A 44165-nucleotide genomic window follows, 5' to 3' on the forward strand; every position below is an offset into this window, starting at 1 on the left:
GGCCGCAAGGCTGGCATGTCCGGCCGCCGGAGAGAGCCTGGGTTGCGGCCCTGGCTCAAGGTGATCGTTGCGTGTCAGGCGACGGGATGACCACCCAGCTTCGTTTGGTTCAAAGACAACCGCCGCTTTCAGCGGCCTAGGTAGCCGCCCATCTTTTGGAAGTACTCGGTGGCTGCCAGCTCTGTGCCGTCTTCCAGTCGTACCTGTTCGATGACCAGGCCGTGGTTCTTGCCGAACCTGGCGTCCGCGCCGGCGACGATCACCACTCCGTCGCCTTCGGGGATGAAGATCCGGCCGGGTGTGCCGCCGTACCGTCCCTTCGAGACGGACGCCTTCGTGATCCGGATGGTCTGTCCCTTGTGGGTGGTGAAGGCGTTCGGGTACGGGTCGGACTGGGCGCGGATCAGGCGATCGATGTCCTCGGCGGGCCAGGTCCAGTCGATGCGACTGTCCTCGATGGACCGCTTGTGGAAGAAGCTCGCCTTTGAACGGTCCTGGGGAACCGGCTCGTAATTCCCCGATTCGAGCTTTGCCAGGGCTTCCGAGACGACCGGTTCGATGAGGTCCACCGTGCGGTGGAACAGGTCCGTCACCGTGTCACGAGGGCCGACCTCGACGGATCGTTGCAGGATGATGTCGCCCGCGTCCAGCTCGTCGTTCATCATGTGCGCGGTCACGCCCACCTCCTTCTCCCCGTTGATCAGCGCCCAGATCAACGGCGAGAAACCGGCGTATGCGGGCAACAGCGAATCGTGCACGTTGAGGGTGCCCCGGGGCGGCAGGTTGAAGATCTCCGGCGGCAGCCAGGTGCGCCAGTTGTTCGCGACGATGATCTCCGGGTCCGCCTCCTTGAGCGCGGCCGTCACGTCGTCGTCGGGGCGGTTGCGTTCGATCACCGGAACACCGTTCTCCCTGGCGAGATCCGCGACCGAGTCGGACCAGATCTTCTCGTAGGCGTGGTCGCTCTTCGGGTGTGTCACGACGAGCACCACCTCGTGACCGGCGTCCAGCAGTGCACGCAGCGTGCGGTGCCCCCACGTCTGGTAGCCGAACATCGCGACCCGCATCGGTCCTCCTCGTTCCGGGATCAACATCACGCCCGAATGTAGTAGTTAAGCCTCCCCTAACTTAGGTTAGGGTTGCCTCGGTTGTACATCTACGGATAGGACGGGCATGCCAGAACCGCAGGAAGTTCCGGTCTACGACCTGGTCGGGGTCGGCTTCGGCCCTTCGAATCTCGCACTGGCGATCGCCGTCACCGAGCACAACGCCGGCGGCGGGGAGGCGGTCACCGCGCACTTCCTCGAGCGTCAGCCGCGGTTCGGCTGGCACCGGGGGATGTTGCTGGACAACGCCACGATGCAGGTGTCGTTCCTCAAGGACCTCGTCACCATGCGCAATCCGGCCAGCGAGTTCAGCTTCCTGTCCTACCTGCACAGTCAGGGGCGCCTCGTCGACTTCATCAACCACAAGAACCTCTTCCCGCTGCGGATCGAGTTCCACGACTACCTGGAGTGGTCGGCGGCGAAGGTCGACGACCTCGTCTCCTACGACCGCGAAGTCGCCGGGATCACGCCGGTTCCGGGCGAGGAATCGTTGTTCGACGTGCGGACCACGGACGGGCAGGTGCTGCGTGCCCGCAACGTCGTGTTCGGCACCGGGCTGCGGCCCAACCTCCCCGAGGGTGTCACGGTCAGTGACCGGATCTGGCACAACCACCAGCTGCTGCACCGCATCGACAAGGTGTCCGACCCCGAGCGGTGCATCGTCGTCGGCGCCGGGCAGAGCGCCGCGGAGGTCGCCGCGTTCCTGCACGACAAGTTCCCGCGCGCCGAGGTGTGCTCGGTGTTCGCCCGCTACGGCTACAGCCCATCGGACGACAGCTCGTTCGCGAACCGGATCTTCGACCCGGAAGCGGTCGACGCGTTCTACACCGCGCCGGAGGACGTCAAGCGCCGCCTGATGGACTACCACGGCAACACCAACTACTCGGCCGTCGACCTCGACCTCATCGACGACCTGTACCGCCGCGTCTACCGCGAGAAGGTGCAGGGCGTGCAGCGGCTGCGGATCTTCAACGCCTGCCGCCCCATCGACGTCACCGAAACCGAGTCCGGCGTCCGGATGGCCATCGAATCCCTGACCACCGGCGAGAAGACCGTGCTGGACGCGGACCTCGTCGTCTACTCCACCGGATACCGTCCGGCCGATCCGACGTCGCTGCTCGGCGAGCTGGCCGCCAAGTGCCGCCGCGACGAGCAGGGCCGCCTGCGGATCGAGCGCGACTACCGGCTCGTCACCCCGGACGTGAAGGCCGGGCTCTACCTGCAGGGCGGGACCGAGCACTCGCACGGCATCACCTCGTCCCTGCTCTCGAACACCGCGGTGCGGGTCGGCGAAATCCTGCGCTCGATCCTCGACCGCAGGGAACCGTCGTTGGACTGGCCTGCCGAGTACGCGGTCAGTGGTGTGAAAGCCGAGGAGTGGGCGTGACCGAGTACGACGTCGAGGAAACCGGCTCGGTGGCTGAGCCACTGAGCCTTGTGACCAGACTGGCGCGCGCCGGGTTCGACGACTACGTCGTCTACGAACGCGACGGCGTGTGGACGTTCGCCGGCGGTGCGCTCGCGACGGTGTCGCTCGACGCCGAGCGAGTGCGCATCTCGTACGGCGACGAGGTGACCGATCGTGCGTGGACCGGGTCGCCGGGCGAGGCGATGCGGTCGGCGCTCGCGGAGCTGCCGGTGACGGGGTGGAACGCCTACGGTCGCGTGCACTTCTCGTTCGCCGGGCTGGTGCCGGGGCTTGGGCTGCGCGGCGCCGTGCCGCCGCCCGGTGAGGTGGTGCGGGTGATCGTGCCGCGCACCGAGGTGCGGCTGGACGGGCAGTCCGTCCGCATCCGCGGGGTGGACGCGGGCGAGCGGGCACGGGTGCGGGAGATCCTCGAAGCGTCCATCGAGGCCGACACGCCGCGTGCCGCCGAGGTGGACATCCGCGCGGGCGGCGAGAGCTACCGCGAGCGGGTCGCCCAGGCGGTCAAGGAGATCCGGCAGGGGCAGTACCAGAAGGTGATCCTGTCGCGGGTCGTGCGGATCCCGTTCCCGGCGGACCTGGTCGCGACCTACGAACTGGGGCGGCGCGGCAACACCCCCGCCCGGTCGTTCCTGCTGCGGTTGAACGGCGCCGAGGCGGCCGGGTTCAGCCCGGAGATCGTCGTGTCGGTCGACGGGAGCGGGCGGGTCACGACGCAGCCGCTGGCCGGGACGCGTGCGTTCGGGCGGGGCAGCGAGGCGGACGCGGCCGCGCGGGCCGAGCTCGAGTCGGACCCCAAGGAGGTGTTCGAGCACGCCGTGTCGGTGCGGACCGCGCAGGAGGAGATGCGGCGGGTGTGCGTGCCGGAATCGGTGCGGGTCGGGGATTTCATGGGCATCAAGGAGCGGGGCAGCGTGCAGCACCTGGCTTCGCTGGTGAACGGGGACCTCGCGGACGGCCGGTCGGCGTGGGACGCGCTGGAGGCGGTGTTCCCGGCGGTGACGGCGTCCGGCATTCCCAAGCGCGAGTCGCTCGACGCGATCTCCCGGATGGACGACCCGCGCGGGTTGTACAGCGGCGCGGTGATAGCGCTTTCCGAGGACGGATCACTGGACGCGGCGCTGGTGCTGCGGGCGGTGTACCAGGAGGGCGCGCAGGCGTGGCTGCGCGCGGGCGCGGGGATCGTCGCGGACTCCACGCCGGAACGCGAGTTCGAGGAGACGTGCGAGAAGCTGGGCTCGGTGGCGCCGTTCGTGGTGCGGGCCTGAGCTGGTTTTCGACGGCCCCGGGCGGCGCCCGGGGCCGTCGCGCGTTCAGCGGCGGCGCCAGAGGAGCCAGCCGAGGTAGGCGCCACCGAGCGCGGCGGTCGCCACGCCCACCGGGAGCGTCGACGCCCCGGCGACCCGCTGGGCGGCGAAGTCCGCGACCAGCACCAGCAACGCGCCCATCCAGGCGGCCGGGAGGATGCCCGCGCCGGCGGCCCGGGTGAGCCGTTTCGCCAGCTGGGGCGCGGTGAGGGACACGAAGGCGATCGGCCCGGCGGCGGCGGTCGCGATGGCGCACGCCGCGGTGCCGACGATCAGCAGGTACACGCGGCTGCGCTCGACCCGCACGCCGAGCGCGGCCGCGGCGTCGTCGCCCATCTCGAGCATGTCGAGGCGGCGGGCGCCCGCGAGCAGCAGCGGGATCAACACGACCAGGGCGATCACCAGCGGCCAGAACTGGGTCCAGCCGAGGTTGTTGAGGCTGCCGGTGAGCCAGACGGTCGCGCGGGCGACGTCGGCGATCTGGGCGTTGACGATCAGGTAGAAGTTGATCGCCTGGAGGATCGCGCTGATGCCGATGCCGACCAGGACCAGCCGGGAGCCGCGGACGCCGCGCTGCCAGGCGAGGACGTACACGGCGATGGCGGTGACCAGCCCGCCGGCGAGCGCGCCGCCGGAGACGGCCAGGGTGCCGCCGCCGGAGAGCAGGATGACCAGCAGGCCGCCGGTGGTGGCGCCGTAGTTGAAGCCGATGATGTCCGGGCTGCCGAGCGGGTTGCGGGACAGGCTCTGGAACACCGCGCCGCTCATGCCGAGCGCGGCGCCGACGGCCAGCGCGATGAGCACCCGGGGCAGGCGGAGGTCGAGCACGGCGAAGTTCGTGATGCGGCTGCCGTTGCCGAGCAGGGTGCGGACGACGTCGAGCGGCGCGACGGAAATCGACCCGGTGCCGAGGGCGAGCACCCCGAAGCCGAGGATCGCGACCGCGAGCCCGACGCAGACGATCACCGAGCGGCGTGCTGCCGTGCGGGTCCTGGTGAGCGTCTTCGTCATGAGCGGGCCGCCTTCGTGCGGCGCACCAGTGCGATGAACAGCGGCGCCCCGAGCAGGGCGGTCACCACCCCGACGTCGATCTCCTCCTTGGCGATCACCCGTCCCAGCACGTCGGCCAGCAACAGCAGCGCCGGGGCCAGCAGGGCGCAGTAGGGCAGCACCCAACGCTGGTCCGGTCCGGTGATCGCGCGGACCATGTGCGGCACCGCCAGCCCGACGAACACCAGCGGCCCCACCGCCGCCGTCGCGGCGCCGGCCAGCAGCGTGACCGCCAGGAGGGTCAGCCCGCGCGTCCGGCCGAGGTGGGCGCCCAGCGACTTGCCCGCCTCGTCGCCGAGGGCGAGCGCGTTCAGCGGCCGAGCCAGGAACAACGCGAGCACCACGCCGACCGCCAGGAACGGCAGCACCCGCACCAGGGTGCCGCCGTCGGCGCGCTCCAGCGAACCGACCGTCCAGAACCGCATCTGGTCCAGCGTCTGGGTGTCGAGCAGCGTCATCGCCTGGGTCAGACCGGTCAGCGCGGCCGACACCGCGGTCCCGGCGAGCGCGAGCCGCACCGGTGACGTGCCGCCCCGGCCGGCGATCACGTACAACACGAAACCCGCGACGGCCGCGCCCAGGAACGCGAACCAGACGAACGCCCGCAGGTCGGTCACGCCGAGCACGCCAACGGACAACGCGGCCGCCGTCGCCGCGCCCGCGTTGATGCCCAGCAGCCCCGGGTCGGCGAGGGGGTTGCGGGTCAGCGCCTGCATCAGCGCCCCCGCCACGCCGAGCGACGCGCCGACCGCGATGCCGATCAACGTCCGCGGCACCCGGATCGACCAGACCACATAGGACGAATCGGAGCCGTCGCGGTGGAACAACGCGTCGACGACCGTCCCGAGTGGAATGGACCGCGCGCCGACCGCGATGCTCAGCAACGCGATCGCCACGAGGACCACCAGCGCGACGACCAGGCCGGCCGCCCGGGACGGCGCCGCCAGGCGCGGGGCAGGCGCTTGACGGGGCGTCGCCCGGGAGGCGGCTCGGGTGGATCCACCGGTGCTCACGGGTGTTCTCCAGGTGCGGGGCGGGCAAAGTGCTTGGGGCGGCCGGCGCTGGCGCGGCGTGGGCCGGCGCCGCAGCTGTTGGTGCTGGCGCGGCGGGGGCCGGTGTTGGCGCGGCTGCTGGTGCTGACGTGGCGTGGACTGGCGTGGGTGTCGCGGCTGTTGGTGCTGGTGCGGTGGGGGCTGGCGTGGGCGGCGCTGGTGATCCGGCGCGGCCGGACCCCGGCGCCGCGATTGCCGGTGCTTGCCGGGTGTGGGTCGGCGTGGGTGCCGCGGCTGCTGGTGCTTACCCGGCGTGGGCCGCCGTCGGTACCGCTGTCGCCGGTGCTCACGCGGCGTGGGTCAACCTCGGCACCGCGTTCGCCAGCGCTCACGCGGCGCGGGTCAACCTCGGCACCGCGAACGCCAGCGCTCACCCGGCGCGAGTCAACCTCGGCGCACCGATCGCCAGCGCTCACCCGGCTATCCGCTTGGCGAGCGCGACCTTCGACACCTTCCCGACCTTCGTCAGCGGGAAACTGTCCAGCACCTCCAGCCGGTCGGGCAGCTTGTACGCCGCCACGCCGCGCTCCCTCAGGAAGGCCGTCACCTCGCGCAGGGTCGGCGCCTCCCCGCGCACCACCAGGAACGCGCACGTCCGCTCGCCCATCACCTCGTCCGGCATCCCGACCACCGCGGCGTCGTGCACGGCCGGGTGCGCCAGCAGGTGGTTCTCCAGCTCCTCGGCCGGGATCTTCTCGCCACCGCGGTTGATCTGGTCCTTGATCCGCCCCTCGACGACCAGGTGCCCGGACGGCAGCGCACGCACCACATCCCCGCTGCGGTAGAACCCGTCGGGCGTGAACGAGCGCGCGTTGTGCTGCTCCGCCCGGTAGTAGCCACGCAGCGTGTACGGCCCGCGGGTCAGCAGCTCGCCGCTTTCGCCGGGTGCCACCGGGTCGCCCTCTTCGTCGACCACGAGCACTTCGTCCGCCGGGCACAGCGGGCGGCCCTGCGTGGTGATCTTCAGCTCGTCCGGATCGTCCAGCCGGGTGAAGTTCAGCAGTCCCTCGGCCATCCCGAAGACCTGCTGCAGATCGCAGCCGAGCGTCGAGCGCACCCGGGAAGCGGGCTCCGCGTTGAACTTCGCGCCACCCACTTGGAGCAATTGCAGGCTGGACAGGTCCTCGTCCATGAACTCGGTCGCGTCCATCCACAACAGTGCGACCGGCGGCACCACCGCGGCCACCGTGACGCGCTCCCGCTCGATCAGCTCGAACGCCGTGTCCGCACTGGGATCCGGCGCCAGCACCACCGTGCCACCGGCGGCCATCGCGCCGAGCAGCCCCGGCGAAGCCAGCGCGAAGTTGTGCGCCGCGGGCAACGCCACCAGGTACCGCGTGTCCGCCGAAAAACCGGAGACCTCCGCGCTCGCCCGCGCGTTGTAGAGGTAGTCCTGGTGCGTCCGCGGGATCAGCTTGGGCGTGCCGGTCGTCCCGCCGGAGAGCAGGAACAACGCCACGTCGGAAGGATCTGGCGAAGGCAACGGGACCGGCGCGGCGGTCGGCAGCGGCTGGAACTCCGCGGGCTCGCCGACGACGAACACCTGCCGCACCGACGGCACCGCCTTCTGCACCGTCCGCGCCAGCTCGCGGTAGTCGTACCCGGCGTCGTCGGTGTCCGCGACGACGTACGCGACCGCTTCGCTCAGCTCGCACAGCGGCACGATCTCGCTCTCCCGGTGCGCGGGCAGCGCCAGCACCGGCAGCACCCCGGCGCGCAGGAAAGCGAAGAACAGAGCCACGAACTCAGGCACGTTCGGCAGCTGCACCACGACGCGCTCGCCCGGCCGCAGCCCCGCCGACACCAGCCCGGCCGCCAGGCGCGAGGCCCACGCGTCGAGTTCGGCGTAGCTCCAGCGCGCCCCATCGGCGGCGACGAGCGCGACCCGGTCGCCGTGCGCCGCCGCGCCCTCGGTCAGCAGGACGTCGAGCGACTGTCCGGTCCAGTAGCCTTCGGCGCGGTACTTCGCCGCCAGTTCCTCGGGCCAGGGCACACAGCCGTGCAACATCGTCAGCTCCCTCGATCGCGCGAACTTAGGTTAGGCTAGCCGACGTTACGAAGGGAAGGTGCTCGTGCGGCTCGGGGAAATGGTCATCGACGTCACGCCGCTACGGAGCGCATCCGCGTACCGGCTCGTCTTCGCCGCGCAGACACTCACCGTGCTGACGACGGCGCTCACCAACGTCGCCATCAACCTGCACGTCTACCAGGTGACCGGGTCGTCGGTCCAGGTCGGACTGGTCAGTCTGGTGTTCGGCATCGCGTTGCTCGGCGGGTTGCTCGCGGGCGGGGTGATGGCCGACCGGGTCGACCGGCGCCGCCTCATCCTCACCACGCGGGCGGTCGTCGCGGTCGTGCTCGGCGGGCTGGCGGTCAACGCCGCGATCCCGCACCCGATGCTGTGGTTCGTCTACGTCGCCGCGATCCTCGCCGGCGCGATCAACGGCCTGGGCGGTTCGGCGCTGATGGCGGCGATCCCGTCGCTGGTCAAGCCGGAACACCTGACCGCGGCCGGCGCCCTGATCACGGTCACCAGCCAGTTCGGCGCGATGGTCGGCCCGACGGTCGCCGGTGTGATCGCGGCCGGTCCCGGCGTCGCCGCGTGCTTCGCGATCGACGCGCTCGGCTACGTCGCCGCGGTCCTGCTCATGTGGCGGCTGCCCGAGCTGCGGGCAGGCAAGCCGGACGAGGACCACCAGCACCCGTTCCACGCGATCGCCGAGGGTTTCCGCTTCCTGCGGCGCAACGCGGTCGTACGCGGGCTGCTCGTGATCGACCTGTGGGCGATGCTCTTCGCGATGCCGTACGCGCTCTTCCCGCAGATGGGCACGGAAGTCTTCGGCGGCGGCCCGTCCGCGGTCGGCCTGCTCTACACCGCACCCGCCGTCGGCGCGTTCATCGGCGCGCTGGTCAGCGGCTGGACCGGCCGGATCCGCCACAGCGGCCGCGCGTTGATCGGGTCGGTCCTGTTGTGGGGCTTGGGGGTCACGGCGTTCGGCCTGTCCGGCGAGCTGTGGCTGGGGTTGTTGTTCCTGGCGATCGCGGGTGTCGGCGACACGACCTCGGAGATCCTGCGCCGCGCGCTGCTGCAGCACCACACGCCCGACCACCTGCAGGGCCGGGTCAGCAGCCTGTGGCTCGCGCAGGCCACGACGGGCCCGGCCGTCGGCAACGCCGAAGCGGGCCTGGCCGCGCGGCTGCTCGGTCCGGCGGGCGGAATCGTGGCCGGCGGGATCGTGTGCGTGCTCGGCGTCTGCCTGGTCGCGGTGACCATGCCCGGACTGCGCCGGGCCAGCCTGCAAGGAGAACCATGCCACTCGCCGACGTCAACGGCATGAAGATCAACTACGACGACCTCGGCTCGGGCGATCCGGTGGTGCTGGTGATGGGCACCGCGGCGAACGGCCGGGTGTGGCACCTGCACCAGGTGCCCGCGCTCGTCGACGCCGGCTACCGCGCGATCACCTTCGACAACCGCGGGATCTCACCCGCCGAGCCGGGTTTCACGATCGACGACCTGGTCGCCGACACCGCGGGCCTGATCGAGCACCTCGGCCTCGGCCCGTGCCGCCTGGTCGGCACGTCGATGGGCGCGCAGGTGGTCACCGAGCTGATGCTCGCGCGCCCCGAACTGGTCAGCCAGGCCGTGCTGATGGCCACCCGCGGCCGTCCGGACGCGATGCGCGCGGCGATGGGCGCGGCGGAGAAGGAGTTGCGGGACAGCGAGATCGCGCTGCCCGCGAAGTACGAGGCCGTCACGCGGGCAGTGCAGAATCTCTCACCCCGCACGCTGAACGACGACGCGGCGGTCGCGGACTGGCTGGACATCTTCGAGATGTCGCCGACCCTGTGGACGCCCGGCCTGCGCGCGCAACTCGACCTCGACATCACCGAGAGCCGCCTGGACGCCTACCGCGCGATCGACGTCCCCTGCCTGGTCATCGGGTTCGCCGACGACCTCCGCCTGCCCGCGTACCTCGCGCGCGAGGTCGCCGACGCGATCCCGTCCGCGCGGTACCTGGAAATCGCGGACGCCGGGCACTACGGATATCTGGAGCGCCCCGACGTGGTCAACGACGCTCTTGTCACCTTTTTCGCCGCTGGACACTCTTAGTATCGCCTTACTAAGGTAAGCCTCAGTTGACCTGACGGCACTGGAGGCTTGTGGTGACGAACCCCTTCGACGACGACAACGGGCGCTTCTACGCGCTGGTCAACGACGAGGGCCAGTACTCGCTGTGGCCCACCTTCGCCGAGGTGCCCGCGGGCTGGCGGATCGTCTTCGGGGAGGACAGCCGCCAGGCGTGCCTGGACCACATCGAGGCCAACTGGACCGACATGCGACCGCGCAGCCTGGTCGAGAGCGAGTCCTGAGGGTGGCGTCGAGCGTCGAGGACGTCCTCCCGCTCACCCCGTTGCAGCAGGGCATGATCTTCCACGCCCTGCTCGACGAGCGTGCGGACGTCTACACGGTGCAAACCGTCCTGCGGCTGGCCGGCGAGGTCGACGGCGAGCGGCTCCGGGAGGCCGCGGAGCAGCTGGTGCGGCGGCACGCCAACCTGCGGGCCGGGTTCCGCACCCAGTCCTCGGGCCAGTTCGTGCAGGTCGTGCGCCGGTCGGTGCGGGTGCCGTGGCGGGTCGTGGACTGCCCTGGCGATGCGGAGTTCCAGCGCCTGCTGGACGACGACCGCGCCGAGCCGTTCGACCTCGCGCGACCGCCGTTGCTGCGGTTCACCTTGGCGCGCCGCGGTTGCGAGCACGTGCTCGTGTTGTCGTCGCACCACCTGCTGTGGGACGGCTGGTCGGCGCCGATCCTGGTGCGTGAGCTGCTCTCGTTGTACGGCGGGCAAGCGCTTCCGCCGGTGCAGCCGTTCCGGGACTACCTGACCTGGCTGTCCAAACAGGACACCAAGGTGGCCGAGCAAGCGTGGGCCCGCGCACTCGCCGACCTCGACGGCCCGACGCTCGTGGCCGACGGCTCGTCGGCCGGGCTGCCGCGGCGGGCCGAGTTCTCGTTGCCGGGACAGTCGCTGACGCAGGCCGCCCGCGAGCACGGCGTGACCGTGAACGCACTGGTGCAGTCCGCGTGGGCGCTCGTGCTCGCCGGGCTGACCGGCCGGGACGACGTGGTGTTCGGCGCGACGGTGTCCGGCCGGAGCCCCGAGGTGCCGGGCGTCGAGTCGATGGTCGGCATGCTGATCAACACCGTGCCGGTGCGGGTGCGCCTCGCGCCGGACGAGCCGCTGGCCGCGCTGGCCGCGCGGGTGCAGAACGAGCAGGCGCGGTTGCTGGAGCACCAGCACCTCGGGCTCGCCGACATCCAGCGCGCCGCCGGGCAGCCCACGCTGTTCGACACGCTCGTGGTCTTCGAGAGCTATCCGGGCACCGACCTGGCCGGCTCGCCGCTGGCCGGGGTCGAGGTGCGGGACGCCACGCACTACCCGCTCGCGTTGCTGGTCGTGCCGGGCGAGGAGTTCGTGCTGCGCATCGACCACGACCCGGCGCGCTTCGACGACGCCGCGGCCGCCCGCATCGCGGAGCGGGTGCAGGACGTGCTCGGCTGGTTCGTCGCCGCGCCCGGCACGCCGGTCGCGCGGCTCGAACCGTTGCCCGCCGACGAATGGCACCAGGTCGTGGTGGCGCCCAACGAAACCGCCGCCGAGGTGCCGGAGACGACGCTGCCGGAGCTGTTCGCCGAGCAGGTGTCCCGCACGCCGGACGCGACCGCGGTGGTCTACGAGGGCGTGGCCCTGACCTACGCCGAGCTGGACGCCCGCGCCACTGAGCTGGCGCGGCGGCTGGCGGGCGCGGGTGTTGGGCCGGAGCACATCGTCGGGGTGCGGCAGGACCGTTCGCTGGATCTGATCGTCTCGCTGCTGGCGGTGTTGAAGGCGGGCGGGGCGTATCTGCCGCTGGATCCGTCGTATCCCGCCGAGCGGCTGAGCATGATGATTCAGGACGCGAAGCCGACGGTCGTGCTGCCTGCCGAGCTTCAGGATGAGGGGGAGTTGCGGGCGTCCGGGCCGGACAACCCGGCGTACGTCATCTACACCTCGGGTTCGACTGGCCGTCCGAAGGGTGTCGTGGTCAGTCACCGGGCGATCGTGAACCGGCTGTTGTGGATGCAGCACGAGTACCGGCTCACGCCCGAGGACCGGGTGCTGCAGAAGACGCCGTCGTCGTTCGACGTGTCGGTGTGGGAGTTCTTCTGGCCGCTGATCACCGGCGCGACGCTCGTGTTCGCGAAGCCGGAGGGGCACAAGGACCCGCGCTACCTGGCCGAACTGGTCGAACGGGAGCGCATCACCACCGCGCACTTCGTGCCGTCGATGCTGGCCCAGTACGTCGAGACCGGCCGCGGGCCGCAGCGGATCATCTGCAGCGGCGAGGCCCTGCCGCCGGAGCTGGCCCGGCAGGCGAGTGAATTCGCCCAGGTGCACAACCTCTACGGCCCCACCGAGGCCGCGGTCGACGTCACCTACTGGCCGGTGCCTGCGGATGCCCCGACCGTCCCCATCGGACGTCCGGTGTGGAACACGCAGACCTACGTGCTGGACCGGTTCCTGCGGCCGGTGGCGCCGGGCGCGCCGGGCGAGCTGTATCTCGGGGGAGTACAGCTCGCCCGGGGGTACCTCAACCGGCCCGGGCTGACCTCCTCGCGGTTCGTCGCCAACCCGTTCGGCGAGCCCGGCTCGCGGCTCTACCGCACCGGCGACGTCGTGCGGTGGAACGCCGACGGTGCCCTGGAGTACCTGGGCCGCGCCGACGACCAGGTCAAGATCCGCGGCTTCCGCGTCGAACTCGGCGAGGTCGAGGCGGCCTTGCTCGCGCTGGACGGGGTAACCGCGGCGGCGGCCGCCGTGCACGCCGGCCGTCAGCAGCTGGTCGGGTACGTCGTCGGCGACGGGCTGGACCCGGCCGCGCTGCGGCGGAGCCTCGCCGAGTCGCTGCCCGAACAGCTGGTGCCGTCCGCGATCGTCGTGCTGGACGCGCTGCCGCTCAGCCCGAGCGGCAAGCTGGACCGGCGGGCGCTGCCCGAGCCGCAGCTCGCCGAGACCGGCAGCGCCGACGCCCGCGACCCGCGTGAGGAGATTCTGGCCGAGCTGTTCGCCGAGGTCCTCGGCGTCGACCGGGTCGGTCGCGACGACGACTTCTTCGCACTCGGCGGGCATTCCCTGCTCGCGACCCGCCTGGCCAGCCGGATCCGCCGCACGTTCGGCGTCGACCTGCAGATCCGGGCGATCTTCGACGCCCCGACGGTGGCACGCCTGGCGCGGCACCTGGACGGCGGCGTCGCCCGCCCGCCGCTGACCCGCCGCGACCACGGCGGCCTCGTGCCGCTGTCCCCGGCGCAGCGCAGCCTGTGGTTCCTGCACGAGCTGGACGGCCCGTCGCCGGTCTACAACATCCCGTTCGCCGCGCGGCTGACCGGCCCGCTCGACCTGGACGTGCTCGACGCCGCGCTCACCGACGTGGTGAACCGCCACGACACGCTGCGCACCCTGCTCACCGCGGACGGCCAGCACGTGCTGCCGCCGTTCGAGCGGTTCCCCGTGCACCGGCACGACGGCCCGGCCGAGGGGTTCGTGGAACGGGCGAGCCGGTACGCGTTCCGCCTCGGCGAGGAGCCGCCGATCCGCGCCGAAGTGCTGACCACCGGCCAGGACGAGCACCTGTTGGTGCTGGTCGTGCACCACGTCGCGGGCGACGAGTGGTCGGCGCGACCGCTGCTGCGTGACCTGGGCGAGGCCTACGCCGCCCGCCGCGCAGGCCGCTCGCCGGAGTGGTCACCGCTGCCGGTCCAATACGCCGACTACACGCGGTGGCTGCAGGACATCCCGGTCGACGACCAGCGCGACTTCTGGCTCAAGCGGCTGGAAGGCCTGCCCGAGGAACTGCCGCTGCCGACGGACCGGCCGCGTCCGCAGCGCCAGACGCGCGAGGGCGGCAACGTCACCGTGGAATTCCCCGCCGCCCTGACCGCGTCGCTGGCGAAGCTGGCCCGCAAACTCGGCGTGACGGACCTGATGATCGCCCAGGCCGCGACCGCGGTGCTGCTGTCCCGCCTCGGCGCGGGCGAGGACATCCCGCTCGGCACGCCGGTCGCCGGCCGCACCGACGAAGCGCTCGACGACCTGGTCGGCTACTTCGTCAACACGGTCGTGCTGCGCACCGACCTGTCCGGCAACCCGACGTTCCGCGACCTGCTCGCGCGCGTCCGCGAGGCGAACCTGGACGCCTACTCGAACCAGGACCTGCCGTTCGAGCGGGTCGTCGAGGCGGTCAATCCGCCGCGCTCGCCGGGGCGGCACCCGCTGTTCCAGATCATGGTGTCGCACCGCGATCCGGCGACGGCGGGACTGGACCTGCCGGACGTGGTGGCCGAGCCGCTGGAACCCGGGTTCACCGGCGCGAAGTTCGACCTGGCCTTCCACTTCGGCCCGGAAGACTGCCTGATCAGCTACTCCGCCGACCTGTTCGACGAATCCACTGTGGACTCACTCGCGCGCAGGCTGGTGCGGCTGCTGACCGCGCTGGTCGCGAAGCCGGAGCAGCCGGTCGGCCTCGCCGAGATCCTCGGCGACGACGAGCGCGCCCAGCTCGCGGCCTTCAACGACACCGCCGAGGAGCGGCCGCACACGACCTTGACCGAGATGGTCGAGGAGCAGGCCGCCCGCACCCCGGACGCGGTGGCCGTCGAGTTCCACGACCGCAGCCTCACCTACGCCGAGCTGAACGCGAAGGCGAACCACCTGGCCCGGCGGCTCGTCACGGCCGGGGTCGGGCCGGAGCGCACCGTCGGCATGCACTGGGAGCGGTCGCTTGAGCTGGTCGTCGGCCTGCTCGCGGTCGAGAAAGCCGGTGGCGCGTTCGTGCCGCTGGAGCCGTCGTGGCCGGATCGGCGCATTGCCGAGGTGGCGGAGAGCTCCCGCTTCACCGCGATCCTCAGTGGACCGGAGCACGACGGGCCGGTGCGGGATCTGGGTGTGCCGGTCGTGCACGTCGACCTCGCGGGCGAGGACCCGGAGAACCTCGGCGTGCGGGTGCCGCCGGAAGGCCTGGCCTACGTCATCTACACGTCCGGCTCGACCGGCACGCCGAAGGGCGCGATGATCCGGCACCGCGCGATCACGCACCGCCTGCTGTGGCAGCGCGAGATGCTCGGTTTCGGGCCCGGCGACGCGGCGCTGTTCAAGGCGCCGATGGGCTTCGACATCTCGATCAACGAGGTGTTCCTGCCGCTGGTCACCGGCGGCAAGCTGGTGATCGCCGAACCCCGCGGCGAGCGGGACATCGAGTACCTGCTGGGTCTGATCGAGCGGCACCGGGTGACGTTCACCTACCTGCCGTCGTCGATCCTGGACCTGCTGGTCGGCCTCGACGGGTTCGCCGAGCGGGGCAGGTCGCTCAAGCACGTCTGGTGCGGCGGCGAGGTGCTCACACCCGAGCTGTTCGCCCGGTTCCGCGCGGTCAGCGACGCGATCATGTACCACGGGTACGGCCCGGCTGAGGCGACGATCGGCGTCAGCCACGTCGTCTACCGCGACGCGAGCGCGGTCCGCAAGGCCGTCTCGATCGGGCACCCCAACGGCAACACCCGCCTCTACGTGCTGGACCGGAACCTGCGGCAGGTGCCGGTCGGCGTGCCCGGCGAGCTGTACGCCGGCGGCGTCTACCTGGGCCGCGGCTACATCAACGACCCCAGGCGGACGGCGGACCACTTCGTCGCCGACCCGTTCGGGCCGCCCGGTTCCCGGCTCTACCGCACCGGCGACCTGGCCCGCTGGCAGCCGGACGGCACGCTGGAGTTCCTCGGCCGCGCCGACAACCAGGTCAAGATCCGCGGCATGCGGGTCGAGCTGGAGGAGATCGAGGCGGTCCTGGAGCAGCACGAGGGCGTGCGGCGGGCGGTCGTGCTGGTGCGCGACGAGCCCAAGCGGCTGGTCGGTTACTGCCTCGGCTCCGAAGTGGACGGTCTCGGAGATTGGCTGCGCACCCGCCTGCCCGAGCACATGGTGCCGCGGCGGTTCGTGTTCCTCGACGAGTTCCCGCTGATGCCCTCGGGCAAGGTGAACCGCAAGGCGCTGCCCGACCCCGGCCCGGAGCCGACGTCCGGCAGCCGCGCGGCGGCGACCGAGGCCGAGCGGATCCTGTGCCGCGTGATGGCCGAGGTGCTGCGGGTGCCCGAGGTCGGCGCGGAGGACAACTTCTTCGGTCTGGGCGGCGACAGCATCCTGTCCATCCAGTTCGTGAGCAAGGTGCGGGCGGCCGGGCTGCGGATCTCGCCGCGGCAGGTGTTCGAGCACCAGACCGCGGCGGCGCTCGCCCGCGCCGTCGACACCGACGTGGTGGTCCCCGACGAGGACCGCGCGCAGGGGGTCGGCGAGGTCCCGCTCACCCCGGTCATGCGGTGGTGGCGGGAAACCGGTGACCGCACAATGGCCCAGGCCGCGTTGCTGCGGGTGCCGCCCGCGGACGGGCCGGAGATCTTCGCCGGGGTGCTGCGGGACGTGCTCGACCACCACGACCTGCTGCGTGCCCGGTTGCGGGGAGATGTGCTCGAGGTCCGCCCGCCGGGCGCGGTGACGGACGTCCTGGAGCACGTTCCCGGGGACACGCCGGTGGCGGAGAAGTACGCCGAGGCGGTCGGCGCGCTCGACCCGGAGGCGGGCGTGCTGGTGCGGGCCGTGTGGTTCGACCACGGGGACGAGCCCGGCCGACTGCTGCTCGTGCTGCACCACCTGGTGGTGGACGGGGTGTCGTGGCGCATCCTCGCCGGGGACCTGGCGCAGGCCTGGGAGGCGCGCTCGTCCGGCCACCCGGCCAAGCTCGACCCGGTGCCCACCTCGTTCCGCTGGTGGGCGCGGCACCTTCCTACCGCCAGCGCCGAGCAGTGGAAGTCCTTGCCGCGCACCGGATCGGCGGACGTCCGGCCGGCCCGCACGGCAGGCCGCCGGGAGCTGACGCTCGGCGCGGAACTGGTCGCCGAGGTGCCCGGCAAGTTCCGCACCGGCGTGCAGGAGGTGCTGCTCAGCGCGCTCGCGCACGCCTTCGGCGAGCCGCGGCTGGTCGCGCTGGAGGGCCACGGCCGCGAGGAGCACCTGGTGCCCGGCGCGGACCTGTCCCGCACGGTCGGCTGGTTCACCAGCGTCTACCCGGTCGAACTGCCCGCCGCCGCGACTCCGCCGGAGATCCAGGAGCGGCTGCGGGCCGTGCCGGACAACGGCATCGGGTTCGGCATCCTCCGCTGGCTGCACGGCGAGCTCACCGACGTCCCGGAGCCGGAGTTCGGCTTCAACTACCTCGGCCGCTTCGACGTCAGCGAGGGGTTCTGGGTCCCGGACGCGGAGAAGCTGCCGCAGCCGGAGGTCCAGCACCGGCCGCTGGAGATCAACGTCGTCACCGAGGACGGTCCGGACGGCCCGGTGCTGACCGCGACCTGGTCCTGGACCGACCGGTTCGCCGAGTCCGAAGTGGACGACCTGATCGCGAAGTGGCAGGACGCCCTGCGCGACCTCACCGCCGCCGCGGAGCCAGAGGAAGTCCTGCCGCTGTCCCCGCTGCAGCAGGGCATGCTCTTCCACGCGCTCTACGACGAAAGCGCGGACGACGTCTACACCGTCCAGTTCGTGCTGGGCCTGACCGGCGAGGTCGACGCGGCGCGGCTGCGCCGGGCCGCGCAGGGCCTGCTGGACCGGCACCCGAACCTGCGCGCGGCCTTCGTGCACGACGACGAGCCGAAGCAGGTCATCCGCCGCGAGGCCGAGCTGCCATGGGCCGAGCTGACGCTCAGCCACGAGGAGTTCGACGAGTTCCTGGCCAGGGACCGGGCCGAACGGTTCGCGCTCGACGAACCGCCGCTGCTGCGCATGACGCTGGTGAAGCTGGGCGAGCGGGACCACCGGCTGGTCCTGTCCAACCACCACATCCTGCTCGACGGCTGGTCGCTGCCGCTGCTGGTGCGGGACCTGCTCGCGCTCTACGCCGACGCCGAGCCGCCGTCGCCGCGGCCCTACCGCGACTACCTGACCTGGCTCGCCGGGCGGGACCGGGACGCCTCCGCCGAGGCGTGGCTGGACGCGCTGGACGACGTCGAGGAGCCGACTCTGCTGGCCCCGGCCGCGTCCCGGGTGCCGATGCGCCCCGGCAAGCTGCGCCTCGACCTGCCCGCCGAGACCACGGAACGGCTCTACGCGGTCGCCCGGGAGCACGGCCTGACCGTCAACACGGTCGTCCAGGGGCTGTGGGGTCTCGTGCTGGCCCGGCTGACCGGCCGCGACGACGTCCTGTTCGGCGCCACCGTCTCCGGGCGTCCCGCCGATCTGTCCGGTGTGGACGGCATGGTCGGCCTGTTCATCAACACCGTGCCGGTGCGGGTCCGCCTGCGCGGTTCGCTGCTGGACGTCCTGCGGGGCGTGCAGGACGAGCAGGCGCGGCTGATGGACCACCAGTACCTCGGCCTCACCGACATCCAGCGGGCGGCCGGGCACGGCGACCTGTTCGACACGCTGGTCGTGTTCGAGAGCTACCCGATCGACTCGGACGCGGTGAGCGCGAGCGAGCGGGCCGCCGGGATCACGATCGACCGGGTCGAGGTCGAGGACTCGACGCACTACCCGCTGACCCTGGCGGTCGCCGCCGAGGAGCGGTTGTCAGTCGTCTTCGAGTACCGGCCGGACACGTTCGACGAGGCGTGGGCGGAGTCGCTGAGCGGCTGGTTCCGCCGGGCCGCGGAGGCCTTCGCGGCTGCCCCTGCGCAACAGGTGACGGGCGTCGACCTGCTCGGCGAGGAGACCCTGGCCGAGCTGCGCCGCATCGGCACCGGCAAGGTCCTGGACGCCCCGGCGACGACGCTGCCGGAGGTCCTGCGCGATCAGGCTCGGGCGACGCCGGACGCCGTGGCGATCGTGGCGGGGGAGACCCGGCTGACCTTCGCCGAGTTCAACGCCCGCGCCAACCAGGTCGCGCGGGTGCTCATCGAGCAGGGCGTCGGCCCGGAGGACGTGGTGGCGCTGCGCATGCCGGCCGGGCCGGACATGCTGGTCGCGCTGCTGGCGGTGTTCAAGGCGGGCGGCGCGTACCTGCCGCTCGACCCGGACTGGCCTGCCGAGCGGATCGACTTCATGCTCGCCGATGCCGCGCCGAAGCTGGTCCTGACCGAACTGCCGGAAGCGACGGGGTCCACGGACGACGTGCCGCCGCGGGCGAAACCGCAGCACCCGGCGTACGTCATCTACACGTCCGGCTCGACCGGCACGCCGAAGGCCGTCGTGGTGCCGCACAGCTCGATCGCGAACCTGCTGGTCAGCCACCGCACCGACCTGTTCGACCCGGCACGCGAGCGGGTCGGCCGCCCGCTGCGGGTCGCGCACGCGTGGCCGATGGCGTTCGACGCGTCGTGGCAGCCGATGCTGTGGATGTTCGCCGGGCACGAGCTGCACCTGGTGCCGCCGGACACCCGCCGCGACGCGGACCTGCTGCGGGCGTTCCTGCGGGACCACGAGATCGAGTTCGTCGAGCTGTCCCCGTCGCTGCTCGCGCAGGTCGCGACCGAACCGGGCTGGCGCGGCGCGCTCAAGGTGCTCGGCGTCGGCGGCGAGGCGGTGCCCGCGCAGCTGTGGCGGTCGCTGCGGGACGAGCCGGACCTGGCCGTGTGGAACCTCTACGGCCCGACCGAGTGCACTGTGGACTCCGCGGCATGCGACTTCGACCGCACCGAGAACCCGTGCATCGGCTCGCCGGTCGGCAACGCGCGCGCCTACATCCTCGACCGGCACCTGCGGCCCTGCCCGCCGGGCGTGGAGGGTGAGCTGTACCTGTCCGGCGCCGGTCTCGCCCGCGGCTACCTGCGGCGGCCGGGCACGACGGCCGAGCGGTTCGTGGCTGATCCGTTCGGCGAACCCGGCACCCGCATGTACCGGACCGGCGACGTGGCGCGCTGGAACGCCGAGGGGCTGATCGAGCTGCTCGGCCGCGTCGACGACCAGGTCAAGATCCGCGGGTTCCGCATCGAGCCCGGCGAGATCGAGGCCGTGCTGCTGCGGGACGAGCGGGTCGAGCGGGCGGTCGTGGTGCCGCGCGAGGACACGCCCGGCGTGAAGCGGCTGGTCGCGTACGTCGTCGCGAGCGGCACGGACGGTCTGCGCGAGCAGGTCGCCGCCGCCCTGCCGGAGTACATGGTCCCGGCCGCGATCGTCGCGGTCGACGGCTTCCCGTTGACGCGCAACGACAAGCTCGACGTCAAGGCGCTGCCCGCGCCGGACTACACGAGCACCACGTCCCGGGCGCCCGCGACGGAACTGGAGAAACGCATCGCCGGCCTGTTCGCCGACGTCCTCGGCCTGCCCGAGGTCGGCGCGGACGACAGCTTCTTCGCGCTCGGCGGCGACAGCATCGTGTCGATGCGGCTGGTCAGCAAGGCCCGTGGGGCCGGGCTGGCGTTCACCTCGCGGGACGTGTTCGAGCAGCGCACGGTCGCGGCGCTGGCGCAGGTCGCCGGGGAGGCCGTGCACCGTGCGGACGCCGACGCGGGCATCGGCGAGGTGCCGCTGACGCCGATGCTCCACTGGCTCAACCGCAACCAGCCGTACGGGCAGCTCAGCCAGGCCCGGATGCTCTGCACCCCGGCCGGGCTCGACCTGGACCGGCTGCGTGAGCTGGTGCAACTCCTGCTGGACCGGCACGACGTGCTGCGCGCGACCTTCGACGGCACGTTCGTCGTCCGCCCGCGCGGCGCGGTGGACGCAAGCGCTTGCGTGACCCGGATCGACGCCCGCGACACCGACTACACCGAGATCGCGGAGCGGCTGCCCGGCCTGATGCGGGAGATCCGGCTCGACCCGCCGTCCGGCGACATGGTGCGGTTCGTCTGGTTCGACACCGGCCCGGACCGCTCCGGCCGCCTGCTGATCGTGCTGCACCACCTCGTCGTGGACGGCGCGTCGTGGGGTGTGCTGGTGCCCGAGCTGGCCGAGCTGTGGGCGGGCCGCGAGCTGCCGCCGGTCGGCACGTCGTACCGGGAGTGGGCGCAGGCGCTGCCCGAGGTGGCGCGGGCCAAGGCGAGCGAGATGCCGCTGTGGCGGGAGATCCTGTCCGGCCCGGACCCGGTGCTCGGCGCCCGCCGCCTCGACCCGGCCACCGACACCCGCGCGTCCATGCGAGCCACGCGGACGTTCCTCGACCCCGCGGTCACCGGCAAGCTGCTCACGGAGGTGCCCGAGCGGCACGGCGTCACGATCAACGACGTCCTGCTGGCCGGGCTCGCGCACGCGGTGTCCCGCTGGCGCGGCGGCGACACGTCGCTCCTGCTCGCGCTGGAAGGCCACGGGCGCGAGGAGCAGATCGTCCCCGGTGCGGACCTGTCCGGCACGGTCGGGTGGTTCACCAGCGTGTTCCCGGTCCGCGTCGACCCCGGCGACCTCGCGAGCGGCGTGCACCAGGGGCTCACGCGGGTCAGCGAGCAGCTCGCCCTGCCGGACAAGGGCATCGGCCACGGCCTGCTGCGGTACCTCAACCCGGACACCGCCGCCGAGCTGGAAGCGCTGCCCGAGCCGCAGCTGGAGTTCAACTACCTCGGCAGGCTCACGGTGGGCGAGCGCGACGGCGAGCCGTGGTCCGGTGCGCCGGAGGTGGGCGCGATGGGCGGCGGCGTCGACGACGACATGCCCGCGCCGTACTGCCTGGTGCTGAACGTGCTGGTCCGCGGCTCGACGCTGGAGGCCGACTGGCAGTGGCCGTCCGCGTTGTTCACCGAAGACCGGATCCATCAGCTGTCCCGTGAGTGGTTCGCCGCGCTGACCCTGATCGCGCAAGGAGGCCCCCGGTGAGTGACCTCGCCGCCCGCAAGCGTGAGCTGCTGCGCCGACGGCTGGCCCAGGCCGGCCTGGCCAGCACGACGTCGATCCCGAAGCGGGACTCCGACGACGACCTGCCGTTGTCGTACGCCCAGTCCCGCATGTGGTTCCTGCAGCAGCTCGACCCGGCGAGCCCGGCCTACAACGTGTGCCTGGCGATCACGCTGCGCGGCGCGCTGGACAAGGCCGCGCTGCACCGGTCGTTCCAGCGGCTCGTGGAGCGGCACGAGATCCTGCGCACCCGGTACGTGGCCGGGCCGGACGGCGAGCCGCGGCAGATCGTCGACCCGTACGCCGTGGTGACGATGCCGGAGTCGGACCTGCGTGGCCTGTCCGAAGAGGACCGGGACCGGACCGTCCAGCGGGTGGCGCGGGAGGAGTCGGCGCACGCGTTCGACCTCGCCAAGGAGCACTCGCTGCGCCTGCGCCTGCTGCGCCGCGGCGACGACGACCACGTGCTGGTGCTGACCGTGCACCACATCGCGTGGGACGGCTACACGTTCAACACGCTGTCGCGGGACCTGTCCGCCCTGTACCGGGAGGACACCACCGGGCAACCGTCCGGTTTGGACCCGCTGCCGGTGCAGTACGCCGACTTCGCGGTGTGGCAGCGGAAGACGCTGACCGACGAGAAGCTCGCCGGCGATCTCGACTACTGGCGCCGCGAGCTGACCCCGGCGCCGGAGAACCTGCCGCTGCCCACCGACCTGCCGCGCCCGCCCGCGCGGTCGGACCGCGGGAACCGGCGGTTCCACACCTTCGACCGCGCGGTGACCGACCGGATCGGCGAGTTCGCGCAGGCCCGCGGGGTCACGCCGTTCATGGTGGTGTTCGCCGGGTACGCGGCGCTGCTGTCGCGCTGGACCGGCGCGACGGACGTGCCGATCGGGTCGGCGTCGATGAACCGCGACGCCGGCGAGGTCGAGCGGCTGATCGGCAACTTCGGCAACACGCTCGTGCTGCGCGCCGACCTGTCCGGCGACCCGTCGTTCGCCGAGCTGGTGGACCGGGTGCGGCGCGTGTGCACCGACGGCTACGCGCACCAGGACCTGCCGTTCGACCTGCTCGTCGAGCGGCTGCGGCCGCCGCGCGTGCCGGGCCGGTCGGTGCTGTTCGACGTGATGCTGTTGTTCCTGACCCAGGGGTTGCAGGGCTTCGACCTGCCCGGCGTCGAGGCGAGCTGGGAGACGGTGCACAACGACACCACCCAGTTCGACCTGGCGCTGGAGGCGTTCCTGGTCGACGGCGAGATGCGGGTCGAGGCCACGTACTCGACGGAGCTGTTCACCGCCGCGACCGTCGAGCGGTTCCTGGCGCACCTGGAATCGCTGCTCGCCGCCGCGGTGGGCGCGCCGGACCGGCCGGTGAGCCGGCTGTCGTTCTTCGAGGACACCGCCCTGATCGGCGACGCGCGCGAGGTGCCGGAGACGACGCTGCCGGAGCTGTTCGCCGAGCAGGTGGCCCGCACGCCGGACGCGACCGCGGTGGTCTACGAGGGCGTCGCGCTGACCTACGCCGAGCTGGACGCCCGCGCCACTGAGCTGGCGCGGCGGCTGGCGGGCGCGGGTGTTGGGCCGGAGCACATCGTCGGGGTGCGGCAGGACCGTTCGCTGGATCTGATCGTCTCGCTGCTGGCGGTGTTGAAGGCGGGTGGTGCCTACCTGCCGCTGGATCCGTCGTATCCCGCCGAGCGGCTGAGCATGATGATCGAGGATGCTCAGCCGACGGTCGTGCTGCCTGCCGAGCTTCAGGATGTGGGTGAGTTGCGGGCGGCGGGGCCGGACAATCCGGCGTATGTCATCTACACCTCGGGTTCGACTGGCCGCCCGAAGGGTGTGGTGGTCTCGCACCGGGCGATCGTGAATCGGCTGTTGTGGATGCAGCACGAGTACGGTCTGACGGCCGAGGATCGGGTGCTGCAGAAGACGCCGTCGTCGTTCGATGTCTCGGTGTGGGAGTTCTTCTGGCCGTTGATCACCGGCGCGACGCTGGTGTTCGCCAAGCCGGGCGGGCACAAGGACCCGCGCTACCTGGCCGAACTGATCGCGCGGGAGCGGGTCACCACCGTCCACTTCGTCCCGTCGATGCTGCGGGCGTTCGTCGAGTCGGGCGGGCGGCCGAGCACCCTGCGCCGCGTGATCTGCAGTGGCGAGGCGCTGCCGTCCGACCTCGCGCGCGAACTGCCGCACGTGCACAACCTGTACGGCCCCACCGAAGCCGCGGTCGACGTCAGCCACTGGCCGGTGACCGAGGGCGCCGGCACCGGCATCGTGCCGATCGGGCGGCCGGTGTGGAACACGCAACTGCACGTGCTGGACCGGCACCTGCAGCCGGTCGCGCCCGGCGCCGTCGGCGAGCTGTACCTGGGCGGGGTCCAGCTTGCTCGGGGCTACCTGAACCGGCCCGGGCTCACCGCGTCGCGGTTCGTGGCCGGGTCAAACGGGGAGCGGCTGTACCGCACCGGCGACCTGGTGCGCCGCACCGGGGACGCCCTGGAGTTCCTCGGCCGCGCCGACGACCAGGTCAAGATCCGCGGGTTCCGCGTCGAACTGGGCGAGGTCGAGGCCGCGCTGACCGCGTTGCCCGAGGTGGTCAGCGCCGGGGTGGTCGCGCGGCCGGAGCGGCAGCAGCTCCTCGGGTACGTGGTCGCCAAGCCGGGCACGGACGCGGGCACCATCCGGCGGCAGCTCGGCGCCACGCTGCCCGAGCACCTGGTGCCGTCGGTCATCACGTTCCTCGACGAGCTGCCGCTGAGCCCGAGCGGCAAGCTGGACCGCAAGGCGCTGCCCGAGCCGGAGGCGGCGACCGCGGTGGCGGAGCCGGAAACCGAGCGCGAGCGGGCGCTCGCCGCGTTGTTCGCGGACCTGCTCGGCGTCGAGCGCGTCGGCCGTGACGACGACTTCTTCGCCCTCGGCGGGCATTCCCTGCTGGCGACCAAGCTCGTCGGCCGCATCCGCGCGGACCTCGGCGTCGACCTGGCGATCGGGACCGTCTTCGACGCGCCGACCGTCGCCCGCCTGGCCACGGCGCTCGACGGCGGCACGCAGAAGCGGCCCGCGCTCACGCCGATGCCGCGCCCGCGCCGCATCCCGCTGTCGTCGGCGCAGCAGCGGCTGTGGTTCCTGTACCGGCTGGAAGGCCCGAGCGCGACCTACAACGTGCCGTTCGCGGTGCGCCTGGACGGCCCGCTCGACGTGGACGCGCTGCGGGCCGCGCTCGCCGACGTCGTGAGCAGGCACGAGGTGTTGCGCACGATCTACCCGGAGTTCGAGGGCAAGCCCTACCAGCAGGTCCTCGACACGATTCCGCCGCTGATCGTCGGCGACGGCTCGCCACGCGAGGCCGCGCAACGGGAGTTCGAGCTGGACTGCGAGCCGCCGTTCGAGGCGCGGCTGTTCCGCGACGGCGACTCGCACGTGCTGTCCCTGCTGACGCACCACATCGCGAGCGATGGCTGGTCCGCCGAGCGGCTGCTGGCCGACCTGACCACCGCGTACACCGCCCGCCTGCAGGGCCGCGGCCCAGGCTGGGCGCCGCTGCCGGTGCAGTACGCGGACTACGCGCTCTGGCAGCGGGACCTGCTGGGCAACGACGCCGACCCGAACAGCCTCGCGTCCACCCAGCTCGCCTACTGGACGCGGCAGCTCGCCGACCTGCCGGAGGAGATCAGCCTGCCGGCCGACCGGCCACGTCCGGCCGATCCGTCGTTCCGCGGGGACGCGGTGCGTTTCCAGCTGCCGCCGGAGACGCACCGAGCGCTGGCGGAGCTGGCACGGCAGACCGGCGCCACGACGTTCATGGTCGTCCAGGCCGCCATCGTCGCGCTGCTCGGCCAGATGGGCGCGGGGGAGGACGTGCCGATCGGCGCGCCGGTCGCCGGCCGCACCGACGACGCCCTGGACGGCCTGGTCGGGTTCTTCGTCAACAACCTCGTCCTGCGCACGGACCTGACCGGCGACCCGACGTTCCGGCAGCTCGTCGAGCGGGTGCGGCGCACCGACCTGGACGCGTTCGCGCACCAGGACCTGCCGTTCGAGCGGCTGGTCGAGGCGCTGAACCCGGCCCGGTCGATGGGGCGGCACCCGCTGTTCCAGGTCATGCTGGCCTACCAGCGCGCGCCCGGCGGGCCGGTGCCGTTCGGGCACGCGTCGCTGCGCGAGGAGCACGTCGACTTCTACGCGGCGCGGCTCGACCTGTCGTTCCACCTGTTCGAGCAGGACGCGGGCATCGACGGCTGGCTCGTCTACAGCGAAGATCTCTTCGACCGGTCCACTGTGGACGGCCTGGTGGCCCGGTTCACGCGGCTGGTCGGCGATCTGCTGGCGGACCCGGACCGGCGGCTCTCGGCCACGTCGGTGCTCACGCCCGAGGACGTGCTCCCGGCCGGTGAGACGCGTGAGGTTCCTCCGGCGACCTTGGCGGAGCTGTTCGCCGCCCAGGTAGCGCGCACGCCGGATGCCACCGCGGTGGTCTTCGAGGGCGAGTCGCTGACCTACGCGGAGCTGGATGCCCGTGCGAGCGCGCTGGCGCGGCGGCTGGCGGGTGCGGGTGTGGGGCCGGAGCACATCGTCGGGGTGCGGCAGGACCGTTCGCTGGACCTGATCGTCTCCCTGCTGGCGGTGCACAAGGCGGGCGGTGCCTACCTGCCGCTGGATCCGTCCTACCCGGCGGAGCGGTTGAGCATGATGATCGAGGACGCCCAGCCCACCGTGGTTCTTCCCGCCTCCTTGGAAGGTGCGGGGGAGCTGCGCCCGGCGGGGCCGGATCACCCGGCCTACGTCATCTATACCTCGGGCTCCACCGGCAGGCCCAAGGGCGTCGTGGTCAGCCACCGCGCGATCGTCAACCGTCTACTGTGGATGCAGCACGAGTACCGGCTCACGCCGGAGGACCGGGTGTTGCAGAAGACTCCGTCGAGCTTCGACGTGTCGGTGTGGGAGTTCTTCTGGCCGCTGATCACCGGTGGGACGCTGGTGTTCGCCAGGCCGGACGGGCACAAGGACCCGGAGTACCTGGCCGGCCTCATCGCCCGCGAGCGGATCACCACCGCGCACTTCGTGCCGTCGATGCTGCGGGCGTTCGTCTCCTCGGGCGGCGACCTGTCGGTGCTGACGCGGGTGATCTGCAGCGGCGAGGCCCTGCCGTCCGATCTGGCGGGCCCGAACGTGCACAACCTCTACGGCCCCACCGAAGCCGCGGTCGACGTCACCTACTGGCCGTGCGCCGACGGCGCGGGCGAGGGCACGGTGCCGATCGGGCGGCCGGTGTGGAACACGCAGGTCCACGTGCTCGACCGGTACCTGCGGCCGGTGCCGCCGGGCGTCACCGGCGAGCTGTACCTGGGCGGCGTCCAGCTGGCCCGCGGCTACCTGAACCGGCCGGGGCTCACGGCTTCCAGGTTCGTGGCCGCGCCGAACGGGGAACGGCTTTACCGGACCGGGGACCTGGTGCGGCACCGCGACGGCGTGATCGAGTTCCTCGGCCGCGCCGACGACCAGGTCAAGCTGCGGGGGTTCCGGATCGAGCTGGGCGAGGTCGAGGTCGCCCTCACCCGGGCCGGCGCGCGCAGCGCCGTCGCGGTGGTGCGCGACGACCGCCTGATCGCCTACGTCCTCGGCGAAGCCGACGCGAACAGCCTGGCCCGCGAACTGCCCGACCACATGATCCCGTCCGCGATCGTCCAGCTGGACGAGTTCCCGCTGACGCCCAGCGGCAAGCTCGACCGCAAGGCCCTGCCCGCGCCCGACTTCGCCGCGCTGGCAGGCAAGGCCGAGCCCGCGACCGAGCGGGAAGCGTTGCTGTGCCGGCTGTTCGCCGAGGTCCTCGGCCTGGCCGAGGTCGGAGCGCAGGACAGCTTCTTCGCCCTCGGCGGCGACAGCATCGTGTCCGTCCAGCTGGTCAGCCGGGCCCGCAAGGCGGGGTTGACGATCACCCCGCGGCAGGTGTTCGAACAGCGCACCCCGGCCGGGCTCGCCGCGGTCGCCGGAGCCGCCGTCACGGAGGCCGACGACGGCACCGGCCGCATCGAGCCGACCCCGATCATGCGCTGGAGCGAACGCGGCCTCGCGCAGGCGATGCTCCTGGTCGCCCCCGACGGCCTGACCCGCGACGGCCTGGTCCGGGTGGTGCAGGCGATCCTCGACCGGCACGACGTGCTCCGCGCCCGCTGGGACGGCGCGCTGGTGGTCCCGGCCGACTCCTTCGACGCGGCCGAGATCGTGCGGGACGCCACCGGCGAGCTGGACGCGGAGCTGCGGGCCGCGCGTGAGCGGCTGACCGACGAGCGGATGCTGCAGGTGGTCCGGTTCCCGGACCGGGTGCTGATCGTCGCCGACCACCTCGTCGTGGACGGCGTCTCGTGGCGGATCATCATGGACGACCTCGCCGAGGCCTGGGCAGGCAAGGAACTCGTGCGCACCGGCACGTCGTTCCGGCGCTGGAGCGAACTTCTCGCCGCGCAGGACCGCAGCGCGGAAACCGGACTGTGGCGTGAAATCCTGGACGGCGCCGACCCGGTGCTCGAACCCGGCGGCGAACGGCACGAGACCGGGTTCACCGTGCCGCTGCCCGAGAGCGCCGAACAGGCCGGGGTGCAGGAACTGCTGATCAGCGCGTTCGCCGAGGCGCTGGAAACCTGGCGTGGTCGCGGTGACGCGGTGATCGCGGTCGAGGGGCACGGCCGGGAGGAACAGCTCGGGGCCGACCTGTCGGCCACGGTCGGCTGGTTCACGACGATCTTCCCGCTCCGGCTGCGGCCGGGCACGCGGCTGCGGGACGTGCGTGAGCAGCTGGACAGCCTGCCCGACCACGGCCTCGGCTACGGGCTGCTGCGCCCGCTGGGCCTGCCGGAGCCGACGATCGTCGTCAACTACCTCGGCCGCCTGCCGAGCGGGACCGGCGAGCCGTGGTCGGTCGCGCCGGAGGCCCCGATGCTGCGGGTGCCGCCGCGCACTCCGCAGTGGGCGATGGAGGTCAACGCGGTCAGCGTCGACGGGCAGTTGCGCGTCGCGATCACCGGGCCCGCGGTGCCCGAGCTGACCGAGCTGTTCCGCAAGGCGCTGAGCAGCGCGCCGACCGCGGCGGACACCGCGCTGGCGGACGTTTCCGAAGAAGACATCGACGAGTTCGAAGAGGAGCTGGGCACGTGGTGAGTCAGCAGCCGACGGTGGGAGAGCTCCTGCGCGAGGTCACCGACCTGCTGGGGCCCGAGGCGGCGGAGCTGTCCGAGAACGACAGCCTCATCGAGTGGGGCCTCGACTCGATCCAGCTCATGCAGGTCGCGAACAAGTGGCGCAAGCAGGGCATCAAGGTCGGCTTCGCCAAGCTGGCCAAGAACCCGACGCTGGCCGGGTGGCGGGAGATCCTGGCCACCGCGGCCGGGGTCGCGCCCGAGCCCGAGGTGACCGTCGAGGTCGACGAGACCGAGCCGTTCCCGCTCGCGTTGATGCAGCACGCGTACTGGATCGGCCGCGACGAGGAGACCACGCTCGGCTCGGTCGCCGCGCACCTCTACGTCGAGTTCGACGGCCAGGACCTGGACCCGCAACGCCTCGACGTCGCGGTGCGGAAGCTCGTCGCCCGGCACGGCATGCTGCGCGCCGCCTTCCTCGACGACGGCCGCCAGCGGATCCTGCCCGAGCGCGCCCAGCCTTCACTGCTGGTGCACGACCTGCGTGACCTGGACGAAGAGGCCGAGCAGCATCGCCTTGCCGATCTGCGGGACGCGTCTTCGCACGCGCGCCTGGACGTGGCGAACGGCGAGGTGTTCAAGATCCAGCTCAGCCGGCGGCCCGGTGACCGGGCGCGGCTGCACGTCGACGTGGACATGCTCGCCGCGGACGCGTTGAGCTACCGCGTCCTGCTGTCGGACCTCGCGCGGTTCTACGACGAGCCGGACGCCGAACTGGAGCCGATCGCCTACAGCTACCCGCGCTACCTGGCCGAACGCGAGGTGACCCGCCAGGCCGAGCAGGAGAAGGCCCGCGAGTGGTGGCAGCGGCGCATTCCCGAGCTGCCTGGCGCGCCCGACCTGCCGCTAGTGCGGGAAACCGAGCGCGCCGACGCCACCCGCGTCACCCGTCGGCACCACTGGCTGGCGCCGGAGGACCGCAAGCGCCTCGGCGCCCGCGCACACGAACACGGCCTGACCCCGGCGATGGTCGTCGCGGCCGCGTTCGCGGAGACCCTGTCGTCGTGGAGCGCACAGCCGCGGTTCCTGATGAACCTGCCGATGTTCGACCGGCAGAGCACCCACCCGGACGTCGACAAGCTGGTCGGCGACTTCACCAGCTCGGTGCTGCTGGAAGTCGACTTCTCGACCGAGGCGTCCTTCGTGGAGCACGCGAAGGCGTTGCAGGACCGGATGCACGCCGACGCCGAGCACGCCGCGTACTCGGGTGTCGAGGTGCTGCGGGACCTGTCCCGGCACCACGGTGAGCAGGTGCTCGCGCCGGTGGTGTTCACCAGTGCGCTCAACCTGGGCGAGCTGTTCGACGCACGCGTGCGGCGCTGCTTCGGCGAGGCCGTGTGGATCATCTCGCAGGGCCCGCAGGTGCTGCTGGACGCGCAGGTCACCGAGGTCAACGAGGGCCTGCTGATCAACTGGGACGTGCGGGAGCACGCGTTCCCGGCCGGGATGATCGACGCGATGTTCGCCGCGTTCCAGGACCTGATCACGCGGCTCGGGCAGCGGGACGACGCGTGGGAGCAGCCGGTCGGCGGCGCGTTGCCGCGGGAGCAGGCCGAGGTGCGGGCGCGGGTCAACGCGACGCAGGGGCCGCGCAGCGGGCGGTTGCTGCAGGACGGGTTCTTCGAGCGTGCCGTCGCGCAGCCGGACGCGCCCGCGCTGCTGTGGGGCGCCGATGGCGTGCTCAGCTACGGCGCTTTGCGTGACCACGCGCTGCGGATCGCGAAGTCGTTGCAGGACAAGGGTGTCGCGCCCGGTGACCTCGTCGGGGTGAGCCTGCCGAAGGGCCCGGACCAGATCGCGGCGGTGCTCGGTGTGCTGGCCGCGGGCGCCGGGTACGTGCCGATCGGTGTCGACCAGCCGGCGGCGCGGGCGGAGCGGATCCGGCGGATCGCCGGGTTCTCGCACGTGCTGACGTCCGCGGAGGAGGCGGCCGAGCCGCTCGCCGAGCCGGTGCGGGTGGACGAGGAGCAGATCGCGTACGTGCTGTTCACGTCCGGTTCGACGGGGGAGCCGAAGGGCGTGGAGGTGCCGCACCGGGCGGCGATGAACACGATCGACGACCTCAACGAGAGGTTCGCGGTGGGGGCCGACGACCGGTGCCTCGCGGTGTCCGCGCTGGACTTCGACCTGTCGGTGTACGACGTCTTCGGCCTGCTGTCCGCGGGTGGCGCGGTCGTGCTGGTCGAGGAGGGCGACCGCAAGGAGGCGCGGCAGTGGGTCGAGCTGGCCGCCTCGCGCCGCGTCACGCTGGTCAACTGCGTGCCTGCGTTGCTGGACATGCTGTTGTCCGCGGCCCGGCCGGGGGAGTTGAGCGGGTTGCGGACGGTGCTGCTGGGCGGTGACTGGGTGGGCACGGACCTGCCCGGCCGGGTGGCGGAGCAGGCGCCGCGGTGCCGGTTCGCCGGGCTCGGCGGCACCACGGAGACGGCGATCCATTCGACGGTGTGCGAGGTGCACGGGGTGCCGTCGTCGTGGCGTTCGGTGCCGTACGGGACGCCGCTGCGCAATGTCGTGTGCCGCGTGGTGGACGTGCGTGGCCGGGACTGCCCGGACTGGGTCGCCGGGGAGCTGTGGATCGGCGGCGACGGGGTCGCCCACGGGTACCGGGCGGATCCGGAGCGGACCGCGGACCGGTTCGTGGAGCACGAGGGCCGACGCTGGTACCGCACCGGCGATTTGGCGCGGTACTGGCCGGACGGCACGCTGGAGTTCCTGGGGCGCCGGGACTTCCAGGTGAAGGTGCGCGGTGTGCGGATCGAGCTGGGCGAGGTCGAGGCGGCGCTGGCCGAGTTCCCCGGGGTGCACCGGGGCGTCGCGGGCGTGGCCGGCAACCAGCTCGTGGCCGCCGTCGGGGGTGCGGTGGACGGCGACGAGGTCCGGGAGTTCGTCCAGACGTTGTTGCCGCCGCACATGGTCCCGGCGCGCGTGGTGGTGCTGGACGCCCTGCCGCTGACGGCGAACGGCAAGGTGGACCGCCGCGCGGTGGCGGTGCACTGGCAGGCGTCGGCGGACAGTTATGTCGCGCCGGAGACTCCGTTGGAGCAGGTGCTGGCCAAGGTGTGGGCCGAGGTGCTCGGAGTGGAACGCGTCGGCCGCGACGACCCGTTCTTCGCGCTCGGCGGAGACTCCGTGCTGGCGACGATGATCGTCGGCCGCCTGCGGGAGGCGCTGGACACGCCGGAAGTGACGGTGCGGACGCTGTTCTCGGCGCTGACGGTGGGCGCGATGGCGGCGCGCCTGGTGGCCGACCAGTCGGTGCCCGGGCGGCTGGAGCAGGTGGCGGAGATCTACCTGGAGGTGGACGCACTCTCCGAGGAGGACTTGAACGCGCAGTTGTGATTCGGGCCTGGGCGGCTGGCTGCACGACGTGAGCCGGCAACGCAAAGCACCCACCCGGCCGTCCAGCCCTCCCCCGCTCCCCGATCCACAGCCCAGTTCTGCGGCCGACCAGGCGTTGTCAAGGTACTCTTTCCAGCCTTGACAACCCCTGCTCGGCCGTAGAAACAATGAAAAATCGGGCGGCGGCTCAATCGGGGCGTAGCGAAGCGAAGCCGGCGCCGTTCAAATACCCGCGTAGCGGCAACGCAAAAAGAGCCCTCCCCGCCAAAGCGAGGAGGGCTCCTTCAGGCCAAAATCAACCCAACTTAGCCAACCCGGGCTTCAACTTCTCCAGCACCCAAGGAATGTCCAGCACGGTAGGAGCACGCAGCGCCGAGATCGTCTCCATGTCCACCACCAGGTAGTTGCCTGCCTTGATGGGGGCCACCAGCTGGTTGCTCTCGAACGCCGTCCGGTAGTCGGGCGAGGTGTAGGCGACGATCACCAGGTCCGCGGCGAGCTTGTCGTACTGCTCCGGCGTGAGCGAGCCGGTCGGGCTGCCCGCGTCGGTCTGCGCGGCGTCCGTCACCGTCGGGCTCAACTTCAGGCCGAGCGACTCCACGAGCTGCACCGCGAAGTCCTTCTGCGACACCAGCGTGAACATCTTGCCCGCGGTGTTGCCGACGGACGCGGTGAACGTCTTGCCTGCCGCGTTCGGGTACTGCGCCTTCAGCTGGTCGATCGCGCCCTGGGTGCTCGTCTCGACCTGCTTGGCGTCGGCGGTCTTGCCGAGCGCCTGCGCGACCACGTTGAGGTGTTCCTGCCAGCTCTGCGAACCCCACTCGGTCGCGTAGCCGACCGTCGGCGCGATCCGGGACAGGTTCGCGTACTCCTCTTCGAGACCGTAGTCCGCGGTCGCCAGGATCAGGTCCGGCGTGAGCGCCCCGACCTGCTCGGCGTTGACACCGCTCGCCGCGTTGACGATCTGCGTCTTGGCCGGGTCGACCTTGCCCTGCAGCCAGGACGGCACACCGTCCATCCCGGACTTGTTGAAGAACGCGACCGGCGTGACACCGAGCGCGACGGCCGCGTCGAGGTCGTCGGTCGACGTGCCGATCACGACGACGCGCTGCGGCGCCTTCTCGATCGTCGTGGTGCCGAACTTGTGCGTGATGCTCACCGGGAAGGCCGACGCGTCGGCGCTCGCTGAGGACGCCGACTGCGTCGACGAATCCTGCACATTGCCACACGCCACGAGCCCGAGGCCGAGCACACCCGCGACCGAAGCGGCCACGAGTGAGCGGAGTCCGGGCAGGCGAACCCTGCGAGACATGGCAACACCCTTTCGAAGGAACTGCGACAAATTGCGCCAAGTCAAGCAAGGCTAACCTAAGGAATCAACCCCGCAGTGTGCGACGCGGATCACCCCCGAACGCCGTTCACCCAGCTAGACGCAGGTCCCAGCCCTCCGGCAGCCCCCGAACCTTGGCCACTTCGTGATCTGCCTCGACGTGCACGGTCAGCTCACCGAGCCGCAGGTCCGACAACCGCACCCGCCCCCACTGCCCCGGCAGGTGCGGGCGGACCACCAGCCGCTGCTGCGGCACGTGTGGTTCGAGCCCGAGGAACGACCGCACCAGCAGCAGCGGCGCCGCGCTCGCCCAGGCCTGCGGCGAACACGACGTCGGGTAGGGGATCGGCGGGCTGAACTCCGACCGCGAGAACCCGCAGAACAGCTCGGGCAGCCGCCCGCCGAACGAAGCCGCCGCGTCGAGCAGCCCGGTCGCCAGCCGCTGCGCCAGGTCCACCGCGCCCGGCAGGTGCGCGTACCGCAGCAGCCCGGCCACCGCGATCGCCGTGTCGTGCGGCCACACCGAGCCGTTGTGGTAGCTCATCGGGTTGTACGCGCCCATCGCCGAGGACAGCGTCCGCAGCCCGTAGCCGCTGTCCATCTCCGGGCGGCTGAGCCGCTCGATCAGCACCGCGGCGTGCTCGTCGGTCGCGATGCCCGACCACAGGCAGTGCGCGGTGTTGCTGGTCAGCGCGTCCAGCGGCTGCTTGCGCCCGTCCAGCGCGACGGCGTACCAGCCCTGCTCCGGCAGCCAGAACGCCTCGGCGAACCGCTCCCGCAACCGCTCGGCCCGCTCCCGGCAGCGCGCCGAGGTGGCCGGGTCGTTGAACGCGTCGGCCAGTTCGGCGCGCGCCAGCCAGGCCGCGTAGGCGTAGCCCTGCACCTCGCACAACGCGATCGGCGTGGTCGCCAGCCGCCCCGCCGCGTCGTTGATGCCGTCGAAGCTGTCCTTCCAGCCCTGGTTGAGCAGTCCCCGGTCGGTCGCGCGCCGGTACTCGACGAACCCGTCGCCGTCGCGGTCGCCGTAGCGCTCCAGCCACTCCAGCGCCGCGTCGGCGGCCGGGAGCAGCGCCCGCACCGCCGTCTCGCCCGCGCCCCAGCGCCAGCACTCGGCCAGCAGCATGACGAACAGCGGCGACGCGTCCACCGTGCCGTAGTAGTGGCTGCCGCCGAGCACCTGGTCGCTGTCCGGCCCGAGCCGCAGCTCGTGCAGGATCCGGCCGGGTTCCTCCTCGGTCAGCGGGTCGACGCGCTTGCCCTGCAGCTCCGCCAGCGTCTCCAGCGTGCCCAGCGCGAGACCGACGTCCAGCGGCAGCGCCATCCACGCGGTGAGCAGGCTGTCCCGGCCGAACAACGTCATGAACCAGGGCGCGCCCGCCGCGACGAACGGCCGTCCGTCCTGGCTGCTGTCGTGGATCTGCAACGCCCCGAGGTCGCTTTCGGTGCGCTGCAACACCTGCGTGAGCACCGGGTCGTCCGCCGCGATCATCGTGCTCACGTCGCGCCACGCGCGGATCTTGCGCGCCGGGCCGCTCGCCTCGACCTCCTCGCCGCGGTCGAACTGCGGCCGCACCCGCCGGTTCCCGACGGTCGGCTGCACCACGATCTCGGTCGACCACTCGCCGCGGGCGGGCACGACGACCCGCCAGTTCAGCACGCCGGGCGCGGCCAGCGGGTCCGCGGTGGCGCTCACCGACAGGCCGCGCGAGCCGTCGGTCCGGTCGCGCAGCAACAGTTCCGAGCCGGCCACGGTGGCGTCCGCCCCGCCGTGCGCGGGGCGGCCCTCCTTGACCGCGAACAGGTCCGAGAAGTCCGCGTCGACGTGCAGGGTCAGCGTCGCGACGGTGTTCTCCCGCCCCAGGTTCCGCAGCGTGATCGTCTCCCGCAGGCCGTCGCCGACCAACCGCTCCCGCACCAGCAGCAGCGTGCTGTCGGCCTGGCCCGGCTTGGGGTTGCGGCGCAGCACGAACTGCGCTGCGAAGGCCTCCGGCGAGATGACCGACAGCGGGTGCGGCGACTGTCCGTCCAGCCGCAGCTCCCACCGCGAGATCAGCCGCGCGTCCCGGAAGAACAGGCCGTGCGAGGTGCCCGGCTGGATGTCGCCATTCGTGCCGGACAGGCAGAACGTGCTGCCTTCGACGAGCGTGACCGTGCCGCCCGCGCTGGTCACGGGCACCGGCTCGCCCGCGTTGAACGCCTCCGGCGTCATGGCCGTCCTCCGGATGGCTGCAGGGTGGGGCCGTCGTTGTCCATCTGGTCGTAGGCGCGGTCGAGCGCCGAGTCGAGGGCGGCGTAGTCGCGCCGCAGCCTGCTGACCTCGACCGCCCGGCGGTACGCGGCCTCGTAACCGGCGCCCAGCCCGCCGACGTCGAAGTGCTCGGCGACGTGCGCGCGGCACTTGGCCGGGTCGAGGTGGCGGACGTCGTGCAGGGCCTGCACCAGGTCGGCCGGGTCGTCACGCACCAGGCCGGTGACGCCGTCCACGACCACCTCCGGCACCGCGCCGGACCGCAACGCCACCACCGGCGTGCCGCACGCCATCGCCTCGATCATGACCATGCCGAACGGCTCCTCCCACTGGATGGGGAAGAGCAGGCAGCGGGCCTTGGCGAGCAGCTCACGCTTCGCGGTCGCGTCGGCGACGCCGAACACGTGGTCGTTGTCGGTCAGGCGCGGCCGGACCTCCCGCTCGAAGTACTCCTTCTCGATCGGCTCGGCGCACTTTCCGGCCAGGACCAGCCGCAGCCCGGCCCGGTGCGCGGCCTCCAGCGCCAGGTGCGGCGCCTTGTCCGGGTGGAACCGGCCGAGGAACAACGCGTAGTCGTCCTTTTCGGACTCGAACGGCCAGTCGGCCAGCCGCAGTGCGTTGTGGACGGTGCCGATCCAGTTCAGGCCGGGCGCCAGCTCGCGCTGCCGGTCGCTGATCGCCACCAGGTGCACGTCGTCGCCCAGTTCGGTGTAGTAGCGCGCCATGTCCTCGCCGACCGGGCCGTGTACGGTCACCACGGTCGGCACACCGTAGGCGGGGGCGTTGAGCGGGCCGGCCAGCGAGTGGTCGTGCACCACGTCGACGCCCTCGGTCGCGGCGAGCCGCTGCACGGCCCGGCGCGCGGCGATGGCGTGCATGACCTCCGGGTAGGGCTCGCCGAGCAGCTCCGGCACGGTGCGGTCCCACACCGGGACGAACCGCGCCTTCGTGCCGGGACGCCCCGCGCCGATCAGGGTGACGTGGTGCCCGCGGTCGACGAGGGCGTCCGCGAGGTCGGCCACCACCGCCTCCACCCCGCCGTAGGCCTTCGGAGGAACGTCGAAGTAGGGCGGGACGACCATCGCCACGCGGAGCGGGCGGTCGGGATCGTCCCGTCGCACGGCGGCGTGCGAAACAGATCGGGCTTTCCACGCGGGGCGGTGCGCGCTGCTCAAGCTGCCTCCTCGGACCGTCTATGCAATTAGCACTCTCCTCCTAAGAGTGCTAATACAGCGGTGATCGCCTCGGCAAGCTCCGGGCGGGGGAGATCTGTGTCACACAGTGATCCGCCGTGCTGCCACGACGCCCGCGAGGCCGAGTGCCGCGGTGCCGGCGAAGACCGCGAGGAACGCCGCCGGTGCCGCGCCTTCGGCGGCGATGAGCGCGCCGCCGAGTCCACTCGCGACAGCGGTGGCGAGGGTCTGCGCCAGCTGGAGCGCCGCGCTGACCGAGCCCTGCTGCCCGTCCGGGGCGCGGCCGAGGGTTTCGGTGGTGGCGGCGTTGAACGCGACACCCATGCCTGCCCCACCGATCACCCAGCCGAGCACCGCGACCAGCCCGGGGCCGACGAGCACGCCGTAGGCCAGCACCGCCACCCCGGCCACCAGGACCGCGAAACCCAGAGCCACCGCCGCCCGCCGGTTGTGGTCCCACTTCGCCTGCGCCGCCGATCCGGCCACCCAGCTCAGCGCCCCGGCCGACAGCCCCAGCCCGGCCTCGAACGCGCTCACGTGCCGCAGTTCGGTCAGCCCCAGCGGCAGGAACGCCTCGGTGCCGAAGTACACCGCGCACAGCAGGAACCGCACGACCACCCCGGCGGGCACCCCGCGCCGGACGACGAGCGTCCCGGCCGGGGTGACCTGCCGCAGCGCCAGCACGGCGAGGACGAACCCGGCGGCGGCGAGCGGAACCAGCACCGCGACCGTGTGGAGTTCCAGTGCGGCCAACAGGATCGCGGTGCCTGCGGCGAGCGCGACGCTGCTGACGAGCGGCCGCCACCGAGAGGACTCCGAGGTTGTGGCGGCCGGCCGTGCCAGTCCGGGGAGCGTGCACCAAGCCGCGACCCCGGTGAGCGGGATCATGGCGAGGAACACCCACCGCCAGCCTGCCGAGCTCGCCACCGCCGCCGCGACGACCGGCCCGACCAGCGACGGGATCGTCCAGGCCGAGGACAGCAGGGCGAACATGCGCGCGCGCAACCGTTCGGGGTAGACCAGCCCGATCAGCGTGTAGGCCATCGCCATCACCGCGCCGACCCCGAGGCCCTGCGTGAACCGGCCGAGCAGGAACAGCGGCCACGACGGGGCAAGGCCGGCCAGCGCGCTGCCCAGTGCGAACGCGACCAGCCCGGCGGCCAGCGGACGGGCCGCTCCACCCCGGTCGGCGGCGTGACCGGCGAGGACGGTGCCGACGATGTTGGCGAGCATCAGCGCGGCCAGCGCCCAGCCGTAGGAGCCGAGGCCGCCGAGCAGGCGGGAGATGTCCGGGAGGATGGTCGCCACCCCGAGGGATTCGAGCGCGACCAGTCCGACGGTGAGCACGATGCCGACGGTGCGGGCCCGGTAGCGGGCCGAGAGCACACCCTCGGCAGCCGAGGAGACGGTCATGACGGCTATTATGTTCCGTACCGAAACGAAATGGAAGTGCTAGGGTGACGCTGTGACGAGCACCCGGGCCGGACGGCCACGCGACGAGCGCATCGACGGAGCCGTCCGCGAAGCGACGGTGGACCTGCTGAACGAGGTGGGCTACGCGGCGCTCACCCTGGAGGCGGTGGCGAGCAGGGCGGGCACGAGCAAGCCCGCGCTACGCCGCCGCTGGCGAGGACGGCAACACTTGGTCGTCGACGCGCTGGTGGCCACGGTGGGCGCGGTACCCACGCCGGACACCGGGTGCACCCGCTGCGATCTGATCGCGGGGATCGGGACGCTCAGCGAGGCCTTCACCACCAGGATCGGACGGCGCGTGCTGCCCGCGCTGGTCGCCGACCTCGCCGACGATCCGGAACTCGCCGAGGTGTTCCTGCGCGACTACTTCCACACGCGACGGACGTCCACCGCAGAGGCGTTGCGCCGGGGCATCGAGCGCGGCGACCTCGACCCGGACCTCGACTTCGACCTCGTGCTCGACATGCTCGCCTCGACCACCTACTACAGGGTCCTCTTCGGACACCTGCCGGTCACCGATCGCCTGGCCGAGCAGGTGGTGGACGTGGTGCTGACCGGAGTCGCCGCGCCGGGGTGGCTCGGCTGCGGTCACCGGCCGGGGTCGCCGGGGCGGACCAGGCCGGACTCGTAGGCGATGTGCACCAGCTGGGCGCGGTCGCGCGCGTCCAGTTTGGACAGCAGGCGGCTCACGTAGGTTCGGGTGGTGGCCGGGCTCAGGAACAGCCGCCCGGCGATCTCGTCGTTGGACCGGCCCGCGGCGACCTCGGCGAGCAGTTCCCGTTCCCGCTCGGTCAGGCGCGCCAGCCGCGCCGGGTCGGTGCGGTGGCCGCGCGCCACCGCCGCCATCACGCGCCGGGTGACCGACGGCGACAGCAGCGCGTCACCGGCGGCGACCGTCCGCACCGCGGCCCGCAGGTCGTCCGGCTCGGTGTTCTTCAACAGGAACCCCGAGGCACCGGCGCGGATCGCGTCCAGGATGTGCTCGTCGGTGTCGAAGGTGGTCAGCACGACGACCCGCACGGCGCGCAACCGCGGGTCGGCGACGATGCGCCGCGTGGCCTCGATGCCGTCCACGCCGGGCATGCGGATGTCCATCAGCACGACGTCCGGCCGCGCGGTGAGCGCGAGCGTCACCGCCTCCGCGCCGTCGGCGGCCTCGCCCACGACGGTGATGTCGTCGGCGCGGGCGAGCAGCGCGGACAGGCCGGCCCGCATCAGGTGCTGGTCGTCGGCGAGCGCGACGCGGATCATCGCCGCTCCACCGGCAGGCTCGCGTCGATCCGGAAACCCGCGCCAAGGCGGGACTCCAGCGTCACCGAACCGCCCAGCAACTCGGCCCGGTCCCGCATGCCGTCCAGGCCGCGGCCACCACGGGCGGGCAGTTCGGCGCCGGCGCCGTCGTCGCAGACCTGGATCCGCAGCCGGCCCGGTTCGTAGCGCAGCCGCACCTCCGCCTTGCTCGCCCGGGCGTGACGGAGGCAGTTGGTCAGCGCCTCCTGCACGATCCGGTACGCCGTGGTGTCCACGGCAGCGGGCAACGCGACCGGTTCACCCTCGGTCGACACGGTCACCTCCAGACCACTTCGGACGGTGGCGGTCACCAGCGCGTCGAGGTGGCGCAGGCTGCCTACCGGGGCGCGGCCGGTGTCGTCGGTCAGCAGGCCGAGCGTGGTCCGCAGGTCGTGGGCGGCTTCGTCGGCGGCCAGCCGGAGGGTCGCCAGCGCGGACCGGGCCGCGTCCGGGTCGTCGTCGAGGGCCTCGGCGGCGACACTGGCCTGCACCGACACCACCGCCAGCGTGTGCCCGACGGCGTCGTGCAGGTCCCGCGCGATCCGCAGGCGTTCCTCCTCGACCCGCCGCCTGGCCTCCCACTCCCGCTCCACGGCGGCCTGCCGCGCGGTGCGGCGTTGTTCGGCGCGCAACGCCCCCAGCGCGATCGCGCTCAGCATCAGCCCCACCGTCGAGGCGAGCTCGAACCCGAGCAGGTAGTCCGGGTCCTCCCCCTGCCGCAACCGGAAGAACGTGCTGACCAGCACCAACCCCGCCGCCGTCACCGCCGCGACGCGGGCCCGGCCGGCCTCGGCCGCGGAGAACAGGGCGGCCGCGACGGGCAGCGCGAGCCCGACCGGCGGGTAGCCGGCCGCGTGGTAGGCGAGCAGCCCGGCCGCGGTCGCGGCCAGCGCCAGCACCGGGAACCGGCGGCGCACGAGCATCAGCGCGCCGAGGCACACCGCGAACAGGTACGCCACCGGATCGGGCGCCCGTGCGCCGCCGAGGTCCATCGCGATGGCGACGGCCACCACGGTGGAGGTCGCGACCCCCAGAGCGGCGTCGGCGAGCACCCGCTTTCGCTCGCTCACGTCCCGAGAATAGCCAGGTCCCCGCCCGCGCACAGTCGCCGGATGTTGACTGTGCGATCGCCTGCGGACGGACGACGGGTGGCGCGGACCTGCCTAGTTTCGGCTCGCATGAGAACCCTGGGTGTCGCCATCCTCGGCCTGTTCGCGGGCCTCGCGGTGGGATTTCTGGTCTTCAGCGAACTCGTCGGACGGCTGGCCGCGCGGGACGGCCAGGTCGACGCGCCCTGGACGTTCGTGATCGGGTTCGGGCCGCAACTGCTCGCCGTCGCGGGCGCCGTCGCCGCCGTGTTGATCGACCAGCGGAGGCGGAACCGGTGAACCTGTCCCGGCGTGACCTGTTCCGCGTCACCGCGGCCGGCCTGCTCGTGGCGGGCTGTTCGAGCGGCGGCGCGAACACCGAGACCGAGTCCAGCGCGGGCACCCTGTTGCGCAGCGCGGCGAAACTTCCCGAGCCGTTCACCGTGCCGCTGCCGGTGCCGCCGGTGCTGCGGCCGGTCCGCCCCGGCAACTACGAGATCACCCAGCGCGCCGCCGAGGTGGAGATCCTGCCCGGGCTGCGCACGACGGTCTGGGGGTACGACGGGATCTTCCCCGGCCCCACGATCGAATCCCGCCGCGGCGAGACCACCGTCGTCCGGCACCGCAACGAGCTCGGCGTGCCGGTGGTGGTGCACCTGCACGGCGGCCGCACCCCGCCCGAGCACGACGGCTACCCGCTCGACCTGGTCGCGCCCGGCGCGGTCCGGGAGTACGTGTACCCGCTGGACCAGCCCGCGGCCACGCTCTGGTACCACGACCACCGGGCCGACTTCACCGGCCCGCAGGTCTACCGCGGGCTGGCGGGGTTCCACCTGGTGCGTGACGACGAGGAGGACGCGCTGCCCCTGCCGCGCGGCGAGCGCGAGGTGCCGTTGATGATCACCGACCGGTCGTTCGCTGCGGACGGCTCGTTCGCCTACCCGTCGGTCGACCCGTCACTGCTCGGGCAGCCGGGCGTGACCAGCGACTTCGTCAGTGGCGTGCTCGGCGACTGCATCCTGGTCAACGGCGCGCCGTGGCCGGTGATGGAGGTCGAGGCCGCGCGTTACCGGTTCCGGATCCTCAACGCCTCCAACGCCCGCCGCTACCGGCTCGCGCTGGACCCGCCGGGGCCCGGGTTCACACAGATCGGCGGCGACCAGGGGCTGCTGGCCGCGCCGGTCCGGCACGAGCGGCTGCAGATCGCGCAGGCCGAACGGTACGACGTGGTGATCGATTTCTCGGCGTATTCGCCCGGCCAGGAGGTGACGCTGGTGAACCGGCTCGGCGACGGCGGCACAGCGCGGGTGATGCGGTTCGTGGTGACCCGCCGGGCGCGCGACGACAGCGCCATCCCGGACCGGTTGGCCGACGTGCGGCCGCTGTCCCGCTCGGATGCCGTGGCGGAACGCGAGTTCACGTTCCGCCGCGGCGGGGCCGAGCACCACGGGATGACACTGTGGACGGTCAACGGGATGCCGTTCAGCGCGGACGGCGTCGTGGCCGAGCCGGCACTGGGCACGGTGGAGCTGTGGCGGTTGCGGGCGCAGAACGTGCCGCACCCGATCCACATCCACCTCGCGCCGTTCCAGGTGCCGGGCACGGCGCACGGCTGGAAGGACACGGTCGACCTGGGCAACGGCGACCAGGCCGAGGTGCTCGTCCGGTTCGAGGGTTATCGCGGGAAGTACGTCCTGCACTGCCACAACCTCGAACACGAGGACATGATGATGATGGCGAACTTCGTGGTCCGGTGAATGGGCTGGTGCGGTGACTCACTCCTCGCCGTCGAACTCGAAGGCCTCTTCCAGCATCTCGCCCATGATCATGCCGCCGACGACACCGGCCGCCGCGCCGGCCACCATGCCGCCGACGCCCATGCCGCGGCCGTGACCGTGGTGGCCGTGGTGGCCCGGGTGGTGCCCGCCGAAGGCCGGGTTGCCGAACGCGGAGTGCCCGCCGCGCTGGGCGGCTTCGGTCAGCCACTGCCCGATGAGCGCGGCCCAGTCGGCGTTCTCCGCGTCCTGGTGCGACATCTGGAAGCGGCCGAACGAGTCGCCACCGGCCTGCATGAAGCGGCCCCGCCGGTCGGCTTCGAGCACGACGGCGAGATCGTGCGGCCCGGCGACGAAGGTCAGCTCGACCTCGTTGATCCGCCCGGCGAACTCGGCCGGCGGGAAGAACTCGAGCTCCTGGTAGAAGCCCAGCTCCTGGCGCACGCCGTAGAGGCGGCCCGCTTCCACGTCGGCGTTGCGGAACCGGAACCCGAGCTGCCCGAACGCGTCGAGCACCCGGTCCTGGGAGGGCAGCGGGTGCACGTGGACCGGGTCGAGGTCACCCTTGTCGGGCGCGCCCGAGATCACCAGCTCGGTCCGCACGCCCACGGCCATGCCGTGCAGGAGCGAGTCACCGACCGCGGTGATCGGCGTCTCCCACGGCAGGCGCAGCTCGAACGGCACCGTGACCAGCTGACCGGACGGCACCCGAACGCCCTGCTGCACGAGCTGGCGGTGGAACTCCCCGGTGGCCGCGGACTCGTGCCCGCCGTGCTCGATCTCGACCCGCGTGACCAGCGACAGGACGACCTGGTCGATGGCCGCGTCGGCGCTGCCGCCCTGGATCCGGACCTGCCCCGTGACCACCTGACCGGGCGCCGAGTGGCCCGAGTCGAGCACGGTGTCGACCGACGGCCCACCGACGCCGAAGGCGCTGAGCATCCGCTTGAACATGGACAGTTCCTCCTGGGGATCCGGACAAAACAGGCTCAAGATCGAGACTACCGGCAGCAAAACCCCGCTCACCACCAGGAACCCGGCAACGAAAGCCAGTCACCCCCACGAGTCGCACCGCGCACCCGCCCGAGCGTTATCCGGCAGCGTCCGGAAACTCACCGCACGAAGCCACCCGTCACCCCCCACGAGCCGCACCGCCGACCCGCCGGAGCGTCGTCCGGCAGCGTCCGGAAACCCACCGCACGAAGCCATCCGTCACCCCGACGAGTCGCGCCGCGCACCCGCCTGAGCGTCGTCCGGCAGCGTCCGGAAACCCACCGCACGAAGCCACCCGTCACCCCCACCCAACAGCCACCCGGCAACGCCACGCACCAACCCCTCCGAGCCACCCCCCTCCCGCAACCCGATCCCCAGCCAAATCGGTTGCCGAGCCACCGGGTCAAGCCACGCTTTCCCGGCTTGACGCGGTGTCTCGGCAACCGAACACT

Annotated in this window: 22 protein-coding genes; 11 read left to right on the forward strand and 11 right to left on the reverse strand. The window is 72.2% G+C overall.

From position 1 onward, the window contains the following. Positions 1–128: 128 nt before the first annotated feature. Positions 129–1067 (reverse strand): methionyl-tRNA formyltransferase, encoded by a 939-nt coding sequence (locus tag ABZ215_RS29355; RefSeq protein ID WP_354953199.1) that lies wholly within the window; start codon positions 1065–1067, stop codon positions 129–131. Positions 1068–1173: 106 nt separating this feature from the next. On the opposite strand from ABZ215_RS29355, the gene ABZ215_RS29360 reads away from it, so the two are divergent. Together ABZ215_RS29360 and ABZ215_RS29365 are read left to right on the forward strand one after the other, a co-directional pair. Then, positions 1174–2493: a SidA/IucD/PvdA family monooxygenase gene (locus ABZ215_RS29360; protein ID WP_354953201.1), complete on the forward strand. Its 1320-nt coding sequence runs from the start codon at positions 1174–1176 to the stop codon at positions 2491–2493. Continuing rightward, positions 2490–3800 (forward strand): salicylate synthase, encoded by a 1311-nt coding sequence (locus ABZ215_RS29365; RefSeq protein WP_354953203.1) that lies wholly within the window; start codon positions 2490–2492, stop codon positions 3798–3800. Before ABZ215_RS29360 ends, ABZ215_RS29365 begins: the two co-directional genes overlap by 4 nt. 45 nt (positions 3801–3845) lie before the next feature. On the opposite strand, the gene ABZ215_RS29370 is transcribed toward ABZ215_RS29365, so the two are convergent. The 3 genes from ABZ215_RS29370 to ABZ215_RS29380 all read right to left on the reverse strand — a co-directional run bounded on the left by ABZ215_RS29370 (position 3846) and on the right by ABZ215_RS29380 (position 7949). Further along, the gene (locus ABZ215_RS29370; RefSeq protein ID WP_354710940.1) at positions 3846–4850 is read right to left on the reverse strand and encodes an iron chelate uptake ABC transporter family permease subunit; all 1005 of its coding nucleotides are present in this window, start codon (positions 4848–4850) and stop codon (positions 3846–3848) included. Then, complete coding sequence (locus tag ABZ215_RS29375; RefSeq protein ID WP_157358504.1) at positions 4847–5836, reverse strand: iron chelate uptake ABC transporter family permease subunit; 990 nt, start codon at positions 5834–5836, stop codon at positions 4847–4849. Before ABZ215_RS29375 ends, ABZ215_RS29370 begins: the two co-directional genes overlap by 4 nt. Before the next feature lie 517 nt (positions 5837–6353). Beyond that, complete coding sequence (locus tag ABZ215_RS29380; protein WP_354953204.1) at positions 6354–7949, reverse strand: AMP-binding protein; 1596 nt, start codon at positions 7947–7949, stop codon at positions 6354–6356. A gap of 64 nt (positions 7950–8013) precedes the next feature. Between ABZ215_RS29380 and entS the strand changes: the two genes are divergently transcribed. Genes entS through ABZ215_RS29410 form a run of 6 tightly spaced genes read left to right on the forward strand, consistent with a single transcriptional unit; the run spans position 8014 to position 32323 of the window. Continuing rightward, entirely contained in the window at positions 8014–9279 is a 1266-nt protein-coding gene (gene entS / locus ABZ215_RS29385; protein WP_354953206.1) for an enterobactin transporter EntS, read from the forward strand. After that, the gene (locus ABZ215_RS29390; protein ID WP_237338080.1) at positions 9252–10055 is read left to right on the forward strand and encodes an alpha/beta hydrolase; all 804 of its coding nucleotides are present in this window, start codon (positions 9252–9254) and stop codon (positions 10053–10055) included. Before entS ends, ABZ215_RS29390 begins: the two co-directional genes overlap by 28 nt. A gap of 53 nt (positions 10056–10108) precedes the next feature. Continuing rightward, a complete protein-coding gene (locus ABZ215_RS29395) occupies positions 10109–10315 on the forward strand; it encodes an MbtH family protein (protein WP_191245338.1) in 207 nt (68 codons plus the stop codon). Between the two features lie 2 nt (positions 10316–10317). Then, positions 10318–21768, forward strand: a complete 11451-nt coding sequence (locus ABZ215_RS29400) for an amino acid adenylation domain-containing protein (protein ID WP_354953208.1) — start codon at positions 10318–10320, stop codon at positions 21766–21768. Beyond that, positions 21765–28946 (forward strand): amino acid adenylation domain-containing protein, encoded by a 7182-nt coding sequence (locus ABZ215_RS29405; RefSeq protein WP_354953210.1) that lies wholly within the window; start codon positions 21765–21767, stop codon positions 28944–28946. The genes ABZ215_RS29400 and ABZ215_RS29405 overlap by 4 nt, the downstream gene beginning before the upstream one ends. Next, positions 28940–32323 (forward strand): amino acid adenylation domain-containing protein, encoded by a 3384-nt coding sequence (locus ABZ215_RS29410; protein WP_354953212.1) that lies wholly within the window; start codon positions 28940–28942, stop codon positions 32321–32323. The genes ABZ215_RS29405 and ABZ215_RS29410 overlap by 7 nt, the downstream gene beginning before the upstream one ends. 295 nt (positions 32324–32618) lie before the next feature. Here the strand turns inward: ABZ215_RS29410 and ABZ215_RS29415 are convergent, their stop codons facing one another. The 4 genes from ABZ215_RS29415 to ABZ215_RS29430 form a co-directional block, all read right to left on the reverse strand. Beyond that, entirely contained in the window at positions 32619–33635 is a 1017-nt protein-coding gene (locus ABZ215_RS29415) for an ABC transporter substrate-binding protein (RefSeq protein ID WP_235716095.1), read from the reverse strand. Positions 33636–33741: 106 nt separating this feature from the next. After that, the gene (locus tag ABZ215_RS29420; protein ID WP_237338076.1) at positions 33742–35862 is read right to left on the reverse strand and encodes a glycogen debranching N-terminal domain-containing protein; all 2121 of its coding nucleotides are present in this window, start codon (positions 35860–35862) and stop codon (positions 33742–33744) included. After that, positions 35859–37076, reverse strand: coding sequence for a glycosyltransferase family 4 protein (locus tag ABZ215_RS29425; RefSeq protein WP_272883243.1), 1218 nt, complete (start codon positions 37074–37076; stop codon positions 35859–35861). Before ABZ215_RS29425 ends, ABZ215_RS29420 begins: the two co-directional genes overlap by 4 nt. A 99-nt stretch (positions 37077–37175) precedes the next feature. Next, positions 37176–38507: an MFS transporter gene (locus ABZ215_RS29430; protein ID WP_354953215.1), complete on the reverse strand. Its 1332-nt coding sequence runs from the start codon at positions 38505–38507 to the stop codon at positions 37176–37178. Between the two features lie 52 nt (positions 38508–38559). On the opposite strand from ABZ215_RS29430, the gene ABZ215_RS29435 reads away from it, so the two are divergent. Further along, the gene (locus tag ABZ215_RS29435) at positions 38560–39198 is read left to right on the forward strand and encodes a TetR/AcrR family transcriptional regulator (protein WP_354953217.1); all 639 of its coding nucleotides are present in this window, start codon (positions 38560–38562) and stop codon (positions 39196–39198) included. On the opposite strand, the gene ABZ215_RS29440 is transcribed toward ABZ215_RS29435, so the two are convergent. Next, on the reverse strand, positions 39156–39818 hold the full coding sequence (locus ABZ215_RS29440) for a response regulator transcription factor (protein ID WP_354953219.1): 663 nt from the start codon (positions 39816–39818) through the stop codon (positions 39156–39158). The genes ABZ215_RS29435 and ABZ215_RS29440 overlap by 43 nt on opposite strands. Continuing rightward, the gene (locus ABZ215_RS29445; RefSeq protein ID WP_354953221.1) at positions 39815–40927 is read right to left on the reverse strand and encodes a sensor histidine kinase; all 1113 of its coding nucleotides are present in this window, start codon (positions 40925–40927) and stop codon (positions 39815–39817) included. The genes ABZ215_RS29440 and ABZ215_RS29445 overlap by 4 nt, the downstream gene beginning before the upstream one ends. A gap of 108 nt (positions 40928–41035) precedes the next feature. Between ABZ215_RS29445 and ABZ215_RS29450 the strand changes: the two genes are divergently transcribed. Both ABZ215_RS29450 and ABZ215_RS29455 read left to right on the forward strand, forming a co-directional pair. Then, complete coding sequence (locus ABZ215_RS29450; RefSeq protein ID WP_020417526.1) at positions 41036–41245, forward strand: DUF5957 family protein; 210 nt, start codon at positions 41036–41038, stop codon at positions 41243–41245. Continuing rightward, the gene (locus tag ABZ215_RS29455) at positions 41242–42702 is read left to right on the forward strand and encodes a multicopper oxidase domain-containing protein (protein WP_354953223.1); all 1461 of its coding nucleotides are present in this window, start codon (positions 41242–41244) and stop codon (positions 42700–42702) included. The genes ABZ215_RS29450 and ABZ215_RS29455 overlap by 4 nt, the downstream gene beginning before the upstream one ends. Positions 42703–42720: 18 nt before the next feature. Here ABZ215_RS29455 and ABZ215_RS29460 read toward each other — a convergent pair whose 3' ends face one another. After that, a complete protein-coding gene (locus ABZ215_RS29460; RefSeq protein ID WP_237338070.1) occupies positions 42721–43674 on the reverse strand; it encodes a sporulation protein in 954 nt (317 codons plus the stop codon). Between the last annotated feature and the right edge of the window lie 491 nt (positions 43675–44165).

Origin of the sequence: Amycolatopsis sp. NPDC006131 (genome assembly GCF_040614175.1) — a bacterium.
Taxonomy (GTDB): Bacteria; Actinomycetota; Actinomycetes; order Mycobacteriales; family Pseudonocardiaceae; genus Amycolatopsis_E; species Amycolatopsis_E tucumanensis.

Coding starts and splice junctions, on each gene's coding strand:
- ABZ215_RS29355 (WP_354953199.1), bottom strand. CDS start 1,067: ATGCGGGTCGCGATGTTCGGCTACCAGACGTGGGGGCACCGCACGCTG.
- ABZ215_RS29360 (WP_354953201.1), top strand. CDS start 1,174: ATGCCAGAACCGCAGGAAGTTCCGGTCTACGACCTGGTCGGGGTCGGC.
- ABZ215_RS29370 (WP_354710940.1), bottom strand. CDS start 4,850: ATGACGAAGACGCTCACCAGGACCCGCACGGCAGCACGCCGCTCGGTG.
- ABZ215_RS29380 (WP_354953204.1), bottom strand. CDS start 7,949: ATGTTGCACGGCTGTGTGCCCTGGCCCGAGGAACTGGCGGCGAAGTAC.
- ABZ215_RS29390 (WP_237338080.1), top strand. CDS start 9,252: ATGCCACTCGCCGACGTCAACGGCATGAAGATCAACTACGACGACCTC.
- ABZ215_RS29415 (WP_235716095.1), bottom strand. CDS start 33,635: ATGTCTCGCAGGGTTCGCCTGCCCGGACTCCGCTCACTCGTGGCCGCT.
- ABZ215_RS29420 (WP_237338076.1), bottom strand. CDS start 35,862: ATGACGCCGGAGGCGTTCAACGCGGGCGAGCCGGTGCCCGTGACCAGC.
- ABZ215_RS29430 (WP_354953215.1), bottom strand. CDS start 38,507: ATGACCGTCTCCTCGGCTGCCGAGGGTGTGCTCTCGGCCCGCTACCGG.
- ABZ215_RS29440 (WP_354953219.1), bottom strand. CDS start 39,818: ATGATCCGCGTCGCGCTCGCCGACGACCAGCACCTGATGCGGGCCGGC.
- ABZ215_RS29450 (WP_020417526.1), top strand. CDS start 41,036: ATGAGAACCCTGGGTGTCGCCATCCTCGGCCTGTTCGCGGGCCTCGCG.
- ABZ215_RS29460 (WP_237338070.1), bottom strand. CDS start 43,674: ATGTTCAAGCGGATGCTCAGCGCCTTCGGCGTCGGTGGGCCGTCGGTC.